Source organism: Flavobacterium bizetiae (assembly GCF_902804475.1).
GTDB classification, from domain to species: Bacteria; Bacteroidota; Bacteroidia; order Flavobacteriales; family Flavobacteriaceae; genus Flavobacterium; species Flavobacterium bizetiae.
Window position 1 is genome coordinate 1 of record NZ_CADCSU010000047.1, and the last position, 57671, is coordinate 57671.

A 57671-nucleotide genomic window follows, 5' to 3' on the forward strand; every position below is an offset into this window, starting at 1 on the left:
ATTCTAAATAATTATTTCGCATATTTTTTTAACAATCTTATTTTTTTAACGCAAAAAATATACACAAAACACATCTACAGGATTTTTACGTACCCAAAATCGTACTTTTCTAGTCCCTCTATAAATTGTTATTAATCAACTTTGTAGTGTCAATTACCTGATACTGATTTTGATAATGATAAAAAACTTTTATTTCAAAGTCAATGATGTAATTGCAAACTATTCTTTACTAACCATTAATTATTAACCTTAAAATTTTAACAATGAGAAAATTTTTAAAATTAACCACTATGCTATTTATTACAGCATTAATGTTTAACTCCTGCGAAAAGGAACAAGATTTAAATGAGCCTCAAAGCGTTAACAAGGACGAGACGCAAATCATCAACAACGAAGTACAGCAAAACACCCAAAAAGCAGCCGCTTCAGCTGTTGCTGCATTAGCTGGAAGTGCTGCATCCAGAACGATCACATTGCAAACCAATACATTATCATGTCCGGGTGGTTTATGCACATCGTATGGTGTTTGGTCGGAAGGTGTTTATACCGTTTGGTTTCAGATGAGATTTAATTCCGGATTTTATTGGAGCCGCGGCGGTAAATGCGGATACGGAATATTAATTGGTGATCAGAATACCGGTGGCGACCCAGGATGGGATGGTAATGGCGGTAGTGCAAGATTTATGTGGTATTGTCCAAACGGATCAAATTCTGCCAAAGGAAGCGGCGCTTATCTTCAGCCTTACGTGTATTATAGAGATCAGCCGGGACAATTTGGTAATGATTTTGGAAAAAAGTATTTCATACAAGAAAACGTTACCTACAATTGCCAGATATCTGTTAAGTTAAATACAGGTTCAAATACAAACGGTTATGTAAAATATTATGTAAACGGAACTGAATTATTAAATCAAACCATTCGTTGGGTAACCAATGATGCTAAGCGAAATGTAAATGCGGTAAGTCTTCACACTTTCCGTGGCGGTAGTCAGGAATACTGGAAAGCTCCGGTAACAAGTTCTATTACTTATCCTAGCGCCTCTTGGGATGCTCTATAGTTTTAAATAATAGTAACCATTCTTTTCTCATCCTTAAATTAGGATTTGAGTAAGGATGGCAAAATTAAAAGCCCATTTCTAACGAAATGGGCTTTTTTACTTCTAATTCTAACTTCGTACTTACCTCTGTTATTTTTAATATTTAATTTTCAGGTCTATACTTCGCATACATCATTGCTGCAAAGAACACAATAAATGCCGCAGTTGCATACAATATACCCGGACTATAATAATAAATAGCCGCCGCCAATAACGGAACAAACACATTAATAGCCGATTGCAAACTTTGGTTTACGCCTTGTAATTTTCCTTGTTTACTTTCTTCTACAGATTGCGATAATTTGCCATTGTATGTGGGATCAAACAAACCTTCACCCGAAATAATACAGATTACCGCAAACGAAATAAGCACTGTCGAATGTACATAAACGCTTAACAGAATTAATCCTAAACCAATTCCCAAAATAATTAAACCTGTTATTCCGATATTTTTCTCGTTGAAATGTTTCAATAACCAAGGCAATAAAACGGCTCTGGTGAGAATATCACAAATACCAACAAAAGTTAAGATTCCGCCAATAAATCCGGGTGTCCATTCGTAAATATCTTTTAAGAAAAGGGTAAAATTAAACTGAAAAATACTTAATCCTATATAGAATAAAACGCCTAAAATCAATAACGGTTTCAGTCCTTTTAGTTTGAAAATTTCACTAAAATGAGAGAAAGTATTGAAACTCGAAACTGATAAATGTTTGGTTCGTTTTTCAACAGGCAATGATTCGGGCAATAGAAAATAAACTGCAATTCCCGAAAGCAATATCAAAACCGCCGTAACAAAAAATGGCAACCCAATTGATATGCTTCCTAACAATCCGCCCAATGCGGGCCCTCCTATTTTTCCTATTCCCATAACGGCACCAATATAACCGAACCATTTGGCTCGTTCATTGGGTTCAGTTGTATCGGCTATATAAGCGAACAAAATACTCATATTTCCTGCTGTAAGTCCGTCGATTATTCTTCCCAGAAACAGAATCCACAATGCGCCGCCAATTCCAAATAAAACATAGCCAATTACAGAACCAAACAAACTAATCAGAAGGATGTTTTTTCTTCCGTATCTATCGCTTAATGCTCCAAAAACCGGTGCAGAGAAAAAGGAACAGGCAGCGAATATCGACATTAATAAACTCATACCTACAACCACTTGTTGAGATGGTAAATATTGGCTGATCAAAAAAGGCAGAAGCGGTAATACAATAGAAAACCCAATGGAATTCAAAAGGACGATTCCTATAATAATCCACAATTTATATTTCTTAGATTTCATGATTTTAAATACTTTTTAAATTATGACACAAATTTATTCTGTATATTAGAGGTAAAATAATCTCATTAGACATAAAAACAGCTCTAAAAGACATCTTATGATTCAAAGCCAAACAATACCAAATGTTCTAAAAGCGTTTGCTCATTTACTGAATACAGAAATACAAGATTGGAAACTGGAAATTCCTGAAAAGTTTGGAAGAGGATATTGCATGGGATTTACATTCAATACCCATATTAGAATGATTATTTCTAATTATGAATTGAATGAAGATATAATTGTCGAAAACCTGGATCTCAATCATTCAAGGAAAAGATTATTTTTTAAGTTTCAGAATATCTTTCCTGCAACAGAAACTTTGCCTGGAGAAATGCCGTCAAAAAGCCCTCCTTCAGTTTTAATTGGAACCAGCAGTCTGAATACCGATACCGTTATTCCCATTCATACCAATACTGCCACTATCAATATTGAGATCGACGCTGATTATTTGAGCGAACTATTTGAAATTTCTGAGAAATCAACCATTTTATACAATCTGCTACAAAACAAGCAGCCTTTGTTATTTGAACAAATGTTATATCCTTCTTTACAGAAAATTGCAGATGAAATAATATCTGAATCTATTTCTAATACTTTTAAACTCTTCTTTTTAAGAATAAAAGCCGAAGAACTAATATGCAGGTTATTAATTGAATTAGAAAAGCGAGATACCAAACAACTCTATACTTTAAACAGTAGCGATATTGAGAAAATTTATAAAGTAAAACAGCAAATGTTGGAAGAACTAAGTATTCCACCTGTGATTAATGATCTCGCCATTGCTGCCAATATGAGTCCTACAAAACTGAAAAACTTATTTAAGCAAATATTCGGCAATAGCATTTTCAATTATTATCAGGAATTTAGAATGAAAGAAGCAGCAATCCTTCTCAAACAAGGAAATTTATCCGTTTCTGATGTGGGCTACAAATTAGGATTCACGAATTTAAGCCATTTTTCGAAAGTCTTTGCCGCACATACTGGAGTTAAACCCAAGCAGTACAGTAAATCATAATTCCGTTCAAACTCTTTTATTTGCAAATGTGTAATGTTTGTTTCACAATCATCTGGTTTCTTAAAAAATAAATACCAAAACAACGATTTGTGAATAATATTGGCAAAAATAATAATAATCTGTGTTTTTTAGTTTTAAATACTAAAACGTTTTAGTAGATTTGCGTAGCTCGCTTTACAATTCCATAAACAACTATACCTTATACAAAATCAAAAAAAATAACCACAAATAATTACCCATTATGAATCACAAAAAAAAGAGTTTAATACTTGTTGCAGCAGTTGTACTGTTTTCAAGTTTTTCATTAATAAAAAAGAATGCCATTTCGAAAAGTAATTTTTATAAAGAAGAAATGGAAAAGCTCCATACCGCTATCGAGAACAACTTTCACGATCGTGTTTCCGGCTATTACTTCGTTGATTTAGATCCTGCCAAAAGAGAAACTAAATTTGGACATAAAAGAGAATACAGTTGGTTATGGGCGCTTTGTGCTATGTTTGAAGCTACAAACGAAATCGAAAAAATAGATAAAAATGCCAATCTTACAGATGGTATTGTTAAAAGTATGCAGCCTTACTACGATCCTGCTCCACCTAAACCGGGATATGGCGAATATATTGTAAAACTGAGTAAAGGACAACGATATTACGATGATAATCAATGGATAGGAATTACTAGTTTAGACATTTACGAAAGAACAAGAAAAAAATCTTATTTTGATTTAGGAAAATCAATGTATGATTTTATGATGACGGCATCAGACACAAAATTAGGTGGCGGATTATATTGGAGAGAAAATGATTATGAAACGAAAAACACATGTTCTAACGGTCCCGGAATTCTTGTTGCGCTTAAAATGTACAAAGCCACAAAACAAAAAGTTTATCTTGATAATGCATTGAAGATCTACAATTGGACAAATGAAAAACTGCAAACACCAGATGGCTTATTTTATGACAATATTAAAGTAAACGACGGAAGTATCGGAAAAACAATATACTCTTATAATACAGGAACGATGCTTCAGTCTAATGTGTATTTATATGAGTTAACAGGCGATAAAAAATACCTTAAAAAAGCAATTGAAATGGCAGACAGTTCTTTGCTGTATTTTTATGGAGGCGACAAGTTTAGAGACGGTTACTGGTTTAATGCCGTTTTATTGCGCGGATATCAGCATCTTTTAAAATACAATAAAGATCTAAAATACATTTCGGGATTTAAAAAATGTCTGGATAATACTTTAAAAGAAAACAAAAACGAAAAAGGATTATTTACAGGAAACGAAGGTGTATATAATTTAGTAGAACATGGCGGAATGCTGGAAATTCTGGCTCGATTCGCTTATCTTGAAGATCATTATAATTTGGCAAAACAAAAATAATTTATTGATAATCGTATTTGGTGATAAAACATATTTAGAGTTTTTATTCTCTTATAATGGATTAAAAAGAAAACAATTCTATCATTACAATGCGTAACGAAATACAATAAAATCTCATGAACAAATTACAATTAACGACCTGCTTGTCCTTTTTATTTTTGGCAATGTTGATTACTGAGAATGTATTTTCTCAGAATCCAGATCAATCCAAAAAATCTTTTATTACTAAAAAGAAAATCGGACAGGTTCAGGAACAGGATGTTTTCGAATATACGCTGCAAAATAAAACCGGAATGCAGGTTCAGCTCATTACGTATGGCGCAGCAATTACTAATGTTATAACGCCGGATAAAGATGGCAAAATGAGCAGCGTTGTACTTGGTTTTGATTCACTTTCTCAGTTTGCCGGTACTGACAATTCATTGATGGGCTCTACGGTAGGTCGTGTCGCGAATCGAATTTCAAACAAAAAATTTACAATTGACGGACAGGAATATACGTTGTCTTCTGATATTCACGGAGGTATAAATGGTTTTGATAAACGTGTTTGGATAGCCAAAGAAATCTCAAAAAAGAATGAACTTGCCGTTGAAATGACTTATTTAAGCAAAGATGGCGAGGAAGGTTTTCCGGGGAATTTATTGGTTACAGTAACTTTCACACTCAAAAACAATGATTTAGTTATTGATTATAAAGCAACTACAGATAAAGCTACGCCACTTGTATTGACCAATCATACTTATTTTAACCTTTCGGGCGGAAAAAGCAATAAGGCACTGGATACAGAATTAACGGTTTTTGCCGATCAATATTTAGAATACGGAGATGGAAGTCTGGTCACCGGAAAAATCCTGAACGTAAAACAAACTCCATTCGATTTTACTACGCCTAAAACCATTGGCAAAGACATCGAAAAAGTACAACAATATACCAATGGCTACGATGTGACTTTTGCTTTGCGAAACCAAACAAGCAAACTCGCTTTGGCTGCAAAAGCTTTTGAACCATTAAGTGGCAGAGCATTAGAAGTGTATACCACCGAGCCGGGCGTTGTATTTTATTCCGGAAATTGGTTAAGTGAAAAAGTAAAAGGACGCAACGGAGTTCCTTATACCAAAAATGGCGCATTCTGCCTCGAAACACAGCATTATCCCAATTCGATCAATACACCAAATTTCCCAAATACTGTTTTACGACCTAAAGAAACCTTTACATCTCAAACCATTTACAGATTTCTTGTTCGCAATCATTAAAATAAAAAATGCTAAACTTAACCGTTTAGCATTTTTTTTATACTCAAAATTACAATCGATTAGGATTGAAACATTTCAATTAATTCTTTAATAGATTGCTCAGATGGTGAAGCAAAATCCTGTATGCTTTCTATAGCTTCTTTTGCCAGAACAGCTGCTCTAGATCTCATTTTATTTTCATAAGCCGCAATTGCCGTTTTCAAATCATTAAATTCTTCGTTGCACAAACATTCACTTAAATCAAAAGCATCAAGCATAGCGGTATTCACGCCTTCGCCAGACGGCGGCATCAAATGAGCAGCATCTCCAATTAAAGTAACATTCGATTTAGCTTCCCAATGCTGATCTATCGGAAAATAATTCAATGGTCTCACGATAAATTGTTTACATGCCTTAAACAACGTAAAAAACACCGGATTCCATTTTTTATAATAATCAACCAAATAAGCGTATACTTCATCAGGATTATTAAAATTTATGCTGCTGTTTTTAGTCCAATTTTCAGGATATAAAGAGGCAGCGTAAAAAGTTAAACCTCCGCCCGCCATAGGTTGTGCTGCGATGGTTTTGCCAATATCCATAGCAAGAAGATTAGCATTATTAACTAAATTATACATTTCAGGACATGCTGATTCAGGATTTTCAATTTCTCCTTGTATAATTGTCGTGCCTGAATACAATGACTGAATATCGGTTACGTAAGGACGAACTTTAGAAAGATGCCCGTCTGATCCGATCACAATATCTGCAAAAGCTGTAGTTCCGTTTTTAAATTTCAATTCCCACGAATCATTCATTTGCTCCATGCTCAAAAAATGACTGTCCCAAACTACAGTATCCGGCAAAAGCGCATCAATTAGTAAATTTCTTAAAACTCCCCTATCGATTTCCGGTCTGAAATTTTCATTATTAAAATCATCTTCCTTACCATCGTTCGTTTCATCAAGATAAATATTCGCCTCTTTATTTACGATGCGATACTTATCTGCCCCACGCATATAAACGTTTTTAAAAGAATCCAGTAATCCTGCTGCTGTCATTACCTTCAGACCCGAATCGAAATGCAAATCGACAATGGCTCCCTGCACGCGGGATTCTTTATTAAAATCTCTCTCATACACCTTAACTTCTGCACCTTTTAATTGTAAAAGTCGAGCCAAAGTCAATCCTCCCGGCCCTCCGCCTAATATGGCTACTTTTTTATCTTTTAAAAGATTATCTCCTTTTATTCCTTCCATTTTTTATCTCTTTTTTATCCATGCAAAGAAATAGCGAATTGAAAGAAAGGGCAATATCAATACAAAGCATTTATAGGACTATTCGAGGTTTTTATTTCTAAAAGCTATTGGAGTCGTTTTTACAACTTTAGAAAATAATCGGGAGAAATAAGAATAATCGTCATAGCCCAACATTGTCGCAATTTCTTTTATGGATTTATCCGAATGATACAGCAAACGTTTCGCTTCTAAAATAACACGTTGTTGGATATGATAAGAAATGGAATAACCTGTTGCGGTTTTTACGCATTCATTTAGATACGCCGTAGAAATGTTTAGAATATCAGCATAAGCACCTGGACTTTTAATAGTTTCAAAATGAAGCTCAAGTTCCGTTTTAAACGCTTTAGTGATAATCTCAAATCTTGAATACTTATCCGTCGTTTTTGATGCTGCCAAATATTGCGAGATTACCAGTGCGATTAAGGTGTTACAACTTTCTTTTAAAATCGAAGCATGCATTTTTTCTTCTCTTCTGGCAAAAAGTTTAATACATACTGATGCTGTTTCGTCTAATATGGATAAAGTATCCTGATTTAAAGACAATACATTTACAGGAGTTAATTCTTCTAAAATCTTTAAAAACTCAGGCCGGATATTTTCAATAGCAATTATCCAACTGATGATTACGGCATCTTCAAATGAAATGACACGATGAACCTGATTGGGATGAATAAAAAGAACTGCCGGTCCTTTGATTTTTTGTTTTTTAAAATCAATTTCGATATTCGTAATCCCTTTTTCCTGAAGAATAAATGTATAACCGCCATCGCGATGCGCTCTTTCTACTTCTTCAGAATTAGGCGATCCGTCAAACGATGCTTTGCCTATTATTACTCCTTTACTAAGTTCAGAAGGCAGCGTATTTACGGGAATGGACTTTATCTTCATAAACTTATCTATTTTATCCTTTAAACAAAGTTAGTTTTTTGAGATGTAAAAAATTCAACAAAAATATCAGAATCATTTATAACGGTACTTCGTTTTAGTAAAACTCAGCATAAGATGGTTCTAAAATGCATGTTTACACAAATTCAAAACATTTATGATAGAATTTGAAAGACCGTTTTGAACCTCACGTATAACTTCGCTTTATAAAATATTCCATCAAACAGAATACAGACATAAACGATTAAACTATGAAAAAAACCTTCAACCTGTTTCTAGTCCTCTCCACCATTACTCTCAGCACTTTTGCAAAGCCTGTCCAAAATGATGATCCGTCTTTGCTTTGGTTTAAAAAGACCACAGAGGTAATTCACTTTCAATTAAACAAAGCCGCTCAAACTTATAAACCCGGAAAAAATCCGCGTTCTGTAAATCCTGACGGAACAGTTAGACTGGCAGGTTTAACCGATTGGACAACGGGTTTTTTCCCCGGAAGTCTTTGGTACGGTTATGAACTTACAGGAGATAAAACCCTGGCCAATGAAGCTAAAAATTTTACGCTTGCACTGGATTCTATCCGAAACATCAAAAATACGCACGATGTAGGTTTCATGCTGTATTGCTCTTACGGAAATGCCTACAGAATTACAGGGGATAAAATATATCTTCCGGCTTTGGCCGATGGTGCAGCCAATCTATACGCGCGTTTTAATCCAACTGTGGGAACAATTCGTTCTTGGGATTTCGCGTGGTTACACTATCCTGTAATCATAGATAATATGATGAATCTCGAATATCTGTATTGGAGTGCTAACGAGTTTAAAAAACCGGAATATGCTAATGCAGCCAGTATACACGCCTTAACCACCATAAAAAATCATTTTAGAAAAGATTATAGTTCGTATCATTTAGTTGATTATGATGCCAAAACAGGAAAAATAATCCATAAAGGAACCCATCAGGGCGTTACAGACGATTCGGCCTGGGCTCGCGGACAAGCATGGGGATTATATGGGTATACAATGTGTTATGCCAATACCAAAAATCCTAAGTTTTTGCAACAGGCAGAACATATTGCCTCTTTTATCATGAACCATCCAAGAATGCCAAAAGATAAAATACCCGTTTGGGATTTTGATGTTCACAATGCCATGGATACCGAAGTTTTGGCGCCAAGAGACGCGTCGGCTGCTGCGGTTATTGCCTCTGCTTTATTAGATTTAAGTACTCAGGTTAAAGACGGAAAAAAATATGCCGATTATGCCGAAGATATTTTAAAATCATTATCATCAGACGCTTATTTGGCAAAACCGGGTGAGAATAGTTATTTTCTTTTAAAACACAGCGTTGGTGCTTTCTTGTATAATTCAGAAATCGATACACCGCTTGATTATGCTGATTATTATTATCTGGAAGCTTTAAAAAGATACGCTTCAATCAAAAAAATTCAAATTTAATACCTCTTTCAATCAATTTGATCGAAGTAATACCATAATAAAGATTTTAAGGAGCTATTTTTGATATTCAAAACATCAATTAAATAGCTTCTTGTTTATTGTAAAAAAGTACAATTATTAGAATTTATTTAAATTAAAATAAGATGATAAATTTAAAAAAAACAATGGCTTTGTTTCTTCTGCTAATGACAGTTTGTTTTAGCAATGCGCAGGAAGCCTCCATAAACAAAGAAAGTTTTGATGCTGTAAACCTGAGTTATCCGGGTTTAGAAAAAGTAAATCAGCTTTATAAATCAGGGAAATACAATGATGCTGCTGAGGCATTACTCACCTATTATCGCAATCGAAAAAACATTAAAAATCCTGATTTTAATATCGGTGACGAAGCGAGATTTAGAGGAAAAGATATCGGAAAAGCCAATCAGGAAAAGGCAGATAATGCTTTACTGCATTTATTTAAACCTCAAAAAGGCTATGGCTTTTTCGATTACGGAAAAGACATCAATTGGGATTATTGGCCGGTAAAAGACAATGAAGTACGCTGGCAATTGCACCGCGTAACCTGGTGGTCGTCTATGGGAATGGCGTACCGAAGCAGCGGAGACGAAAAATATGCAAAAGAGTGGATTTTCCAATTCCGAGATTGGGAAAAGAAAAACTATCTGGGACGTTCTGCCGAAAACGATCAAATTGCATGGCGTCCGCTTGAGGTATCAGAACGTATACAAATCTTTCCGGGAATCTTCAATTTATTTGTAGTTTCTTCTCATTTTACACCAGCTTTTTTAATGGAATTTTTAAACAGTTTAAGCAAGCAAACTGATTATATTCCGAAACATTACAGCAAAGAAGGAAACCATTTATTGTTTGAGGCTCAACGTGTTTTAGGTGCAGGAGCTTCGTTTCCGGAATTAAAACAAGCCGAAGAATGGCGTAAAAGCGGTATCGAAATCTTAAACAGAGAAATAAAACTGCAGGTGTTTGAAGATGGCGTACAATGGGAACTCTCTCCTACTTATCACGTTGCCTGTATTGAGATTTTCCTTAAAGCTTATAATTCGGCAAAAATGGCCGGAGTAGAAAAAGAATTTCCGGATACGTACATCAAAACAATCGAAAAAATGATTGTGGCTACAGCCAATATATCGTTCCCGGATTATAACAATCCAATGTTTGGCGATTCGTGGCCAATTGAAAAAAATGCGCGCATAAAACAATTTGCAGGCTGGTCGAAACTATTTCCGGATAACGGCCTTATTAAATATTTTGCAACAGATGGCGTAGACGGAAAATTACCTAATTTATCGAATGCATTGCCAAATGGCGGTTTTTACACTTTTAGAAACGGCTGGAACGATAAATCGACTGTAATGATTTTAAAAGCCGGACCTCCTGCCGAATTTCATGCACAGCCGGATAACGGAACTTTTGAACTTTGGGTAAACGGACGCAACTTTATGCCCGATACCGGATGTTATTTATACAGCGGTGATGCAGAAGTTACCAAAATGAGAAACTGGTTCCGCCAGACCAGAGTTCACAATACTTTGACTTTGAATAATGAAAACATGATCATTACCAAAGCTCAGCAAAACAAATGGAAAACGGCTAAAAATCTGGACATTTTAACCTATACAAATCCAAGTTATACTGACTTAGAACACCAACGCAGCATTCTGTTTATCAACGAAAAATATTTTCTAATTATAGATAAAGCAATTGGAAAAGCAACCGGAAATTTAGGCGTTCATTTTCAATTAAAAGAAGACAGCAAACCGGTTTATAATACGACAAACAACAGCGTTTACACTACTTACGAGGATGAAAACAACCTTTTAATTCAATCTTTGAATACAGATAAAATCGTTTTAAAAGAAGAAGAAGGAAAAGTATCTTACGTTTATGCGAAAGAAATGGCAAGACCAGCTTTCGTTTTTGAGAAACCTAAAAATGATGCCGCCACACAGCAATTTATAAGCATTGTATATCCGTATAACGGAAATAAAACTCCCGAAATTAGCCTTCAACCCAATGCAGGCAATGATTTTGAAAAAGGAAACATCAATTTAACGATTACGATTGATGGTAAAAAAAGCGAAATCAAAACAACTTTACAATAATATAAACATAATGCCAATACGTTTTCTTATTTCTGATTCCGGTTAGAAATAAGAAAGCTTGGTTATATAAAATCATAAAGCATTATGAAAAAGAATATTCCCCTAAAACTTATTATTGTGAGCATTGCATTTCTAATTGGAACTGCCTGCAGTAAAGAAGACAACGACGATTCTAAACCTGAAGAACCAGCTCAGGCAGTAAACGATACGATTCTAAACATCAATTACGAAACAGGCGAATTTACTTCAGGAATTACGGGTATCACAGGTACTCACGCCACTGCGGCTGATGCCGTTTATATGACTTCGCCCGGAAGTACTGGTAAATATGCTGTTGCGCACAAAGTTACCCTTGGCGACGATGCTTATTTTTCAGATGGTTCCTACCGTAGTGAATCGGATGCTGTTTCTTTGGTAAAATATCGTTATGTTCCGGGTGACGAATGCCGGTATGAAGTCAGCATTTTATTGAAAGACTGGCAACCTTGGAATGGCACAGACCCTGCTTACGGCGATAATATTTTTCAGTTAAAAATGTCCGATAATCAGTTATTGCCTCTCAGAATCCTTACTAAACGTAACGCCATCGTGGCAAGAAACTATCAATATCAGGACAATCTAATTACAGATTATCGCCCTTATATCAACCAATGGATCAAGTTTCGTATTGACGTAAAATGGACACTTGACAATACCGGATATATGAGAATTTACGCGAAACTTCCCAACCAATCAGATTATAAATTATTATTAGAGCGCACTAATTTTGTAACATTCACAGGTAATCCTGCTGTTGGAAATGTAGGTTATCTAAAATGGGGCGTTTACCGCGAAGCCGGAAAAGATGCCAATGGCAATGTAATTACCAGCGATAATGTGCTAACCCGTATCGCTTATCATGATGATATTAGAATCATTAAACTTCCTTTAAAATAGCTTTAGCTTTACTTCTTAAAACTTTGTCAAAGTTTTAAACTTTGACAAAGTTCTACATTACACCCTTCTCCCTCATTTTTGTCATCACGATGAAGGAGAAATCTCCACAAGAAGCTCCGCAATCAAAATAGACAATCAAACTTACCAATCTTTGTCGATAAACGAGTATGATTTCTCCTTCGTCGAAATGACAATCTTTGCGCTAAAAGCTTTGTCAAAGTTCTACGTACATCATTCTCCCCATTATTGTCATCTCGACGAAGGAGAGATCCCCACAAGAAGCTCCGCAATCAAAATAGCCCATCAAACTTACTACTCTTTGTAGAGCTACTCGCGAAGATTTCCCCTTCGTCGAAATAACAAACTTGTCCTAAAAACTTTGTAAAACGAGAATGATTGTCCTAGCCCCGATAGTCCCGAGGCTTCGGGAGGAAATCCTTTTGTGTCCGTCCCGATAGCTATCGGGAGGCACAAAAGATTGGAACGGATAGCGGGATTAGCTCCTGAAAAAAATGATTTAGAATAAAGGTCCAGATAAAAATCTACGCTAAAAAAAAGAATAAATCCGTTTAATCTGCGTCATCCGCGTGCCATTAAACCCACGTTTCTTCACAATGCTACTTCCCTGTTTTTAAATTCATAAGTTTTATCTGAATTAAATATTCAAGCTGATAAATCTATCAATAAAAATCGCATCAAAAAGCAACTATTTTCCTTAACATTTTGCGCTGTTTCACTTAACGATTATCGAACATAAAACATTTTAAATTTGATTAGTATTTACGGTGCTTTATTATAAAAGTATTTTGCAATAAAACACCATAAAACGTTGATTTTTCCTGTGTTTACGGGGAACGAAAACGTTATATTAATCAAAATCAATAGCATTTTGGACGTATTCAAAACTGTCATGTAGACCCGATTTCTATATTTGTTTTAATTAAATCCAAAAAAAACATGACTAATCCAAAAGAAACAAACCGACTTCCAGAAAACCTATTTTTATTTACCAGGCGCAAAATTCCCCAGCCCCTTTCTCACGTTAATTAATTGTTATAATTTTCTCCACAAACAATAATTGAGCATTTGATTTAAAGAAAATAATTCTTGAAGTTTAGCTCAACAAAAATAGTGGCTGATTTATTTAGCAAGATGAAAACTCAACTTAAATAACATCAATAGGAACTAAGTCCGCGACTTACTCCGATTTAAAAAAAAATTATGAAAAGGACTATATTTATATTTTTGTTGCTGGCAACTTATACAATTACATATGGGCAGGATATCATTACTGTAAAAGGTAAGGTAACAGATGCGCAAAGTATGCCACTTCCCGGAGCAACAGTTTCTGAAAAAGGAACTAAAAACTCTACCAGTACTTCTATCGATGGTGACTATCAAATAAAAGTAAAGGCAAATGCTATATTGGTGTTTTCGTTTATGGGAACAAAAACCAAAGAAGAAGCTGTAAAAAGCAGAACAACCATCGACACAAAACTACTCGATGATACCAATAATCTTGATGAGGTAGTCGTAGTAGGTTACGGTACAAAAGCCAGAAAAGATCTTACGGGTGCCATATCTTCTGTAAAAGGAAGCGAACTTGCAAAAATTCCGGTACAAAACGTTGCGCAGGCTTTGCAAGGTCGTATTGCGGGTTTGCAGGTAACCATGTCTGACGGAACTCCGGGATCTGAGCCTTCTCTTAGAATTAGAGGCGGAACTTCGATCACGCAAAGTAACGAACCTCTGTATGTGGTTGACGGGGTAGCGCAAACAGGAGGATTAGGTTTTCTAGATCCTATGGATATTGAAACTATGGATGTATTAAAAGACGCTGCTTCTACTTCTATCTACGGTGCTCAGGGGGCAAACGGAGTAGTTTTGGTTACTACGAAAAAAGCAAAAGGCGGTAAACTAACCATTACTTACGATGCTTATGGAGGAATAAAAACAATAGCTAAAACGCTTCCGGTTATGAATCCGTATGATTATACGCATTTAATGTACGAAGCTGCTACTGACGACGCTAGATTACAAAAATTTACCAATACTTTTGGTACTTATGATGAACTGGAAGGTTTGTACAAAAACAGAAAAGGAATTAACTGGCAGGATGAAGTTTTTGGCAATGCTGTAGAAAGTCAATACCATAAAATAAGCATCAGCGGTGGTGAAAACGATACAAAATACAATGCGTTTTATTCGGTAAACAACGATCAGGGAATTATGCTGGGTAGTGCTTCTGTAAAAAATATCGTAAAACTAAATGTAGTTAACGATATCAGCAAAAAGTTTACGGTAAACGCCATTGTAAATTATTCCAATCAAAAAGTAACCGGATTGTCTACAGGCGATGGTGGAAATGCGAGATTGAGTATGTTGCAAAACTTACTGCAATACCGACCTACAATTGGAAAAACAGGATCTGATGAAGATCTTAAAAATCTTGAAGTAGATCCGTTAGACAATCAGGATTCGCCAACATTTCAAAGTCCGTTGATAACGATTGACAGTCAAAAAAGAGAGGCTAATACCAGAGCTATCAACATGAGCTTACAACTTCGTTACTTCATTACGCCACATTTAACGTATAATGGTTTAATTAGTTACAATGACAAAAGCGTTAAAAGCAAATATTTTAATGATTACAGAGGTATTCAGGCTGTTAGAAGTGGTGGTCCGAATGGTGGTGTAACAAACAATATTTCGACTCGTTTGAATTATAATAACGTACTAACTTATAGCAATACTTTCAATAAAAAACATAAACTTGATGTTACTCTTGGTCAGGAATATATTTATAATTATTCTGAAGGACTTACAGCAACAGCTTCGGCTTTTCCTGATGTAAATCTGGGTTGGGATAAATTACAATTGGGTACTATTGCCGGAATTCCGACAACTTTTGCCGAAGATGATAAAATGCTGTCTTTCTTTAGTAAAGCAGGTTACTCTTATAAAAACAGGTATTTGCTTTCGGCCAGTATAAGAGCTGATGGTTCGTCTAAATTTGGAACAGAAAATCAATGGGGATATTTCCCGTCTGTATCTGCAGCGTGGAGAGTAATCGAAGAAGATTTTATGAGAAAGCTGCCTTTTTTCTCTGATTTAAAATTCCGTTTAAGCTACGGTGAAGCAGGAAATAATCGAATTGAAAATTATGCGGCTTTAGGAATATTTAATTCAGGTTCTTATCCATTAAACAACCAAACAAATATTACAGCGTTTCAAAACAATATTCCAAATCCGTTTTTAAAATGGGAAGCTACCAAGTCGACCAATATTGGTATTGATTTAGGATTTTTTAACCAAAGAATATCATTAACTACAGAAATCTACGATAATAAGTCTAAAGATTTATTGTACAACACTCGTGTACCTTCGAGTTCAGGATTTAAAAAACAGTTTCAGAATATTGGAGCGACTTCTAATCGTGGTATCGAATTTACATTGAATACAACCAATATTAAAACCAACAGTTTTACCTGGAACACTACTTTGAATGTTGCTTTTAATAAAACAAAAGTATTGAGTTTAAGCGAAGGCGAAAATTCATTAATAACGAACAGTTACACGGATAAAAGTGATTACATCCTGCAAGTAGGAAAACCAGTTGGTACGATGTACGGTTATGTTAGAGACGGTTTGTATCAGGTAAGTGATTTTGATTATAATCCAACAACAAAAGCCTATACGCTAAAAACTGGCGTAGTAACTGATAATATTGTGGTGCAACCCGGATTTATTAAATTTAAAGACATTAGCGGACCAAACGGAACGCCTGACGGAGTAATCAACGACTTAGACAGAACGGTTATTGGAGATGCGAATCCTAAATATACAGGAGGTTTCAATAATACTTTTAGCTATAAAGGAATTGATCTTAGTGTTTTCCTTGATTTTACCGTAGGAAACGATATTTATAATGCCAATGTACTGAACAATTCAAGACTGAATTTAGACAATCTAAACACACTTGCAATTTATGCCGACAGATGGACAACCATAAATGCCGCAGGACAACGTGTAACTGATCCTACAGAATTGGCAGCACTTAATGTTGGTAAAACTAATCCGGCTTTTAACGGAAATACTACCGGACGTTTGTACAGTGATATCATAGAAGATGGCTCGTTTTTAAGAATCAACAACATTAGTTTGGGATATACTTTGCCTAAAGAATGGTTGAAAAAATCAAAAATTTCTAATTTGAGAATTTACTTTACAGCCTACAATTTGTACGTGTTTACCAAATATTCCGGATATGATCCTGAAGTAAATGTGTACAACAATGCTATTACCAGAGGAGTCGATTTTAGTGCTTATCCAAGAAGCAAATCATTTGTAACAGGTTTAAGTCTTTCACTATAATTTAATTTTAATAAGATGAAAAAATATATATTTTCCCGCAGAGCCATTATAGCAGCGAGCCTTACTTGTCTTCTATTACCTTTAAATTCTTGTGATAAAGATCTCGAAGTAACGCCATACTCCTATTTTACAACAGCCAACTTTTTCTCGAATGCAGATGAAGCTTATATGGCAACTTTAGGTGTTTACGAATCAATGTCATCGCTTGATAGTTATGGCTGGAATATTTCTTTAATTTTTGATGCCGATACTGATATTGAACAAATGAGCGGAATTGGTGCCGATGACTGGAGAACAATTGCCCATTATCAGGGAATTTCTCAAACTACTACTTTTTATACCGCATGGAGTAAATTGTACGAAGGTGTCGACAGAGCCAATGTTGTGATCGAAAGAATTCCTAATATGGATTTATTTACTAATGGAACCCAAGCGCAAAAAGATCAATTGAACAGAATGCTTGGAGAGGCTAAATTTCTTCGCGGTTTTTACTATTCTGAATTGGTTCGATTATGGGGAGATGTTCCTTTTAAAACCAAAAGTTCACAATCAGGAGATAATTTAAAAGTAGGTTTGGTAGATCGTTATGAAATTTACAAACAAATTATAAAAGACATGCAGGAAGCTGCACTGGTATTACCGGAAGAGACTCCAAAAGACGAACGAATCAATAAATGGGCAGCAAAAGCAATGCTGGCAAGAGTAGCCATGTTTGCCGGAGGTTATTCTTTAGGTGCAGACGGAACGACCAAACGCCCTTCTAACTACAAAGAATATTACCAATTGGCGCAAAAAGAGATTAACGATGTAATGGCTCAAAACCCTTATAAATTAAATCCGTCTTATGCTAAAGTATTCAAAAACCAATGTCAGCATGTATTAGAACCAACAGAGAACATTTTTCAGGTAGCGTTTTACAATCCGGCAGGAACTTTAGGCAATGCATCCTGGGTAGGAAATTTTAATGGTCCCGCAACAGCAAACGGAGTTTACCCTTCGAACATATCAAGATGTTTAGTGCCAAAACCATTTTATACTAGTTTTAATGCTGCCGATCAGCGTAGGGATTTTTCGATTGCGACCTACTCTATCAATAATCTGGGAAATAAATTACCGCTTTTAACCACCAATCAGGACGAAAGATGGACCGTTGGAAAATGGAGTCGCGAATACCAAACCAATGCCACTGCAGAACGTGTTTACACACACATCAACTGGGTAATTATGCGTTATTCTGATTTGCTTTTAATGCGTGCCGAAGTAGAAAACGAACTCAACGAAGGTCCAAATGCTATTGCTTATGATGCCATTAATCAGGTTAGAAAAAGAGCTTTTGGAGGCGACATTCAAGGAAGCAGAATTGGAATTACTTTAGGAAATAAAGGTACAGGATATACAAATGCAGCAAATGTCGTGATACAAATTACAGGCGGCGGCGGTACAGACGCAGCGGCAGCGATAATAAACCTTGCAAGTGGTGGAATTGGAACAATAGGAATGTTACGTTCCGGAGATGGTTATACTTCTGCTCCAACCGTGACCATAACAAGTACAGACGGAAAAGGTACAGGAGCAACCGCTACGGCACAATTATTAGCAAAACCAACTGCTACCGTAATCAATCTTCCTACAGGTTTAAGTAAAGAAAACTTTCTTAAAGCCATACAACAAGAAAGAGCCTGGGAACTTTCGGGCGAAGGAATGCGCAGAGCTGATTTGATACGATGGGGAATTTTAGGAGACAAATTAGCCGAAACAAGTACAGCCGTAAAAGCAATTCGTTCCACTTATTTCTATCCGTCGATTACCAATTTTGTGGCAGGAAAACACGAATTATATCCTTATCCACAAAACGAAACAGATGTAAACAAGAGTATTACACGTCAGAATCCGAAGTATTAAAATATAAAACTATAATTATGAAAAAGATAGTATTAGTATGCAGCTTGATTCTAATGGCTTCGACATCGTTTGCACAAAGCAAACCGAAAGACATGAAAACGCTGAGAGATTCAATTTTTACGGTTATGAAACTGAGCACTGCAAACCGACAAAAAATGCGCGATTTAATTGCCGAAAATGGCAAAACCCAAAAAGCAATTAAAGACGATCCAGCCTTATTTTATGATCAAAGACAAGAGAAACTTGAAGCCTGGAAAAAAGAAATCACAACAAAAGAAAAAGCAATCCTTACTCCGGAACAGTTTCAAATATGGAGAGATTTTGCCAAATCTTTAAATAAACCTAAATCATAATAACAATCAGATTAAAATAAGCTACAATTTTTTTTAGATAATTAATCGATTTTTGGACATTAATGCAGAACTTGCCGTTCTGCATTAATTGTTTCTAACAGAAGATAAAAAATAATAAAATCAGCATTATGAATACCTTAAACGACACACAAATATCAAAATCATACGCAATTGGAATCGATATTGGTGGAACTTCACTCAAATGCGGTGTTGTTAATGAACTTGGAGAAATCCTATTTTCTTTTTTAGTATCTCTCAAAGAGGCAAAAACAGAAGAAGAAATCATAAATTTAATAGTTAAGGCTATTACACAATGCACAGATCAATTAAATGAACCTATTGTGGGTATCGGAATTGGTTTTCCGGGACTCATCGAAAATGATGTAATCGTGGGTGGAGGGGTTAATCTTCCCGGTTTTGAACAATTACCTTTAGGAAAAATTCTAAACGATCGAACCGGACACAATATCGTAATTGATAATGATGCCAACTTAATGGGACTTGCCGAAGTAATCTACGGCGCAGCCAAAGACAGTGAAGATGCTATTTTTCTCACTATCGGAACCGGAATTGGCGGAGCCATCATGATCAATAAAAAACTTTTTGGCGGTTACAAAAATCGCGGTGCCGAATTAGGTCATACCGTGATTCAGCAAAACGGAATTCAATGTGCTTGCGGCGGAAGAGGCTGTTTAGAAAGTTACGCTTCGGTTACGGCCTTAATCGAATACTACAAAACTCAAAATAAAGCAGCCGACGAACATATCGACGGAAAAACCATCATCGAAAAATATCTTGCAGGCGAAGACCACGCGGTAAATGCAATGCTGCATCACTTTGATTATTTAGCTGCCGGAATCGTGAATTGTGTAAACATATTTAGTCCACAAAAGGTAATTATTGGCGGAGGAATCAGCGAGGCAGGCCAGTTCTATATTGATGAATTAACAAACCGGGTAAAAAAGACCGCAATTCCGGTTTCATTCTCCAACACAAAAATCGTAGCCGCAAGCTTAGGTAATAAAGCCGGTTTATTAGGCGCTTGCGCGAATGCCTTCCAGAAGTTTAAAAAGACAGAATACGCTTCAAAATTATAATCTCGCAAAGGTGCAAAGGCGCAAAGTTTTTTTTGCTTCACGCAGATTTAGCAGATTTTTTTAATTAATTTAATCCTTTAATCTGTGGCTAATAAAACTTTGCGTCCTTTGCGTAAACCTTAGCGAACTTTGCGGTTAAATTCGCCACGAATTCACGAATCTATTGCTAAAAAAATCTGCCAAATCTGCCACCCGAGCGATAGCGAACAGGCGAAGCAAATCTGCGTGAAAAAAACTTAGCGGCCTTGCGAGCAAAAAACTTAGCGTCCCTTGCGTAAACCTTAGCGCTCTTTGCGGTTAAATACACAATCAAATCCCCACAAACCCAACCAAATTACAGCCTTTTAGATAATTTTAATATCATTTTACACAAATTCAAAACCTTCTTATAACATTGATCATTAAATTCGTTTTGTAATTCAGAGCGTTCACAAAACAAATTATAATCTTAAAGATCATGTTTCAAAAAAACATATTTTTTATATGGCTTTTCGTGGTATTGCACATTCCTTTTTTAGGGAATGCCCAAACTGCCGACCGACCTAATATTCTCATCATCATGACCGATCAGCAGACGGCTGATGCCATGAGTATCGCAGGAAATAAAAATCTGCATACACCCGCAATGGATAAATTAGCCCAAAACGGAGTTCGGTTTACCAAAGCCTATTGCGCACAGCCTTTGTGCACGCCATCACGCGCCTCTATCATGAGCGGCAAAATGCCTTATGAAACCGGTTTTATAGGAAATGCACCCGAAAAAGATGGTCAATGGTCGGATGATATTTTAATGATGGGAAAAATTCTCCAAAACGGAGGTTACAAAACCGGCTATGTAGGCAAATGGCATTTACCCGTTCCTACTTCCAAAAAAAGCCAGCATGGTTTTGAATATATCGAAAACACCAGCTTTCAGGATTACAACGATGCCGCGACACCATCATTCTGCGCTCGTTTTATCAAAGAAAATAAAAACACACCTTTTTTATTAGTGGCTTCCTTTTTAAATCCGCATGACATTTGCGAATGGGCACGCGGTGAAGATTTAAAAATGGATGTTTTGGAAAAAGCACCTCCGGCAGATCAATGTCCGCCCCTGCCTGCCAACTGGAAAATTCCAGATTACGAACCCAAAATTGTACGCGAACAACAAAAAGTAAGTTTTAGAACCTATCCCACCGTTAACTGGACACCAGATCAATGGCGTCAATATCGATGGGCTTATAATCGGTTAGTTGAAAAAGTAGACAGTTATATCGAAATGGTTCTGGCATCTTTAAAAAAATACAATATCGAAAAAAACACCATTATTATTTTTACCGCAGATCACGGCGATGGTTATGCAGGCCATAGCTGGAACCAAAAACAAATATTATACGAAGAGTCGGCCAAAATACCTTTTATCATTTCCAAAATTGGCGAATGGAAGCCCCGAACCGATGATATGCTGGTTTGCAATGGTACCGATATTATCCCCACCATCTGCGGATTTACCGGAGTACCAAAACCCGCCTATCTAAAAGGAATCGACATCAGTAAAAAAATAGAAAACCCAAATCAAAATCTTCGTGATACGCTCGTAATCGAAACCGATTTTGCCGATAACGAAGAACTTTTAAACATTAGCGGACGTGCTGTAATTACAAAAGATTATAAATATATCGTATACAACAAAGGAGATTTAAAAGAACAGCTTTTCGATCTCACAAAGGATCCCGGAGAAATTACCAATCTGACGGTAAATCCATCCTATAAAAAACAATTAAATGCCCTGCGTCTTTATTTAAAACAATGGTGTAAAAAGAACGGAGATCCTTTCGTATCAGGATTATAATTTGGTTTTAAAGTAAATTTTATGAAAAATATAATTGCCTTATTTTTATCATTCACCGCTGTTTCAGTTTTCAGCCAGCAATCGGCCATAATAAAACTGACCGCAGAAAAACTGCATTCAAGAGTTCGTGAATGGCCTTATCCTCTAAACGGAATTACGGTTCCCACCAATGCTCCTGCCCTGCTTTGGCCTGCAACAAATGGCAAAGACATGGTAAAACCAATGGAAAGTGGCAGCGAAGTACCCGAAGATCCCAATATTGGTAATATACGCTATAAAGTGATGCTGGCAGGCGATACCAATTTCAGCAAAGATTTAATTGCCAGTGCAGAACAACGCTGGGCTGTTTATCCGCTTCATCAAGCTTTAAAACCCGGAAAATGGTACTGGAAATACGGTTACGCTTTAAAAGGCAGTACTCAATGGACATGGTCTCCGGTTTACGATTTTGTAGTCGATGCGAAATATGCAAACGAAAAAGTATCACCGCCAGTAAGCGAAGTTTTAAAACGCAACGAAGGATCGCACCCGCTTTTATGGGATATGAATCGTATTGGCGAAGATTTCTACAAAAACAATCTCAATAATCCCGAAGCGAAAAAGTTTATCGCTTTCGCGGAAAAACTAATGCTGGCCCCGCTTCCAACGGAAAAACCACAAAGAGTAATTGATACTACAGGCAAAAACAAATTAGAAAAAAAGATCATTATAGAAAGAATGTATCATGGTTTTGGTGATGCCGTTGGTAATCCGGTTCGTAATTTATGTATTGCGTATCAGCTTACTAAAGACGAACGTTTTATTCAGGATGCCAAACGCAGAGCCTTAAATCTTGCCGCCATGAATCCGGACGGACTAGCAACTGGTGATGATTTTACAAGCGGAGCTGTGCTAGAAGCCTTAGGCTGGTTTTATGATGCCGGATATCAATTTTTAACTCCACAGGAAAAAGAAATATTTAAAAATATCATTACCATTAGAGCAAAAAGAGTTTACAATCATTTGCCTAACCGTTTTGAACTGCATGTAAGCGATAACCACGTTTGGCAGATTACTTTACGAAATCTTGCCATTGCAACCGTTGCCGTTATCAATGATGTTCCTGAAGCCAAAGAATGGCTGACTTATATGTACGAAGTCTGGTCGGCACGTTTTCCGGTTTTAGGCACAACAGATGGCGGCTGGCACGAAGGAAATGGCTATTTCAGAGTCAACTTTAAATCCATCATTTATTTGTCGCAAATGTTTGGCGATTTTAGCGGAGTCGATTATTTTAAATTACCGTGGATGGAAAACCTTCCCTATTATATGTTGTACACACATCCAAACGGAGCTGCAAGTACCGCAATTGGCGATATGTGGGAGAATATTCCGTACATCGTAAAAGGAGAAGCCTGGTTTGCCGATGCGTTGACCTACAAAATGAACAATCCGTATTTAAACTGGTACGTAAACGAAATAAAAAGAGACTATCCTTCTTATTATCACGGCACAGATGATTTCCTATTCTTCAGATTATTAAACTACAAACCCAATAGAAATCTGCCGGTAACTTCGCCGGAGAATTTACCAAAAACCCGCAAATTTGGCGATGTTGGTGTAGTTGCCATGCACGAAGATTTGGCTAAAGCCGATAAAACCCTAAGCAGTTATTTATTCAGCAGTCCGTTTGGTTCTTCTGGGCATGGACATGCGTCTCAGAATTCTTTTACTGTTAATTACAAAGGCAAAGTAATCTTTGGCGGAACAGGTTATTACAGCAATTTCAGCGACAAACATAATCTTTTATTCTACAGATCATCAAAAGCTTACAACACGATTTTAGCTGATAGTTTAAATCAGAAAATTGGTGAAGAAGGTTACGGATGGATTCCGAGAGCCATTTCGGGAAAACACATTCAATATGCCTTGGGCGATGCCAGTAATGCTTATGGAGCAATAAAAAGTGAATTCTGGCTGGATAGATTCAAACAAATTAATGTCGTGCCAAGCAAAGCAAATGGTTACGGAGAATCTGGTGTAACGCTGTACCGCAGACACATGTTGCAGCTAGATGGAGGTTACATTGTTTTATACGACGAATTAGAAGCTAAAACTCCGGTAAAATGGACCACCCAGTTTCATTGTCCGTATTACACCATCAAAGGAAAAAATTCGGCGAAAGCCAAACAACAAAACTTTATTGTACAAACCGATTTAGGAAATGTAAATGCAAGCGTTTTTGCCAATACTCCTTTAAAAATGGCAGTTCACAATCAGTTTTACGAAGCTGCGGTAAACTGGAATAAAGTAACGAATGACGAAGGTCAGATCAAAGAATTCAAAGACCAATGGCATGCCGGAATTACTTCTGAACCGAAACAAAAATTGAGGTTTTTAACCATCATTCAAATTAAAGACGGCAAAACAGAAGTCATCAAAACTATTTCAAACAAGAATGGTTTAGCTAATTTGCAAGTTGGAGAATGGAATATTCAGGCCCAGTTAGACGGAGAAAAAAAGGCAGCTTTACAAGTTTCGGGCAAAACCCTAAAATCATTATTCAGCTATGGAAATCTACCTGTTCAATTTGAAGGAAAAGCTTATTCGCCTAAAATTACAGGAAGTTCTATATTGTTAGAAATTGAGGATAGTAGAGTTAATCAGCAAGAAGCCATAGACGAATTGCCGGATGTGGCCCAATACGACAAAAATTAAAACAGAAGATGCTTGCTTTTTCTTTAATTTAGAGGTTAATTTCCTTTCATTACAAAAAAATAAACAAAGACAAAGAATAATTATAATACCACTTTCATGAAAAAAAAGATTGCTATCCTTTTCTTTTTCTGCATTCTTCTTTTCGCAGCCAAAAGTCATGCACAAGTTCAGGATCGATATTTCCGAAATATTTCGGTCGATAAAGGCTTGTCGCAAAGTTCGGTTTTTGCCATTCAGCAGGATACATTGGGCTTTATCTGGATAGGAACTCAGGATGGATTAAATCGTTATGACAGCAAAGGTTTTAAAGTATACCGCCCAATAAAAAACATAAAGAATAGCTTGCAGTCATATTACATACGCAGTTTATTTACAGATCATAAAGGGCAGTTATGGGTGGGCGGTAATCAAGGCATCAGCGTTTACAATTACAACACCGATAGTTTTACTAATTATCCGCTGCCGCGAAATATTGGCGAGTGGTATATCTCGTCTATAACCGAGGACAAACAGCATAGAATTTGGGCAAGTTCTATTGCAGGAGATGTTTTTGTACTGAATCCGAAAGAGGAGAAATTTACCGCTGTAAAGTTCAATGCGTCTTCACATGAAATTAAAAAAATAGCTTACATCGGGCTTTGGCAGCAGCAAATTATTTTAGGAACCGATGTTGGTCTTTTTAAACTCAACCAAAATACGCATCAATTAATAAAAATAAATTTAGGAGCCAAAAAGCCTTATATCAATGATGTTTATGTTGAGGGTAAAAAATTATGGGTGGCTACCGAAGGCGAAGGCGTAATACAATACAATGCGCAAAACGGACAGACTTCTTCCCTGCTTCACAGCTCTGGAGCCAACAGCATTGCCGATAATAATATTAGATGCATAGGAAAAGATACCGAAGGAAATATCTGGATGGGAACTTTTAGAGGATTGACTATTTTTAATCCAAAAAACAATTCGTTTACCAATTATTACCATCAAATATCACAGCCTTATACGATTAGTCAAAACTCGGTTCGCTGTTTTTTTAAAGACAAACAAAACGGAATTTGGCTTGGAACGTATTATGGTGGTTTAAACTACTATCATAAAAACGATATTAAGTTTAATTTGTTGAGTCAAAACTCAGGAAAACCGTCTTTAAATGATGAAGTAATTGGTGTTATCAAGCAAGATGCAAAAGGTAATTTCTGGATTGGAAGCAACGATAAAGGGCTGAATTACTGGAACAAAAATGCCAATACGATTACCTATTATTCCAACAGCGAAAATAATCCAAACAGCTTAAGTTCTAACAATATCAAGGCGATTGCATTTGATGACAACGGCAATGTCTTAATTGGTACGCACAACGGCGGATTGAATTTATTGAACCCAAACAGCGGTTCTGTACAGCGCTTTCGCCACGACGAAAATAATCCAAACACAATTGCCGGAGATTTGGTTTACAGCTTATTAAAAGATTCTAAAGGTAGAATTTGGGTAGGCACCAGATCAGGATTAGATCAGTTTCATCCGGAAACTAAAACCTTTACACACATTCACTTAGATAAAGCCGGAAAACGATTGACTTCTGACGATATAACGTTTTTGTTTGAAGATAGCAAAAACCGAATCTGGATTGGAACTACAAACGGTGTAACGCTTTTTTATCCAGATACGCAGTTATTTGGAAACATCGGACACGGAAAATTAAGCGACGATATTGTAAATTGTATTACCGAAGATGCAAAACATCGTATTTGGCTCGGCACAAGAGAAGGTTTACGATTGTATGATGAAACCCAGGAATCCTTCATTGGTTTTAAAGCCGGAAAAGACTTTGTTAAAGAAACCATTTACGGAATTGTTCCGGATGATGATGGAAATCTTTGGATTTCAACCAACAGCGGACTAATCAAATTTAATCCCGATAAAAGCTCTGTTCAAACTTTTGACGAAAGTGACGGCTTGCAGAACAAACAATTTAATGATTATGCTTTTTATAAAGCAAAAGACGGCATGCTGCTTTTTGGAGGAATAAAAGGAATCTCTTATTTCTATCCGTCGATGATAAAACAAAAGCCGCTGCCTTTAAAATTAAGTTTTACGGCTTTAGAAGTTTTAAATAAAAACGTTGCTGTTGAGGATGAAACGGGTATTCTCGAAGAACATATCGATCAGGTAAGCGAACTGGAAATTGGCCCGGAATACAAGCAGTTTAGTATCTTTTTTAATACTTTCAATTATATTTCGTCGAACAGAACTTACTATTATTATAAGTTAGAAGGAATTGACAAAGACTGGCAGAGAACGGACGAGCTTAAAGTGAGTTATAGTAATCTCCCTGCCGGAAAATACAATTTTCAGATCAAGGCAATAGGGCCAAATGGAGAAACCAGCGCCGTTAGAAATTTAAAGATTGTGATTTTACCGCCTTGGTACAAAACCATCTGGTTTTCTTTATTGCTTTTAACCATAATTGGTACAGCCGGATATATTGGTTTTAAAATTATAAAAGAAAGAATAAACGCCGTTCAGCAGTTAAAACTGGAACGTATAGACAAAGAAAGAGTAAGCTATATCAATCAGATCAAAATGGATTTCTTTACTAATGTATCGCATGAATTAAGAACTCCTTTAACATTGATTTTAGCTCCTTTAGAAGAATTATTAAAAATGCCTTTTGCCGATAAAATTTCGAAAAAGAAACATGAATTAATGTTTATCAACGCAAAGAGGCTTTACAACTTAGTCGATCAATTATTTGAGTTTAGAAAAACTGAAATGGGAACCCGTCAGCTTAAAGTAGGCAAAGGTGACATTGTAGGTTTTACCAAAGAAATTTTTGAATCGTTTAAACCGCTTTCAGAGAAAAACGGTATTCAGTATTCTTATCATTCCGAAGAACCGCAGCTGCTGTTTTATTTTGATAAAGATGCGATGGAAAAAATCCTGTTTAATCTTTTATCCAACGCCTTTAAGTATACCAAAACTGGGCAAAGCATTCATGTTGAATTAATAAAGAAAAATGATACTGTACAAATAAAGGTCGCTGACACGGGTGTCGGAATTAGCGAAGAAGATCTATCAAAAGTTTTTGATCGTTTTTATCAGGTAAACAATCGCGAGATGAATTTGGGCTCCGGTGTTGGTTTGGCCTTTACAAAGCGTTTGGTAGAACTGCATCATGGCGAAATTACTGCCGAAAGCGCACAGGAAAAAGGAAGCACCTTTACCGTAACGATTCCAACCTCAGATCAGGCTTATAAAAACGATCAGCAAATAGAAAGTTCTTTATACGAATTGTCTATTATATCAGATAATGAGCTTGATGAAGATGCTGCATTAGAAGAAGAAAATGAAATTATCGAAAGAGATCAGCCTGTTAAACTGCTTATTGTAGACGACAATAAAGAGATTTTAGATTATCTGCAGGATTATTTCAGCAAAATATACGAAGTTACAACCGCTTACAATGGTCAAATGGCGCTGGATCTTTTAGAAATACAGCCTTTTGATCTTATTATAAGCGATGTTATGATGCCGGAACTCGACGGTTTGCATTTCTGTAAAAAGGTGAAACAAAACATCAATACGTCGCATATTCCGTTAATGCTTTTAACGGCGCGAAATGAAACCAGCCAGCAGATAAAAGGCCTTGAAATGGGTGCCGACGATTATATCACCAAACCATTTTCAACTCCGTTACTGGCAGCAAAAATTACAAATCTCCTTCGTTCCCGTAAACGATTAAAAGAATATTATTCTGTAGGCAAAGAAATGGTTCCGGAGAATATTGCCTTTAATACCCTTGACGAAGAATTTCTAAAACAAGCCATTCAAATTGTCGAAGATCACCTCGCCGATTCTGAATTTTCGGTAGATCAGTTCAGCAAAGAAATCGGAATGAGCCGCTCTAACCTTTACTTGAAGTTAAAGGCTATAACAGGCGAATCAGCAATGGATTTCATTAAAAGAATACGCTTTAAAAAAGCAGTCGAACTCATGCAGAGCAAACGCTATACAATTGCGCAGATCACGTACATGTGTGGCTTCAATTCGCCATCTTATTTCTCGACTGCATTCAAACAGCATTATGGCTGTATGCCAAGCGAATATTTAGCGAGGACTGATGAACCAAAAGAAGAATAAAACGTAAAACAACACAAACTACATACAATGAAAAAACTACATCGTCTTTCCATGAACATCTTTTAAAACCAAGTCTTTAAAGGACTAAAAACGATCCTGATTTCTTATTCTGAAAAGTCTTAACTCGTACAAATGCAAAACACATTTGGCACCGGGAAGCCACAACTATGTCTTTTTTGAACGGATTTCAAGAAAAATTACATTAAAAAACAATAATTATTGCACGTCATGAAATTAATGAAACTTCACTTTTTACTCGCTTTTATTTTGCCTTTAGCCGCTTTGGCACAAACAAAAGCAACTATTACCATTCAAAACAATTCAATCGTAAACCGAAAAGAATCGGTAGTGGCCATAAAATGGAAAACGGTGCTTTCCTCCTTTCCGCAAATTGATACGGCTAATTTTGTCGTGATCAACAGCATTACAAAAAAACAAATTCCTTTTCAGCTGGAACACCACGGACAAACTGCTATTCAGAATCTATTGGTGCAAATCGATATTAAAGCAAAATCTTCGCTGCATCTTTTCATTCAAAAAGGAAAACCGGAACTTTTTACAGCCAAAACGTATTGCCGTTATGTGCCGGAACGCAAAGACGATTTTGCCTGGGAAAACGATAAAATAGCCTTTAGAACGTACGGAAAAGCGCTTGAAAAAACCGAAGGAGACGCTTACGGGTACGATGTCTGGGTAAAACGCACCAGTAAATTAGTTTTAAACGACCGCTATAAACGAGACGATTATCATATCGATCATGGCGATGGTTTAGATTATTATCATGTTGGGTTTACGTTAGGCGCAGGAAACATGGCTCCGTTTGTAAAAGATACCATTCGTTACTCCGGAAATTATCATCATTGGAAAATTTTAGACAATGGTCCGCTTCGATCTACTTTTCAATTAAGTTATGATACCTGGAATGCCGGCGGTATAAAAGTTAAAGCCGTAAAAATCATTTCACTTGATGCAGGTTCTCAATTAAGCCGAATCGAAAACATCTACACATTCGACGATAACAATCCTATGCCGGTTGTGGTTGGAATTATCAGACGCGAAAAACAAGGTATAATAGGTTTAAACGAACAGCAGGGAATTATGAGTTACTGGGAACCTGCTTCTGAAAAAGACGGAACTACGGCTGTAGGCTCCATATTAAGTACTCCGGCCAATAAAATGTGGGTCGACAAAGAGCAGTTATTGGCCAAAACCTCGGTTAGAAATAATGAACCAATTGTATACTATTCGGGTGCTGCATGGGACAAAGCAGACCAAATAACCAATTCAAAACAATGGCAGGATTACTTAGATCACTTTAATCAGGAACTTCAAAATCCATTGATAATAAGTGTAAACGAACTATCAAAAATACAGAAATAATTAAGATTACTAATAACCAAAAACTTAAAAAATGTCAATTAACTTATTTGATTTAACAGGGAAAACAGCGCTTATTACAGGAGGAGTTCATGGTCTGGGAATGGCAATGGCCAAAGGACTTGGACATGCAGGTGCAAAAATTGTGGTAAACGATCATTCATCGCAGGAAGATGTAGATAATGCCATTTCCGAATACAAAGCTGAGGGAATCGAAGCATACGGCTATCTATTTGATGTAACCGATGAAGCTGCTGTAATTGCCGCTATTAATAAAATAGAAACCGAAGTTGGCCCAATCGATATTTTAATAAACAATGCCGGAATCATTAAAAGAACCCCTATTATCGAAATGGAAGTCGCAGATTTTGAAGCGGTAATAAAAGTAGATTTAACTGGTCCTTTTATCGTTTCTAAAAATGTGGCTAAAGGAATGATAGAACGCGGTGGAGGAAAAATCATAAACATGTGTTCGATGATGAGCGAATTAGGGAGAGATTCTGTAAGTGCCTACGCATCGGCAAAAGGCGGACTAAAAATGCTGACCAAAAACATGGCTACGGAATGGGCTAAATTTAATATTCAGACAAACGGAATTGGCCCGGGATATTTCGCAACAAGCCAGACCGCTCCTATTCGTGTAAACGGACATCCCTTTAACGAGTTTATTATGGGCAGAACTCCAGCAGGACGCTGGGGAGATCCAGATGATTTACAAGGCGCTGCAATATTCTTAAGTTCTAAAGCAAGCGACTTTGTAAACGGACATATTGTGTATGTTGATGGAGGTATTTTAGCTACCATAGGAAAACCATCTAATGAGTAATACTTTAAAGTTTAAAATTAAAGCCACAGATTAAGGGATTAAAAAGATTAAAAAAATCTGCTCAATCTGCCACCCGAGCGATAGCGAACAGGCGAAGCAAATCTGCGTGAAAAATAAAACGCAAAGTATTAAGAATCTATTGACAGATAAAAAATGAAATTAAAATGATAAAAAGTACCCTAGATAAAGCAACAGGATTTGAGAAACGATTTGAAAACATCAATACAGTTGTTTTCGAAAATTCTACTGAAGCTTCTAAAGCCGTTGCGAAAGAAATTGCATCCCTTATCAAATCCAAACAAAAAGAAAACAAACCCTGCATATTAGGACTGGCAACAGGTTCTTCGCCAAAAGGATTATACGCAGAATTAGTTCGTTTACATAAAGAAGAAAATCTAAGTTTTAAAAATGTAATCACCTTCAACTTAGACGAATATTACCCAATGGAACCGGATTCAATCAACAGTTACGTTCGATTTATGAAAGAACTGCTTTTGGATCAGGTTGATATTTTACCTGAAAATTATCATATTCCCGACGGAACTTTATCCAAAGAAGAAATTGCCGATTATTGCCATAATTACGAAGCTAAAATTGAAGCTTTAGGCGGAATTGATCTTCAGATTCTCGGAATTGGAGGAAACGGACACATCGGTTTTAATGAATCTGGATCGTTACAAAACTCTAAAACGCGTTTAGTTGCCTTAGATCATATTACAAGAGTGGCGGCAAGCGGTGATTTTTCGGGATTGAGCAATACGCCAAGAACTGCCATTACACTTGGAGTGAAAAAAATAATGGAAGCCAAACAAGTTATTTTAATGGCCTGGGGTGAAGGAAAATCGGATATCATCAAAAAATCGGTTGAAGGCGAAGTTACCAATCAAATTCCTGCTTCGTTTTTGCAAGAGCATAACAACGCTGTTTTTATTTTAGACAAAGAAGCTTCATCTAAACTTACCAGAATCAACAGACCATGGCTGGTAGAAAAAATTATTTGGACGGATAAATTAATCCGAAAAGCCGTTTTAGGATTGGCTTTAGACTTAAAAAAGCCCATTTTAATGTTGACTGATGCAGATTACATCGAAAACGGAATGAGCGATTTGCTGGCTGATTCTGGTCCGGCATACGACATTAACATCAAGATTTTCAATAAACTTCAAAATACCATCACCGGTTGGCCAGGCGGAAAACCAAATGCCGATGATGCCAATCGTCCTGAAAGAGCAGAACCTGCTAAAAAACGTGTATTGATTTTCAGTCCGCATCCTGATGATGATATTATTAGTATGGGAGGCACTTTTATGCGTTTGCAACAGCAAGGTCATGAAGTTCATGTTGCGTATCAGACTTCTGGAAATATTGCTGTCGCGGATGATGAAGCACTGCGTTTTGCGAGATTCGTAATTGATTACAACGAAAAATTCGGCATCAAAAGCGAGGAAGCCGATAACATTTACAAAAAGGCACAAACCTTTTTAGAAAATAAAAAGAACAGCGAAATTGATATTCCGGAAGTGCGATACATAAAAGGTTTAATTAGAAAGGGAGAAGCTCGCTCTACAAGTCATTTTGTAGGTTTGCCAGATGAGCAGATCCATTTTATGGAACTCCCTTTTTATGAAACCGGAACTATCGAAAAAAAACCATTAGGAAACGAAGATATTCAGCTTACAATGGATTTAATTGAGAAAATTAAACCGCACCAGATATACGCTGCAGGAGATTTGGCAGATCCGCACGGAACACATAAAGTGTGTCTGGATGCTATTTTTGAAGCTGTAAAAACTTTAAAACCAAAACCTTTTATGAACGATTGCTGGTTATGGTTATACCGCGGTGCCTGGCAGGAATGGGGAATCGATGAAGTGGAAATGGCGGTGCCAATGAGTCCGGATCAGGTTTTGGCAAAACGTCACGGGATCTTCAAACATCAATCGCAAAAAGACGGCGTTGTTTTCCAGGGAACTGATGCCAGAGAATTTTGGCAGAGAGCCGAAGACAGAAACAGCGAAACAGCTCAATTGTACAATCAGCTTGGTTTAGCACATTATGCCGCTATGGAAGCGTTTGTGCGATGGGAGTTTTAGTTCAAATATCTTCTTCTTTAAAATAAAAAAAAAGACTGTCTGAAATTACTTTTCAAACAGTCTTTTTGCTTTTCTATAAAATTTATTTACAATCTCCCCTGCTCTTCGGTTTGACCTTCTTTCTTTTTGTTGACCAAATTCTGATTACCAAAATTATAACGAAACCCTATTCGAATACTTTGAGTATCGCCATACGACTTAAAATAATTGTACTGATTGGCATAATCTGTTACTACCTTTTCTTTTTCGCCACGATAAATATCGGACAGGATTGCATATACTTCGCCATTGCTTTTCCATATTTTCTTTCGAATAGAAGCCGAAAGATTCGAAGTCTCGCTGAAAACAAAAGTACCTTGTACAGATGAAGAATTGTACTGAAAGTTGAGTTCTGCTGTTAATTCTTTCTTTTTGCTCAAAACAAAACGATTGCTAATACTGGTATTATAAGTTGGTTTTCCGTTTTTGTATAAATTCCCGTCCCTTCCCTGAAAACTATCTTCGACATAACTCAAGCCTGCCTGAATTCCGGATTCCCAAAAATCATACAAAGTAAGATTGGTATTAAACTCAAGTCCAAAAGCAAAGTCTTTTTTAATATTGGTAAAATGATACACGAGCATATTGGTTTCATAATCCTGATACGAAATTTCCATCGAAGGATCTTTTTCCAGACGATAAAACAAATCAAAATTGTATTTATTTTTCAAAGTATAAAGCAAATTAAGATTATGACTAATGGTAGGCAACAATTTGGGATCGCCCGTAAAATAAGAATACGAATTGTAATACGAACGAAACGGATTTAACCTGCTGTATTGTGGGCGCGTGATTCGCTTTCCGTACGAAATACCAATCTCATGCCCTTCTGATGGTTTATAAAGACCGTAAAATGTTGGAAAAAGCTTAAAATAATGCTGTTCATTGATTTCAGATGTTGTTACCGAGTTTCCTTTCAGACTCGTGTATTCACCACGTAAACCGGCTTTTAGGCTCCACTTTCCAAATTCTTTGCTATAACTTGTATATGCCGCCATTATCGACTCATCATACAGAAAAAGACTCGTTCTGTTTGGATTGTTGACAAAATCACCATCAACTTCGTCTTTATAATCGAGATTGCTTTGGGCTTTTACGTTTCCAAATTTTAATCCTGCTTCCAGCACGCCGTTTTTTTCATTTGAATAATCGGTCTGTGCAGAAAAAAGCTGAATATCCTGTACATTATCGCTTATAAAACGAGTAATTCGATAAGGACTTTCTTCCGGAAGTGAAAATGCAGATGTAATATCCTGACGTTCCTGACGCCAGTATTTTGTATAATCTGCTGTTACGGCTACTTTTTCTTTTTCGCTAAACAAATGATCAAAAGACACATTATAAGCGTTATTTTTTAAGGGAGTTCTGCGGTTATTTTGCGTTATATAAAGCGAATCCAAAGCACCATTACCATCATAAATAAATGTTGGTACTGTAAAATCTCCTACTTGTTTGGGCGTCATTAATCCGGTACCTCCAGCAGAGATGGTATTAAGCGAATCAATCTCGTAAGATGCCTGAAGTCGATACGAATGTTGTTGTAATGATTTTGATTTACGCCTCATAATACTTTCCCAACGTGAGTCGATAGAACCATCATCTTTTAGATAATGCGCAACATCTGTCCCTTCATTCACATATACACCAGATCCAAAACTATACCTTCCGGCAAGAGATAGTTTTTCTCCTTTATAAAATTGATTCGTAGATACAACTCCTTTTGGGTATATCGATTGTACATAGGCCGAATTTACAGAACCTTTATATCCTAACGAAAGATTCTTTTTTAGTTTAATATTTAAAACAGCACTTCCCTGCGCTTCATATTTTGCAGGCGGATTGGTAATGACTTCTATCGATTTTACCTCTTCTCCGCTTGTGCTTTCTAAAAACTGCTTTAGTTCTTCACCACTCAAATAGACTTTTTTATCATTTATGGTTACCAATATACTTTGGCTTCCGCGAATACTAATTGCTCCTGTAGCACTTGTCGTTACGCTAGGCGTTTTGCTTAGAATTTCCCAGGCATTGTTAGATGATAATGAGGAATTTTCTACAGCAAACTCAAGCCTGTCCGTCAATCGTTTTACAATAGGCTTTTTTGAAGTAACGGTCACTCCGTCAAGATTGTTTGAAATTTCTTTTAAAGAAAGTATACCCAAATCTGTATCTTTCTGAATACTAATCGGTTTGTAATATTCCTCAAAACCCATCATTTTCATCTGAAGCAAATATTCGCCTTTTGTTATTCCGCGAAAGCGAAATTCTCCTGACTCATCTGTTTGTGTTTGTTTGTAACTCACAGAATCTTTTGCCTGCAAAAGCACGGCATCTGCAAAAGGTACGGCTTGATGAGAGCCGTCTTGTACCTTTCCAGATAGGGAAACTTCTTGCGAATATCCCGCAAAAGACCCCAACAACAGTAACATAATTAATTTTTTCATTGATGATTTATTTGATGCAAAACTCAGTAAATCATTTTCGAAAAATGGTTAACACAGGGTTAACGAAGGGTTAAACACTAAAAGGTAAAAAATAGAATGTAAACACCTGAAAAAAATTATTGAATGCTTTTTAATCCTGACGCGGGTTTGTCCTGATTATAGTTTATAAATTTGGTTAACGTAGGGTTAACGCTTGTATTTTTAATTTAAAAAAGCTTAAAATGCAATAGCTTTGCCTTAACAAAAACAAACTAATTCTCTTATTGCGAATTATAATATTGAAAGAAATGAAAAGAAAAATAATGCTTTTAATTGGTGCCTGTATCTTTACAGTAATTGCTTTGGCTACCATTCAGGGCTATTTTATCTACAATACTTATAAGCTATACGAAAGGGAAATCAACAGTTCTATAAAAAAACAAATCTCTCGTCTGGAAGATACTGACGAATGGGAAGATATAAGTGATACCTGGTCGCTAAACTTAAAAAAATACGCAAAAGAATATGCAAAAGGAAAGGTAACAAAGCAAAATTTTACCACTTACGTGAATGCCAAAAAAGATTCACTTTCGACAGCCACGAAGGTTTACATGAAAAAAATGGGGCAACCGGATGATTACGATATCGATTATTCTATCTACCTGAATTCGATTACATTGTTAAATAATGGAAAAATAGATACTTTATTTAAAGGAAAAATATTGATCCTGGCCAGTGACACTTTAAAAAAGAATAAAATCCTCTCTGCTACGGGGCGCTCAGAGAGTAAAGACAGCAATAATCAACTTACCCTACTCATAAAAAGCGAGCGTTATTATGGTTTTGATGAATTGCAGCGTACTATCATTTCTAAAATGAGCGGTTTATTGATCTTTTCAGTGCTATTAATGGCATTTGTAGTTTTCCTGTATTATATGTCGCTGAAAAACCTAATCACTCAAAAACGTATTGCCGATATTAAAACGGATTTTGTCAATAATATTACACACGAATTTCAAACGCCGCTTGCTACGATGGATATTGCTATTAAAACATTGCAGCGAAAAGACCAGCAAATGAGCCCGGAACATTATAAAAATACGCTGGCTATGATCGACAGGCAAAATGAACGATTACAAAAATTATTTCGTCAGGTAAGAGAAGCTTCTGTAACGCCTATTGCTAATAAAGAAAATATTGAAGTGACGAGTGATGAAATTAAAGATATGATCGAGGATTTTAAACTTTCTAAACCTGATGTAGCAATCAAATTTACAAGTCAGGAAGAAGTTTTTACTATTGCCATGGATCGTTTTCACCTCAACACCATTTTAATCAACTTATTAGATAATGCCGTAAAATATGGTGCCCGAAAAATTGAAGTAGATTTAAAAATAACAGCAGGAAATTTTATTCTTTCTGTAAAAGACAACGGAAAAGGTATTCCTCTCCGGGAACAGGCTTCGATTTTTGATAAATTTTATAGGGTCGATAAAGGAAACATTCACAACAACAAAGGGCTTGGTCTTGGATTATTCTATATCAAACAATTGGTCAAAACCTATAAAGGAACAATTACCGTAAAAAGCGAAGAACAAAAAGGATCATTATTCACCATTACAATTCCGGTATGAAACATCATATATTACTAGCAGAAGATGATTTTGATTATGCTTCTATATTAAAGCAATATCTTGAATTTTCGGGCTTTAATGTTACATGGGCAAAAGATGGAAAAGAGGCTTTGAGAATTTTTTCAGATACGAAACCGGATATTTGTATTCTGGATGTCATGATGCCTCATATGGATGGTTTTACCCTGGCTGAAAATATTATCGACAAACATCCGGAAACTCCTTTTATATTTTTAACAGCAAAAAGCTTTAAGGAAGATAAAATAAAAGGCTTACGTCTGGGTGCTGATGATTATGTCGTAAAACCTTTTGAAGTCGAAGAATTGATTTTACGAATTCAAAACATCCTGAGGCGCAGTCAAAAACCTGTTGTAACGAATGCGCCGGAAGCAAACGTACTTTCTATTGGAACCTATGTTTTTGATGGCGATAATTATACGCTTTCTCATGAAAAAATTACACACCAAATAACCGAGAAGGATGCGCACCTGATTCGGTTTTTATATGCCAATAAAAACAAGCTGGTCAAACGTGAAGATATTTTAAAAGAAATCTGGGGCAATGATGACTTCTTTTCCGGACGAAGCATGGATGTCTTTATCAGCCGCCTTAGGAAATATTTTAGCGAAGATCCGGACATCTCTATTCCCAGCGTAAGAGGTTTGGGATTTAAATTTAATACTAAAAACGAATAAAAATTTAAAAGCAATACACATGAAAATCATTTTAATTATAACACTCCTAATTTTAAGTACTTTAGCTCAGGCACAAACAGCAGAAGCTAAAGCGGGAAATACAACAGCCGTTGCAAAAGCCCCTTCAACACAAACAAGAACAACAAAATCTTCTACATCAGTTTCTATTTCTGATTCAGATAATTATTATTCTTTACTGGCAAGTTTTGATGCTAATAAAAATAAAAAAGTAGAAAATTTATTGTCTGATAATTTAGACGACAGTTTATTATCCCATGAATCCGGCAGTAAAATCTGGAAAAAAGACAGTGACGGTCAAACCGCATATTCTTTTGTTTTAAGAGACGGAAAACTAAAGGCAAGCATTGACAAAGAATTAGTCTCTAGCGAAACCTTTAAAAAATTAAAAGCATTGGGAGAAAAAATTTCTGAAACAATTTCGAAAGGTTAATTGCAACATTTTCAGATTTTATACCTCCAGCCAATTCAAAATTTACTTTAACCAAAAAATGCACGAATGATTTTATTCGTGCATTTGTTTTTCATTTCCAAGTTTTTAATTAATTTTTATACACCAAAAACACAATATCAAATGAACAGACGAAGCGAGTTTATTATTACTAAAATGTAATAGAGGCTAGAAATGACTCAGGCTTTTTCTGTATTTATCCATCATTACTTTAAATAAATCTTTGTTAGAAGGAGGCGACAAAACAATGGCTTTAGAGCCTGAGGATATTGATTCTTCGATATTTCCTAAACTTGTGCCTCCGGTCGCCATGATGGGGAAACCGGGAAAATTTACCGCAATATCTTTAAGGATTTTATTGGTGTACTTCCCTCCTGTTACATGAAAAATATCAACGCCTGCATCTATTTTACTTTTTAAAAAATTATAATCCGAAGAAGCGATACTGGCAATTATAGGAATGGTTATTTTCTTTCTGATTTTTTGCAAATCATGATTCTCAAAGGGTATATTCACAATGATTCCCGCCGCACCCATTTCTTCAGCATATTGTGCCATTTCAAGGGATTTTTTGCCTCTTGTTGTTCCTCCGCCTACACCACATATTACGGGTTTACTGCAAAAATCGACCAATGATTTTATAATTCTTGAAGAAGGTGCAAAAGGATAAACAGCCAGAATGGCATCGGCATCATTGTTTTCGATAATGGCCATATCAGTAGAAAAGAGAAACGATTTTAGTTTTTGTTCTCCTATCAAAATGCCTTCACATTTTTTTTCAATGATTTCGGGTGTTGTGAGTGCTTTCTTTTCTCTTTTATTTCTCCAGAAGAGTTTTTCTAAAAGTGAAATTTTTCTAGTGCTTCCCCATAATGAGTCTGAATTTGAGTTTGGCTGGATCATTCTATTTTAATTTTAGAAGCTAATATATTGTAGTAAATTCTAAAATTTTAAAAAATGAAGACCCAAAATTCAATATCTGTAATGAAATAAGGAAAAATTGTAGTGAAATAATAAAAGACAATTCAAGTCTGTAATTAAGAAGCTGATTACTTAGAATTATCCTCGATAACAAAAGCTCTTAACTCCGCCATCTTGCCGTCGCGAAATTGCCAGGTATCACTATAAAAATAATGTACCATTTTTCCGTTCGTATCCTTAAGACTAATTGTACCAATTGCCGTTACAAAATCACCTTCGGCAATTAAATTTTCAACCTTAAATATTGGTGGTTCTACATATTCTACAGCCATATATTCCCGTACAGCTTGCTTTCCTTGCAGCGTTTTATCTCCAATGAATATCCATTTTGTATCATCCGTACAATAATATAAAAAACCTTCATTATCGCCACTACTAACAGCTGCATTTGCTTTTTCAAGTACTTCCTTATTATTCATAAACTCTTATAATTAATGATTTTATAAAATGTTCCTGCTACACATTAGAAACTTTTGATATCAAAAAAAAAGTACCTGCCTTGGCAAGTACTTTAGATCATTTCTCATCCTATATTTAGACAACTACTACGTTTACAGCGTTCGGCCCTTTTTTGCCTTCTGCTATTTCGTAACGCACTTCGTCGTTCTCACGAATATTTTCTGATAAACCTGAAACGTGAACAAAAATTTCACTTCCACCGTTTTTTGGAGTAATAAATCCAAATCCTTTTTCTTCATTGAAGAATTTTACTGTACCTTCTTGCATCTTATTAATTATTTATTGATCATAAATGTACTACATTTATCATTACGATACTGAAAAAGAGTAAATTAGATTTAAAAAAAACAATAAATTTATTTTAGTATAAAAATTAGTGACCTCATTTTGATCTAAGTACAGCCAAATAAAAGAGTAAAATCACGATCTATAAAATATTTTTACTCACCTGAAAACAGAATTCCTATATGCGTTATAATGAAGGATTCAGCCATAAAAAAAGAAGCTGTCTCTTACAAAACAGCTTCTTTTTATTTCTTATCGAAGGATTTTTAGATACGCACTATAGGCATCATCCTTGATAGAAGTTCGAAGATAAACTTCGTTTTCGTCTTTTGTACTAAATTCAAACTGAATTAAAGCAGCGTCAGAATAATAATACATATAATTCTCTTCGGCAAACTCAAGATTAGAAATAGGTCGCGTTGATAGCTTCATATCGAATGCCATTTCACCATTTGCTAAGTCTATCTGAAAAAGTTTTCCCTTACGCGTATATCCCCACGCATTATCACTTTCCTCGACAACATATTCGATAATATCATTTTTAAAATCCGTTTTCCAGATCTGAGTTCCTGTTTTTGAATCTACAGCATATAGCGACGAAACTTCCGGACCTTCTGCTGCAAAATAGAGCTTTTTGTCTTTGCTAAAAATACGATCCTTGATATTACTTTGATTTTCATCTAATTTAAATTGCCAAACAATATCCAGAGTATTAGGATTTAAGGCAAAAACCACATTTTTTTCGTTGGCTACAAATACATTTTCACCATCAGTTACCGCTTTTCCGTGTATGGGTTCTTCAAAAGTTTTCTGCGAAAGAAGTTTTCCTGTATTGGCTTCAAAACTATAAAAGTTATTCCCACTTTGCGTAAATACTTTATTATCAAAAAAGAGCACCGGAATATCATTGTTTGAACCCTCTAATTTGTAATTCCAAATTAAACTACCGTCCTTTATATCAAGGGCATAAATATTATTGTTAGGACTTTGAGTTGTGATAAACAGTTTTCCGTCATTAATAATTGGAGCTTGGTTTTTTAATACAATTTGATCTGTAATAGTACCTAATCTTGATTTCCAGAAAATCTGTCCGGTTTTGTTATTAATCGCAAAAATTTCACCGTTTATAAAAGGAACATACACTACTCCATCTTGTAACGTAAGCTGATTGGCACACATTTCAGTATGCGAATCTGTCGCTTTCACCGTCCAGTTAAATGCTTCCGATTCTAGATTAAACGACATCAAAGAACCATCATAATCATAAATTAGAATCGATTGCGGATCTAACGCCACTTTTTTAAGCGGATTGATGGCTTTGTTGGTAACGATATCATTAGCAGTTAAAACTTTATTATTAGAATAGCTATTCTTGCCTGACTTTGAATTACTTGGAGCCTGCCCAAACATATTAATTGCAGTACATACAAATAAAAGCGTTACTAGATTTTTTTTCATTTTAAAAATTTGGGGTTGATAATTGATTTCCTTTTTAATAGAATAAATTACTCTTTCAAAATAAAATACGTCATCAAATAGTGATAAAACCGTTTAAATTCAGCTTATTAAATGCTACGGCTCAACCAATATTCAGGTCAAATATAGTAAAAATTTATTATCGGATTTTAGAAGCTTTCTTCTAGCTTTTGTAGGATTCAAAAAAGCCATAAGCTCTTTTTTCTGCATAAGAATAAGTAGAATCACGCAACGGAAAAGCACAATGTCCTCCGTATTTTGGAGTTTCAAGATACACATAAGCACTTTCCTGAGCTATAGCCCTTGGATAACATCTTTCGCCTAAAAAAGGATCATCGAGAGAATTGATAATTAAAACCGGCGTAGTAATATTTTTAAGGGAAAATTCCGGAGAAACTTGTTGGTAATAATCGTCGCGACTGGCAAAACCATGCAAAGGCGCTGTAAAATAATGATCGACTTCATCAAAAGAAGTAATACTGTCAATTTGATCGCGATTGATAAAATCAGGAAATTGTGCTGCTTTGTATTTCAGCTTCCTTTTAATATCGATGGTAAAATTCTTTAAATAAACCCTGTTAAAACCTTGTTTAAGCACTTCAGCACTGGTCGCAATATGTGTAGGTACCGAAATGCAAACTCCGGCTTTTATACGCTCATCGATTTTGTTCCAGCCAAAATAATTCAGAAGCTGTACGCCTCCCATCGAATATCCAATCAAATAAACTTCTTCGAATCCTTTTTTCAGAACAAACTGAACCACTTCGTCAAGATCATCAACCGCACCGTGGTGATAAAGTCTGGGCAAACGATTCATTTCTCCGCCACAAGTACGATTGTTCCAGGCGAAAACCGAAAAATCTTTCTGCTGAAAATAAACCGCACAACTATTATTGTATGTTCTGCGCGAATCTCCTTCTAAACCATGACATAAAATAACCGCTTTTTTAGGATCGTTGAGGATAAAATCGATATTGATAAAATCTCCGTCATTCAATTCAATCTTCTCTCTGGTGTATCCGGGCGCATCGAACTTTTTAAACAAAGCAGCATAAATTGTAGAAACATGCCTGTTGCGATGAATAATAGAAGGTAAGTCATATTCTGATTGCTCAATTACTGGCATGATAGGAAATGTTTTTGGTGGCGTTATACAAATCTAAGAAATCAATCAACACGTAATTTTAAAAACGTCTTTTTTATTATACTTTTATGAAACAAAAACATAGCTTACTGATAAACAACAATTTAAAATTACAAATAATTATATTATTACAGATGTTAAAAATTTGCGGTTTATCCGAATTTTACAAAATACAAATGTTATTCTGTAACCAGCCATTTTAAAAAAGTGTTAGATTTGAGTTGTCTCTAAAAATATTATGATGAAAAATTCTCTGCTACTTTTACTATCCGTTTTCTGTTTCTCATGCCATCAAAAAGAAAATAAAGTTGCTCCTGTTCAAACTTCAGAGCCTGTTATCACTAAGCAAGAAGAAAAAGTGAACAAACAGATTGGCGATACCATTTTCATGAATTTTAGAAATGAAAAAGAGCTTTTTACCGCAGAAGGTGCAATAGATTCTATTCACCCAAGAACATATGTGAAATTCAAAAATGAAGATTTGGGCGAATTAAAAGGAAATCTTGTTCCTACTACCGGAAAAGGAAATATTCGTTTTAATCAGATCATTTTTCCCGATAATACTTCAGACGGACCTTTTGGAATGGATTTGAATGTTCCTCTTAAACAAAAAGGAAATTATATAATAGTCGTGGGACATTCGCAAATGGCTGATAATCCTTTTTGGGGAAAATTTAGAATAGAGCTTGAGACTATAAAAAGCAATAAATAAGTTAAATAGTGATGTATTATATTCATTTCTAATTTGTTAAACTGTAAATCTTATAACAAATTTAGCTTTTCGTATAAACAAAAATTAAAGCTAAAACACTAATTTTGAGACTACAAACCCCTAACATAATCGTCATGGAAAAATCAAACCTTAACAACAGTGGAAACCTTAATAAATGCCCGTATCAAAGTATGGTTTATGGAAAAGATAATTGCGATTTGATTTATAGAAAATCATACAAAGGTGATTGGGGACATTGGGATGACTTGCCTGAGAACGCCATACTTAACAATTGTAGTGAGGCAAACGAAATTGAAAATTCAGTCGCAGATCCTAAAATGGGAGAAAGCGAACCGGATCATTTATAAAAAATCAAATACATCTTATCATTTTTTAATATTATATAAAATCAAAAATCCCCTTTTATTACGAAAGGGGATTTTTTATGCACAGCACTTAATTCTTCAAAAAGTTAAAACTATTATTGACTGCCTTCAATTCGTTGCCCACAAACTCAATATCAATAATGCCTGCTTTTCGCGGAGAAACAGCACTTTCATTAAAATGCGTATGTAACACATAATGCATTTTCTGATTTTTATCCCAAAAGACATCGCCATGACCAATTCCGTTTTGATTGGTATTTTTTCGACTAATGATCGGACTGTTTTTCGATTTTTCCCAAGGCCCTAACGGACTTTTACTGGTGGCGTATCCAATAGCATAATCGATATTTCTGAAATCATTTGCAGAATAAATCAGATAATACAAACCATTGTGTTTTAAAACCGTAGGACCTTCTGTCACAGGCCAATTTGTATTTTCAGTATTTTCCCAAGGCAATGTTCCTGAAATACATTCGGTTAAAGATTCTGATTTAATGCTTTGAAGATCATCGTTTATTTCGGCAACAAAAATTCTGTTTCCGTTCGTTAATCTCACGTAATACAAATATTTTTTTCCGTCCTCATCGATAAAAACAAACGGATCGATCTGATTTCCGGTTTTAATAATAGGTTCTTTTAACTCACTTTTAAATGGCCCAAGCGGACTATCGCTAACAGCTGTTGCAATGTTTTCGTTGGCAGTATAAATCATATAAAATTTGTTTTTATACGAAAGAACCTGAGGCGCCCAAAAACCTTTATCGCCAAAAGAATCTCCTTTTTTCAGGGCAAGACCATTTTGAGCTCCAATCGGACCTTTCCAATCCTTTAGATCTGATGACGTATACACCTGAAAACCTTCACCATTTGGGATATCTCCGGATGTGGTTCCGTATAAATAATACATTCCGTTATGATAAAAAATCGTAGGATCGGCCAGTAAAATTGTACTGGTTTTGACTTCTTTGGGTTTCTCAGTGTTTTTTTCCTGCGAACAGGCCGCGAAAACGCAAAGTGATGTTATTAAGGTTAATATTTTTTTCATTTTAGTTTTTTTATAGGTTTTATTTTGTCATCCTGAGGAACGAAGGATCACAAAAGAGATTCCGCACAGTAATTCTCCAATCTTTGTCGAGTTTCTAGTGCGATCCTTCGTTCCTCAGGATGACAAAACAATCTCACATTTTACATTTTACATTTTACATCTCACTAATAATCTATTTCACCGAAAACTGATAATAAGAAACAGTATGATATTTTTGTCCCGCTTTTAAAACAATCGATGCAAATTTTGGCTGATTGGGTGCATCCGGAAAATGTTGTGTTTCAAGTGCAAATGCAGTCCTAAAATCGTCTTTAGATCCTGATTTCATGGTATTTTTTGATTGCATGAAATTACCGCTGTAAAACTGTAATCCAGGTTCTTGTGTAAAAATATCCATCGTAATTCCGGATTGATCTCCTGAAATTGTCGCGGCATGATTCAGTCCGTTTTTCTTTGTTCCGTTTAGCACATAATTGTGGTCGTATCCTTTCCCAAATTTAAGCTGCTCGTCTTTCGTTTCGATTTTTTCACCAATGGTATGTTGAGATGTAAAATCAAATGGCGTATTTTTTACTGATTTTAATTCACCATTCGGAATCAAGCCTTCATCAACCGGAGTAAATTCATTAGCATAAATCTGTAATTGATGATTTAAAATCGTACCACTTCCCTCTCCATTCAAATTAAAAAACGCGTGATTGGTTAAGTTTACAATCGTAGTTTTATCCGTTGTCGCTTCGTACTCCATTTTAATCGAATTATCATCCGTAATCGTATACGTTACTTTTACCTTTAAATTCCCAGGAAAACCTTGTTCTCCGTCTGGTGAAACATAGCTAAAAACCAACGTGTTTTCGTTTGTTTTTTCAGCATCCCAAACTACATCCTGAAAACCTTTTACACCACCATGCAAAGCATTTTTCCCGTTATTAAGCGGCACCTGATATTGTTTTCCCTCTAAAGTAAATTTCCCCTTTGCAATTCGGTTTCCGACTCTTCCAATTGTTGCTCCAAAATAAGGTTCTGTTGAGTTTTTAAAACCTTTTGCGCTATTAAATCCAACTACAACATCAACTGGTTTTCCATTTTTATCTTTCACCAAAAGACTCACTAATCTTCCACCATAATTAGTAAAAGAAGCTTTGAGATCTTTGTTTCCTATCCAATACAAATTGACTTTTTTTCCATCGATTATGGTATCAAAATTTTTAGTTTCCAGAACTGTTTGTGCCGAATCTGCAATCTTATCCGCATTCTCTTTTAATGGCGCATTCTCCTTTTTTATGTCTTTACAACTAAATTGAAAAAGTGCCAGCATTGCAACCGCGGCTATTTGAATGTTTTTCATCTTTTATATCATTACGAGGAACGAACCGAATCATCCTCAATTAGTATTCTATTTTCTCTTTCGTCTATTTCGAAGGCAGCGCCAACTTTGTAGTTTCACTTACCGGTTCACCTAAAACCGGAAATCCGTTTGCATCCCAATTGATTTTCTGCATTCTTGGCGATCTTTTATTTCCACATCCTTCACCCGCATTCGAATTTGCGTGGTACAAAATCCAGTCTTCTTTTCCGTCAGGAGATTTAAAAAATGAATTGTGTCCCGGTGCATACACTTTGTTTTTATCTGACTGTTTGAATAATGGTTCAGGAGATTTTTTCCATGCCGATGCATCCAATAAATTATCCCCGCCGGTAAAAATTAATAATCCCAAAGCGTAGAAATCTGTCCAGCAGCCACTAGCCGAAAACACAATAAAAACTTTACCGTTTCTCGACAAAAACTGAGGCCCTTCGTTTACATTTACCTGCGCCGGATTTTTGTCGTCATGCAAAGCCCCGTGCGTTTCCCAATTGTTTGTTGGCGCCGAAATCATAACGCGATCTCCCTCTATCTCAAGCGGATTCTTCATTTTTGCAATGTAAATATTCTGCTGTCCGTTAGTATCGCCTTCCCATCCTGCCCAAATCATGTACAATTGCTTTTTATGTTCAAAAACATTTCCGTCAATCGCCCATTTGTCTGTTTTGGCAGCAATTTTTCCTTTAAACTCAAAATTTCCTTTAAACGGATCTGACGATTTATTTTCTAAAACATACATTCTGTGATTGTTGTTGTCACCATTATCCGCCGCAAAATAGCAATACCATTTTCCGTTTATAATATGAAATTCCGGCGCCCAGATCTCCGATGAATAGTCCGTTCCTTTTGGTGCTTCCCAAATAACTTTACTTTGCGCATTTTTAAGATCAGATAAATCTTTTGTTTTCCAAAGCTCTAATCTGTTTTGCAGCGTATTAGTGTAATAATAATATCCCTTGTAATACGTACTGTAAGGATCTGCGCCCGATGGCAAAATAGGATTTGTGAATGTTTTTTGCTGCGAATATCCAGCTGAAACCATCAGTAATAAAAAGGGTATTAGGTATTTTTTCATTTTATTTTTTTGTTGTTGGGCTTGTTTTTTATCGAAAACTTTGTCAAAGCTGATTTATTTTTTCAGGAGCTAATCCCGCTATCCGTTCCAATCTTTTATGCCGAACACCGGCACAAAAGATTGGAACGGATAGCGGGGCTAGGGCAATCATTTTCATAAGAATGTTTCCGTATAATTTCTAATTCTAGACAATGTTTCCACAATCTTGTCATCCTGACGAAGGAAGGATCACACTCGAAACTCCACGCAAATAATCGACAATCTTTGTCGAATCCCGAGTGTGATCTCTCCTTCGTCGAGATGACAAACTGGGCTCATATTTCTCTCTCACATAAACTTTGTCAAAGTTTGAAACTTTGACAAAGTTGCTCCATATTCAAAAATCTTATTTATGATTCAAAGCATCAATAACTTCAGTATTGATTTTATTTACTGCTTTAAAATCCATTTTATCTACTTTTCTGTCGTAGGTCATGAAACCGTTTACTTCGCCCTCAACATCTGTCGTTTGGGTATAAACTGCTGCTGAAAAACCTGTTTTTACATAATTCTTTAAGATTTTAGCATACTTAATATATTCTGCTGTTACTTCGTTTTCATTTTTAAATTTAATATATCCCCAATTGTCGTTTGCTCTCCATAAATGACCTTCAAGCGGCAAACCAATTCCGCCATATTCGCCTAAAACGGTCACACGTCTTGCATCATACAAATACATTTCCGGTCCCGGATAATTGTGCAAATCAAGAATATCTCCGGTTTGAAAATGATTTCCTCCGCTTGAAGAATTCGTTAAACGGCTTGGATCGTGATTTTTTGTCCATTCTGTAATTTCAACCGTTTTAAATTGTCCCCAGGCTTCGTTAAACGGAACCCAAACCACAATACTTGGATACGAATACAAATGATCCATTATTTCCCTCCACTCTTTTCTGTAAATCTCTTCTGATTTTGCTGTACGCTGCAATTCAGTTCCTTCAAAGTATTTTCTGTTTTGCCAAAGCGGTTGTTCGTCTCCGCTTGGCATATCCTGCCAAACTAAAATTCCCAATTGATCGCAATGCGTATACCAGCGTTCCGGCTCGACTTTTACATGTTTACGGATCATATTAAAACCTAATTCTTTGGTTTTTATAATATCATATTTTAAAGCTTCATCGGTTGGAGCCGTATACAATCCGTCTGGCCACCAACCCTGATCTAAAGGACCAAACTGAAAATAATCTTTGTTATTAAGCTGCATTCTCACGATACCGTTTTCATCTCTTTTTGATGCAATTTTTCGCATCGCAAAGTAACTTTTCACTTCGTCAACTACTTTATTATTACTAATCAAACGAATTTTTGTCTGATATAAAAACGGACTTTCCGGCGACCATAATTTTGGATTATTCAAAACAATATCATTGCTTTCGCCTACTACAGCTTTAGCTTTGGCTATTTCTTTTCCTTCATCAAAAACAGCTATTTCAACTAAATCTCCAGTTGTTGCTCCAGCAACATCAGCTTTTATGCTAATGGTGTTTTGGTCAAGATTAGGTATCGTTTTTAAAGTTGAAATACTTTTTGCATTTACAGGTTCTATCCAAACGGTTTGCCAGATCCCAGTAACGGGCGTGTACCAGATTCCTTCGGGATTTTTAACTTGTTTTCCTCTTGGCTGTGGTCCGTCATTGGAGGGATCCCAAACTTTTACCACCAGTTTTTGATTTTTTCCTTTTTGGATGAAAGGTGTAATATCAAATGAAAATGGCGTGTAACCACCTGTATGCGAACCAATTTTAATATTATTAATATAAACTTCTGTTTTCCAGTCAACAGCACCAAAATGCAATAGAATGTTTTTTCCGTTCCAGTTGGATTCGATCGAAAAATTGGTTTCGTACCAAAGTTCATTTTTTGCGCCAACTTCTTTCATCACGCCAGACAAACTAGATTCAGCCGCAAACGGAACCAAAATTTGCCCGTCATATTTTGAAGGCGCCGTTTTGCCAAATTCCTGAATGGCATAATTCCATAATCCATTCAGGTTTTTCCATTGACTGCGCTCCATAATCGGACGGGGATATTCCGGTAATGTTTTAGCAGGATCAACCTGACTTGCCCATTTTGTTTTGATTTTATCTCCCTGAGGTTTCCATTGTGCATGAACCAGGCAGCTTAAAAAAAGCGCCAATACAACAGTTGTTTTTCTATTCATTATATCTTGTTTTGTGCAACGATTCTAAGAATTATTGCCATTTCATTTTCTTCTTTACTAAATAAATTACCAGACTATATCCACATAGCCTGGTAATTTCAAACACTAACTTAACTAACCAATCCTTTTTTAATTATGAATTATAAATGGTGAATTGTAAATGAATCAAATAATGTTTAAAAGCTTTGAAATAATTCACCATTAACAATTTACAATTCACCATTATTTTTTAAATTTCTTCACCAGACCGTCGTATTCTTTTTTCGAAATGGTAATCATGCATCCGTGACGTACTTTTTCAGGAAAACTGTATTTATCCCAATCGGCAAAAAAGGTATAACCTGAAGCTTGAAACCATGGTCCATTTGGATTATCTGCAATTGATAATCCGTAAGAAACTCCCGGATATTGTTCGTAATACATGTACCATATTTTATCATCAGGAGAAGGAATTAACATGGGCGCTTCTCTAAAATTTGGACTGATCGATTGTTGTGGCAAAGAATAAGGTCCTAATAATGATTTTGATTTTGCGATTCGAACTGTTTTTCCGGTTGTCCAGTATAATGTTGGATAGGTTTCATCTTTCATTACAGCATAATACGAATCACCGATTTTACGAATGAAAACATCTATGGTTCCCATATCCCAATCGAACAAACGTTTTGGTGTTCCTTCGAAAGTTTTTAAATCTTTAGACAAAACATACAACGTTCGCTGACTTGCCCAGTAACGTTCCGGATCTTCTTTTGTTCCGTCAAGATGTGGCGTATGCCAGGTCATGATAAACTTTTGAGAATCCTGATCGTAATACAATTTCGGTGCACCAATTCGCTGTAAAGCATTCGCGTAATCCGGCGTGCTTTTTAAATCGGGCGTATAATCTGAATGCTTTTTCCAGGTAATTAAATCATCGGAAACCCAGATATTGATCGTTTTTGCATCGTCGCCAGTATTTCCGGCGATATAATATTTTCCGTCCGGACCTTTGCAGATATCCGGATGTCCTTTATAATCCTCAAAAACTCTTTTTCCGCTGTTTAAATTTTCCCAATGCAAACCATCAAGACTCACGGAATAATACAATCTGCCGTAATCGTTGTGCGTCATGTGCGCAAAAAGATAGGCTTCGTTTTTAGGTTTTTCAGTTCCCTTAACTTGTCCCGGTGGATCCGGCTGTTGCGCTTTCGCAGAAAAACCAATCAGAATTGCCGCCAGAAAAAAGAACTGTTTCATGGTGTATTTTTTCATTTTCACTTGAGATTAAAATTTTTTTTTTGCCACAGATTAAAAGAATTAAAAAAGATTTTTTCAAACACACAGGAACAAATTTTCTTTGTCTAGAAAGGGTATTTCACTAATTAAAATATACATAGCTATGTGTAAAAGCTAGCTTTTATTATCATCTTAAAAAGAGGCAATAAATCTATGTTACTATGTGTTTATTTTTTACCACAGATTGGATTAATCCTTTTAATCTGTGTAATCTGTGGCAAAAAAATATCAAATTGACACATTATCTAATTACTTCTTATTCGCTTCAGATGTCATTTTCTTAATCAAATCTGTTTCTGCTTTTATGTATGGCGTTCCGTCGTTTTTAAGTACTTCGTGAAACCAAAGTTTTGGCTCTGAATTGTATTTTTTAGTCCAGCTGTCCCATGCGTATTTGGTTTGTGTTTTTCCGTCAACAAAACCCCAGTTGATCATACCAACATTGTATTTTTTTGCAATTGGTAAAAAGCCTTCAAAAGTGCTTCCGTTAGGTCTTGCCATATATTCTGTACACAATAAAGGTTTTCCGTAACGCTGTAATTCTTTGATTACTTTTTCGAAATCTGCCGGAGTATTATAATTATGAAAAGAAACTACATCAGATTGCTCGATTTGCATTTTGTGCATTGGTTTCATCTTTGCTTCATCGCTCCAGTCTCCTACCCAAACTCCGGAAGTTAAGGGTTGTGACGGATTGCTTTCTCTCGCCCAGACAAAAACATCTTTTAAAAGTGGTAAGATCAAATCGACTTTGTTTTTGATTTCGATTTTTTCGTAAGATGGTCCCGTCATATTATCCGGTTCGTTCCAAACATCCCAACCCAAAATACGTTTGTCGTCTTTGAATTTTGCAACGGTTTCTTTTACATATTTCTCTAAACGTGGATATTGTGTTTTATCCTGTAGTACTTTTTGTCCCGGACTTTGTACCCAGCCTGAATTGTGTGTGTAGGGTTTTGGGGCTCTTTGTTTTCCTAAAGCAGGAAACGGATCCCAGCAGGAATCAAATAAAACGAATAGTGTTTTAATGTGGTGTTTATCTGCAATTTCCAAAAATTGGTCCATTCGTTTGTAAAGTCCTTCCGCATCTTGCTGGTGCAATAAATCGTGCAGGTAAACACGCATTACATTCATGCCAATACCTTCTGCCCAACCCAATTCCTGATCGATTCTTTTGGGATCAAATGTATCTTCCTGCCACATCTCTAACTGATTTATAGCTGTGCTAGGATAATAATTTGCGCCTACTAACCAAGGTTGTTCTGCATACCATTTATTGGCCTGATCTTTTGTCCAGATTTCTCTTTTCTCGATTTTAGCGGTTTCACTTTTACTTTCTTCGGTGTTGTTTTTTTTGTTGTTGCAACTAAGCAATACTAGTCCTGCCAACATTAATGTCAGATACAATTTTACTTTTTTCATTATAATTTTTGTTATTATGAACGATCGTTCTTTTAATAAGGGAATCAGATCAAATACATCTGATTCCCTTTAAAAATGGTTTAATATTCTGCGTGTTGTTTTAAGTTCGGGTTATTCTGCACCTCTACTTGCGGAATAGGTAATCTTTGATTTTTTCCTACCACAAAGTTTTTAAAATCAGGATCACGAAGTGCAATTTTATCTACAGAAGCCTGAGTGTTTAAATCTCCCCAACGTTTTAAATCTTCCCAGCGAACACTTTCTCCGGCCAATTCTAAAACACGTTCTGTTTTTAATCTTTCTAAGAATTTATCGTGATCGTTTCCAATTTCAGGATGCGCTGCTGCCAAAGTATTCATGTTGACACGCGCTCTCACTAAATCAACATATTGATAGGCATCAGCTGTATTTCCCGTTTCGTTTAGCACTTCGGCGTAACGCAATAATATATCAGCATAACGAACCAGTCTGTAGTTGACCTGACTGTAATAATCTTCGTTGTTTCTGTAATAATCACGGCTTCCTTTTCTAAACCACGCTTCGTCATTGCCCCACTCCCAGTTTTTACCGTATACTTTGTCTCCAAAATCAGCTTGTAATTGTGGGTAGTATAACGTATATCTTAATCTGGTGTCAAGATTTCCGTCTTTGTTTTTTTCTTGTTTAAAGGCATTTACTAACCAAAAACGAGCTTGTCCGTCTGACCATCCAATTCCTCTTGGTGCAAAAAACTGCGCACGGTTGCTTGAAACTGCAGCACTCTGACCTTCATCTGTTCCTCCGCTTTTTTGATCTCCAAACTGAATTTCAAATACGGATTCTTTATTGTTTTCATTTACATCCGTAAAGTTGTCTCTGTAATTGGCTACCAAATTATATTTGGCACCCGGACCGCTAATTAAATATTCTAATGCCGTTTTTGCTTCGGCCCATTTGTGCTGTTGCATGTATACTTTTGCTAAAAAAGCCTTTGCAGCTCCTTTGTCAGGTCTTCCGGTTTGATCTGCTGACCATGAAGAAGGCAAATCGGCGAAAGCCTCATTCAAATCTTTTTCTACTTGTGCAAAAACTTCGGTTACATTTTTCTGTGCCGGCAAATCTGCAGGTGTAGAAGGCTCTAAAACGATTGGAATATTCTCCCAAAGAATGGCAGCATAATAGTAATGCAGCGCTCTAAAAAACTTCGCCTGTGCTATAATTTTCTTTTTGTCGTCTTCATTCTGAAAAGTAATATTTGGCACATTTGCTAATACCTGATTACATCTAAAAACGGCTTTGTACGTATCTCTCCAGGTTACTACCTGCCCTTCCCAAAAATTATAATTGATATAATTAAATCTGGTCCAGTCTGCTAATTCTGTCCACGGGCTATTGCTGAATCCTTCATCAGACGTTAAATCCAAACGGAAATAAATCCATCTTGCCCATAATCCATCTTTATAAAACATGGCATAAATAGAGTTTACTCCTGCCTGTGCGTCACTTTCGGTCTTCCAATACTGATCTACTGTTACAGCATTTGGGTTGTTCAGGTCCAGTTCGTTTTCACATGAAGATGTGAAAAACAGGCCTGAAAAAATTGCTATTAAAACTATTATTCTTTTCATTACGCGATTTTTTTAAAATTAGAAGCTAAATTCAACACCAAATGAATACGTCTGTAAATTTGGGAAAGCGCCATTATCAACACCTCTCTGAAAAATATTAGAGTTACTGAACTCAGGATCTAAACCTTTGTATTTTGAAATTGTAATTACATTTTGTGCCGATATAGTTAATCTTGCTCTTGTAATTCCTGCTGTTTTCAAAACACTATCCGGAATGTTGTATCCAAATCCGATGTATTTTAGGCGGATAAAATCACCACTTTCTAAGAATCTGTCTGTATCTCCTCTTGAGTTTAGGGTTGTTCCTTTTACAATTCTAGGAAAATCGGTATTAGGGTTTTCCGGAGTCCATGGCTGAATTCCTCTTCTGTAATTACTATTGTCATCAAAACGATCTACAACACTTCTAAATCCGTCGTAAACTGTTGCTCCGTGAGACGCGATCCAGTTCATAGAAAAATCAAAACCTTTGTATTCTGCTCCTGCATTTAAACCCATTTCAAATTCCGGCCAGGGACTTCCTACGATGTCTTTGTCTTCGTTTGTAATTTCTCCGTCGCCGTTAATGTCTTTAAAGCGAATATCTCCCGGTTTTGCATTTGGCATAATTACTTTACCATCGGCGTTTTTGTAGTTGTTAATTTCAGCCTGGTTTTGAAATAATCCGTCAGTTTGCAAAACGTACCACATTCCTACTGCGTTTCCGGCACGTGTGATCGTATTATCCTGAATGTTTTGGTTTTGTCCGTTACCTAATGAAACCAGTTTATTATTCACTTTAGTGAAATTGATAGAAGCATTAAAAGAGAAATCATTGATTTTTTTGCTGTAAGCCAATTCCAGTTCAAGACCTTTATTTTCTACCGTTGCAGCATTCGAAATTGGATTTCCTCCGTCGTTACCTGTAGTCAATAAAATTGGAAAACCAAACAATACATCTTCTGTACGTGCCACAAAATAATCGGCTGTAAAGCGTAAATCATTGTTAAGCACACCAAGATCTAACCCAAAGTTGGTTTGTTTTAATTTTTCCCAACGCAATTGTGCGTTTGATAATCTTACCTGAGTTGCAGCAGGATACAAACCTTGTCCGTTACCCAAAACTACAGTTCCAAACGTATTGATGAAACTTTTGTATTCGTAGTTTCCAATATTTCCTGAACCCAGTTCTCCGTAACTTGCTCTTAGTTTTAAATCTTTAATAAATTCTGATTTAAAGAAAGATTCGTTGTTAATTCTCCATCCCGCAGAAACTGATGGGAAATTCCCCCATTTGTTGTCATCGCTAAATCTTGATGAACCATCGCGACGTATCACTGCATTAATCAAATAACGATTGTCATAATTGTATTCTAATCTTCCTAAATAAGAAGTTAGTGCCGCTTCGTTTCTAAAGCCTCCTACTTCCGGTGAATCTCCTAAATCTAAAACATCATAGTACGAACCTGTTCCTGAGTTGATTAAAAGATTTCTTTTTGTTCCGTAAATTTGGTTGTAATTGTCTTTTTGAAATGTTTGACCTACCAAAACCGTCAAATCATGTTTACCAAATGCTTTTTTGAAAGTCAATGTGTTTTCGTAAAGCAATGTTTCTGATCTTCCTTTATTTTGGTTGATGAATGATTTTTCTACCGGTTGGTTTAATGTCCAGTTCCCTAATTTTCTCATGAAATTATAGCTGTCAAAGCTGGTTTCATATCCAAAATTAAAACGGTATTTAAGCCACGGCGTGAATTTAAGTTCAGACCAGATGTTTCCTCTTATTCTGAAATTTTCGTTTATTGTATTGGCAAAATCAGCCAATGCAAGCGGGTTGGTACCAAAAGTATCCGCAACACCCTGTTTTCCGTAACCATAACCTCCCGGGTTAGCAGCGTCATAAACCGGAATTGTAGGCGTTAATCGGTACACATCGATAATTGGATTTCCTGACATTTCATCGGTTTTAGAATTACTGATGGCAATGTTTTCTCCTATGCTGAAAATTCCTTTAGAACCGCTTGAATTTACTCTAAATGAAATTCTGTCAAAATCAGTTCCTACTACAGTTCCTTTGTTTCCAAAATAATTTCCCGACATAAAAAATGATGAGTTATCTCCTCCTCCGGAAACACTTACATTATAGTCGTTTATCATTCCGTTCTGAAAAACTACATCCTGCCAGTCTGTATCTACAGCCATATTTAAGTTTTGTCTTGGCGCTCCGGCATTATCATAAGCCTGATTGTTGAATTTTGCGAACTCTTCAGTTCCCATTAAATCATATCTTGGCATAGAAGTAAAACTCGTTTTAGCTGAAGCTTCAACTTTTAGCGGGCCTTTTTTACCTTTTTTCGTGGTAATAATGATTACACCATTTGCTGCTCTTGAGCCATAAATTGCTGCGGCTGATGCATCTTTTAAAACCTGAATCGTTTCGATATCATTAGGGTTAAAATCGCGGTTTGCCGATGTAACCAAGCCATCAATTACATATAATGGATTGGTGCTTTGAAGATTTTTTAAACCACGAATTTCGATATTGGCTTCCTGTCCCGGACGTCCGCCGCCACGAACTTTAACTCCTGTAACTAAACCCTGAAGTCCATCGGCAACGGTGGTAACCTGACGCTTTTGAATTTCGTCGGCTTTTACAAGAGAAACAGCTCCTGTAAGATCCTTTTTTTGCTGCGAACCGTAACCTACAACTACAATTTCGTCTAGTTTCATCGCATCTTCAGGTAAAGAAGCGTCTATTGTTGTAGCATTATTAATCGCGATTTCGATGGTTTTAAATCCCTGCGAACTAAAAATCAGGGTTTGATTTGAAGCTGCAGTAATTTTATATCTTCCGTCGAAATCGGTAACTGCTCCGTTTTTGGTATTCTTGATGACAACGTTTGCAAACGGAATTGGTTCTCCTGTCGAAGAAGCTACTTTTCCCGTTATGGTTATTTGCTGTTGCGCATACGTTTGCTGCACTAATAAACTAAAGAAAAACAAGAGGTAATATCTCTGCTTTAAAATTTGAGTGAGTTTGGTTTTCATTGATTTTTCATTTTAGATAGTTTTCTTTCTTGGTTGGTTTTACAATTAATTGGTAAAGTTTTAGCCGTCTTTTATTCGAACGGCACGCCATTTTAAATTGGCACATGATAATAATCTGTTCATTTTAATTCAAAAGTATTAATGGTGTTATTTTTTAAAGTTAATTTTATTGATGCTCTATTTTTATAGCCTAAAAATTGTCAATATCATTTATTTAAAAAGTCAAAGTAGATGATTTTAATTCAAAATAAAATGATTCATTTGTGTCAATTTCTATCTTAAATGAGTCAAATTGTAGAATATAAGCCCAATAAACACTGGTTTGCATCATTTTGTTGAACATTGACACGATTTGATTAAAACATGATTTTATCTTAAATAACACAACAATGCGTAAATTCTTTCTTTTTTTATTTTTATTGATTTTTTCGATAAATTTTATTCAGGCACAAGAATATTATTTTAAACATTTTCAGGTCGAAGAAGGACTTTCAAACAACA

At 35.9% G+C, this 57671-nt stretch carries 40 protein-coding genes (1 of these 40 running past the window's edge); 23 read left to right on the plus strand and 17 right to left on the minus strand.

Annotation, left to right across the window (positions count from 1 at the left end):
* Nucleotides 1-263 precede the first annotated feature (263 nt).
* Nucleotides 264-1058 carry a polysaccharide lyase gene (locus FLACOL7796_RS04275; protein WP_173969594.1) on the plus strand — a complete coding sequence of 265 codons (795 nt, stop codon included), beginning with the start codon at nucleotides 264-266 and terminating at the stop codon, nucleotides 1056-1058.
* Nucleotides 1059-1200: 142 nt separating this feature from the next.
* On the opposite strand, the gene FLACOL7796_RS04280 is transcribed toward FLACOL7796_RS04275, so the two are convergent.
* Nucleotides 1201-2388, minus strand: a complete 1188-nt coding sequence (locus tag FLACOL7796_RS04280; protein ID WP_173969595.1) for an MFS transporter — start codon at nucleotides 2386-2388, stop codon at nucleotides 1201-1203.
* Between the two features lie 97 nt (nucleotides 2389-2485).
* Between FLACOL7796_RS04280 and FLACOL7796_RS04285 the strand changes: the two genes are divergently transcribed.
* The 3 genes from FLACOL7796_RS04285 to FLACOL7796_RS04295 all read left to right on the plus strand — a co-directional run bounded on the left by FLACOL7796_RS04285 (nucleotide 2486) and on the right by FLACOL7796_RS04295 (nucleotide 6079).
* Complete coding sequence (locus FLACOL7796_RS04285) at nucleotides 2486-3442, plus strand: helix-turn-helix domain-containing protein (protein WP_173969596.1); 957 nt, start codon at nucleotides 2486-2488, stop codon at nucleotides 3440-3442.
* Between the two features lie 241 nt (nucleotides 3443-3683).
* Complete coding sequence (locus tag FLACOL7796_RS04290) at nucleotides 3684-4826, plus strand: glycoside hydrolase family 76 protein (protein ID WP_173969597.1); 1143 nt, start codon at nucleotides 3684-3686, stop codon at nucleotides 4824-4826.
* Nucleotides 4827-4942: 116 nt separating this feature from the next.
* A complete protein-coding gene (locus tag FLACOL7796_RS04295) occupies nucleotides 4943-6079 on the plus strand; it encodes an aldose epimerase family protein (protein WP_173969598.1) in 1137 nt (378 codons plus the stop codon).
* Between the two features lie 59 nt (nucleotides 6080-6138).
* Here FLACOL7796_RS04295 and FLACOL7796_RS04300 read toward each other — a convergent pair whose 3' ends face one another.
* Together FLACOL7796_RS04300 and FLACOL7796_RS04305 are read right to left on the minus strand one after the other, a co-directional pair.
* Nucleotides 6139-7317 (minus strand): FAD-dependent oxidoreductase, encoded by a 1179-nt coding sequence (locus FLACOL7796_RS04300; protein ID WP_173969599.1) that lies wholly within the window; start codon nucleotides 7315-7317, stop codon nucleotides 6139-6141.
* Between the two features lie 78 nt (nucleotides 7318-7395).
* Entirely contained in the window at nucleotides 7396-8247 is an 852-nt protein-coding gene (locus FLACOL7796_RS04305) for a helix-turn-helix domain-containing protein (RefSeq protein ID WP_173969600.1), read from the minus strand.
* 248 nt (nucleotides 8248-8495) lie between these two features.
* Here FLACOL7796_RS04305 and FLACOL7796_RS04310 point away from each other — a divergent pair, with 248 nt between their 5' ends.
* The 13 genes from FLACOL7796_RS04310 to nagB all read left to right on the plus strand — a co-directional run bounded on the left by FLACOL7796_RS04310 (nucleotide 8496) and on the right by nagB (nucleotide 33450).
* A complete protein-coding gene (locus FLACOL7796_RS04310) occupies nucleotides 8496-9701 on the plus strand; it encodes a glycoside hydrolase family 88 protein (protein WP_173969601.1) in 1206 nt (401 codons plus the stop codon).
* Between the two features lie 143 nt (nucleotides 9702-9844).
* Nucleotides 9845-11821, plus strand: coding sequence for a heparin-sulfate lyase HepC (gene hepC / locus FLACOL7796_RS04315; protein WP_173969602.1), 1977 nt, complete (start codon nucleotides 9845-9847; stop codon nucleotides 11819-11821).
* An 84-nt stretch (nucleotides 11822-11905) separates the two neighbouring features.
* Nucleotides 11906-12757, plus strand: coding sequence for a heparin lyase I family protein (locus FLACOL7796_RS04320; protein WP_173969603.1), 852 nt, complete (start codon nucleotides 11906-11908; stop codon nucleotides 12755-12757).
* Nucleotides 12758-13978: 1221 nt separating this feature from the next.
* Complete coding sequence (locus tag FLACOL7796_RS04325) at nucleotides 13979-17131, plus strand: SusC/RagA family TonB-linked outer membrane protein (RefSeq protein ID WP_173969604.1); 3153 nt, start codon at nucleotides 13979-13981, stop codon at nucleotides 17129-17131.
* Nucleotides 17132-17146: 15 nt separating this feature from the next.
* Nucleotides 17147-19033 (plus strand): RagB/SusD family nutrient uptake outer membrane protein, encoded by a 1887-nt coding sequence (locus tag FLACOL7796_RS04330; RefSeq protein ID WP_173969605.1) that lies wholly within the window; start codon nucleotides 17147-17149, stop codon nucleotides 19031-19033.
* Between the two features lie 17 nt (nucleotides 19034-19050).
* Nucleotides 19051-19386 (plus strand): hypothetical protein, encoded by a 336-nt coding sequence (locus FLACOL7796_RS04335; protein WP_173969606.1) that lies wholly within the window; start codon nucleotides 19051-19053, stop codon nucleotides 19384-19386.
* Nucleotides 19387-19514: 128 nt separating this feature from the next.
* Nucleotides 19515-20483 (plus strand): ROK family protein, encoded by a 969-nt coding sequence (locus tag FLACOL7796_RS04340; RefSeq protein WP_173969607.1) that lies wholly within the window; start codon nucleotides 19515-19517, stop codon nucleotides 20481-20483.
* A gap of 457 nt (nucleotides 20484-20940) precedes the next feature.
* Complete coding sequence (locus tag FLACOL7796_RS04345) at nucleotides 20941-22317, plus strand: sulfatase family protein (RefSeq protein ID WP_173969608.1); 1377 nt, start codon at nucleotides 20941-20943, stop codon at nucleotides 22315-22317.
* A gap of 21 nt (nucleotides 22318-22338) precedes the next feature.
* A complete protein-coding gene (locus FLACOL7796_RS04350) occupies nucleotides 22339-25014 on the plus strand; it encodes a DUF4962 domain-containing protein (protein WP_173969609.1) in 2676 nt (891 codons plus the stop codon).
* A gap of 96 nt (nucleotides 25015-25110) precedes the next feature.
* A complete protein-coding gene (locus FLACOL7796_RS04355) occupies nucleotides 25111-29154 on the plus strand; it encodes a hybrid sensor histidine kinase/response regulator transcription factor (RefSeq protein ID WP_173969610.1) in 4044 nt (1347 codons plus the stop codon).
* Between the two features lie 228 nt (nucleotides 29155-29382).
* Nucleotides 29383-30534, plus strand: coding sequence for a DUF4861 family protein (locus FLACOL7796_RS04360; protein WP_232067290.1), 1152 nt, complete (start codon nucleotides 29383-29385; stop codon nucleotides 30532-30534).
* 31 nt (nucleotides 30535-30565) lie between these two features.
* Entirely contained in the window at nucleotides 30566-31357 is a 792-nt protein-coding gene (locus FLACOL7796_RS04365) for a gluconate 5-dehydrogenase (protein WP_173969611.1), read from the plus strand.
* Between the two features lie 164 nt (nucleotides 31358-31521).
* A complete protein-coding gene (gene nagB, locus FLACOL7796_RS04370; protein WP_173969612.1) occupies nucleotides 31522-33450 on the plus strand; it encodes a glucosamine-6-phosphate deaminase in 1929 nt (642 codons plus the stop codon).
* Nucleotides 33451-33536: 86 nt separating this feature from the next.
* Here the strand turns inward: nagB and FLACOL7796_RS04375 are convergent, their stop codons facing one another.
* Nucleotides 33537-35933: an outer membrane beta-barrel family protein gene (locus FLACOL7796_RS04375; RefSeq protein WP_173969613.1), complete on the minus strand. Its 2397-nt coding sequence runs from the start codon at nucleotides 35931-35933 to the stop codon at nucleotides 33537-33539.
* Nucleotides 35934-36220: 287 nt separating this feature from the next.
* On the opposite strand from FLACOL7796_RS04375, the gene FLACOL7796_RS04380 reads away from it, so the two are divergent.
* Genes FLACOL7796_RS04380 through FLACOL7796_RS04390 form a run of 3 tightly spaced genes read left to right on the plus strand, consistent with a single transcriptional unit; the run spans nucleotide 36221 to nucleotide 38692 of the window.
* Nucleotides 36221-37546, plus strand: coding sequence for a sensor histidine kinase (locus FLACOL7796_RS04380; RefSeq protein WP_173969614.1), 1326 nt, complete (start codon nucleotides 36221-36223; stop codon nucleotides 37544-37546).
* Nucleotides 37543-38241 carry a response regulator transcription factor gene (locus FLACOL7796_RS04385; protein WP_173969615.1) on the plus strand — a complete coding sequence of 233 codons (699 nt, stop codon included), beginning with the start codon at nucleotides 37543-37545 and terminating at the stop codon, nucleotides 38239-38241. The genes FLACOL7796_RS04380 and FLACOL7796_RS04385 overlap by 4 nt, the downstream gene beginning before the upstream one ends.
* 19 nt (nucleotides 38242-38260) lie before the next feature.
* Nucleotides 38261-38692: a hypothetical protein gene (locus FLACOL7796_RS04390; protein WP_173969616.1), complete on the plus strand. Its 432-nt coding sequence runs from the start codon at nucleotides 38261-38263 to the stop codon at nucleotides 38690-38692.
* 186 nt (nucleotides 38693-38878) lie between these two features.
* Here FLACOL7796_RS04390 and FLACOL7796_RS04395 read toward each other — a convergent pair whose 3' ends face one another.
* From FLACOL7796_RS04395 to FLACOL7796_RS04415, 5 genes are all read right to left on the minus strand, one after another.
* Nucleotides 38879-39613: a hypothetical protein gene (locus FLACOL7796_RS04395; protein ID WP_173969617.1), complete on the minus strand. Its 735-nt coding sequence runs from the start codon at nucleotides 39611-39613 to the stop codon at nucleotides 38879-38881.
* A 146-nt stretch (nucleotides 39614-39759) separates the two neighbouring features.
* Nucleotides 39760-40110, minus strand: a complete 351-nt coding sequence (locus FLACOL7796_RS04400) for a nuclear transport factor 2 family protein (protein ID WP_173969618.1) — start codon at nucleotides 40108-40110, stop codon at nucleotides 39760-39762.
* 115 nt (nucleotides 40111-40225) lie between these two features.
* Nucleotides 40226-40417 carry a cold-shock protein gene (locus FLACOL7796_RS04405; protein WP_173969619.1) on the minus strand — a complete coding sequence of 64 codons (192 nt, stop codon included), beginning with the start codon at nucleotides 40415-40417 and terminating at the stop codon, nucleotides 40226-40228.
* 270 nt (nucleotides 40418-40687) lie between these two features.
* Nucleotides 40688-41893, minus strand: a complete 1206-nt coding sequence (locus FLACOL7796_RS04410; protein WP_173969620.1) for a PQQ-binding-like beta-propeller repeat protein — start codon at nucleotides 41891-41893, stop codon at nucleotides 40688-40690.
* 181 nt (nucleotides 41894-42074) lie between these two features.
* Nucleotides 42075-43037 (minus strand): YheT family hydrolase, encoded by a 963-nt coding sequence (locus tag FLACOL7796_RS04415; RefSeq protein WP_173969621.1) that lies wholly within the window; start codon nucleotides 43035-43037, stop codon nucleotides 42075-42077.
* 259 nt (nucleotides 43038-43296) lie between these two features.
* Here FLACOL7796_RS04415 and FLACOL7796_RS04420 point away from each other — a divergent pair, with 259 nt between their 5' ends.
* Nucleotides 43297-43767: a hypothetical protein gene (locus FLACOL7796_RS04420; RefSeq protein WP_173969622.1), complete on the plus strand. Its 471-nt coding sequence runs from the start codon at nucleotides 43297-43299 to the stop codon at nucleotides 43765-43767.
* Nucleotides 43768-43901: 134 nt separating this feature from the next.
* Nucleotides 43902-44135, plus strand: a complete 234-nt coding sequence (locus FLACOL7796_RS04425) for a hypothetical protein (RefSeq protein ID WP_173969623.1) — start codon at nucleotides 43902-43904, stop codon at nucleotides 44133-44135.
* An 88-nt stretch (nucleotides 44136-44223) separates the two neighbouring features.
* Here FLACOL7796_RS04425 and FLACOL7796_RS04430 read toward each other — a convergent pair whose 3' ends face one another.
* The 8 genes from FLACOL7796_RS04430 to FLACOL7796_RS04465 all read right to left on the minus strand — a co-directional run bounded on the left by FLACOL7796_RS04430 (nucleotide 44224) and on the right by FLACOL7796_RS04465 (nucleotide 57170).
* Entirely contained in the window at nucleotides 44224-45198 is a 975-nt protein-coding gene (locus FLACOL7796_RS04430) for a glycoside hydrolase family 43 protein (protein WP_173969624.1), read from the minus strand.
* Between the two features lie 172 nt (nucleotides 45199-45370).
* Entirely contained in the window at nucleotides 45371-46546 is a 1176-nt protein-coding gene (locus tag FLACOL7796_RS04435; RefSeq protein WP_173969625.1) for an aldose epimerase family protein, read from the minus strand.
* Between the two features lie 64 nt (nucleotides 46547-46610).
* Entirely contained in the window at nucleotides 46611-47639 is a 1029-nt protein-coding gene (locus tag FLACOL7796_RS04440) for a glycoside hydrolase family 43 protein (RefSeq protein ID WP_173969626.1), read from the minus strand.
* A 385-nt stretch (nucleotides 47640-48024) separates the two neighbouring features.
* Nucleotides 48025-49839 carry a glycoside hydrolase family 2 protein gene (locus tag FLACOL7796_RS04445; protein ID WP_173969627.1) on the minus strand — a complete coding sequence of 605 codons (1815 nt, stop codon included), beginning with the start codon at nucleotides 49837-49839 and terminating at the stop codon, nucleotides 48025-48027.
* A gap of 222 nt (nucleotides 49840-50061) precedes the next feature.
* A complete protein-coding gene (locus tag FLACOL7796_RS04450) occupies nucleotides 50062-51090 on the minus strand; it encodes a glycoside hydrolase family 43 protein (protein WP_173969628.1) in 1029 nt (342 codons plus the stop codon).
* Nucleotides 51091-51363: 273 nt separating this feature from the next.
* The gene (locus FLACOL7796_RS04455; protein ID WP_173969629.1) at nucleotides 51364-52536 is read right to left on the minus strand and encodes a glycoside hydrolase 5 family protein; all 1173 of its coding nucleotides are present in this window, start codon (nucleotides 52534-52536) and stop codon (nucleotides 51364-51366) included.
* An 80-nt stretch (nucleotides 52537-52616) separates the two neighbouring features.
* Entirely contained in the window at nucleotides 52617-54143 is a 1527-nt protein-coding gene (locus FLACOL7796_RS04460) for a RagB/SusD family nutrient uptake outer membrane protein (protein WP_173969630.1), read from the minus strand.
* Between the two features lie 18 nt (nucleotides 54144-54161).
* Nucleotides 54162-57170 carry a SusC/RagA family TonB-linked outer membrane protein gene (locus tag FLACOL7796_RS04465; protein WP_173969631.1) on the minus strand — a complete coding sequence of 1003 codons (3009 nt, stop codon included), beginning with the start codon at nucleotides 57168-57170 and terminating at the stop codon, nucleotides 54162-54164.
* Between the two features lie 389 nt (nucleotides 57171-57559).
* Here FLACOL7796_RS04465 and FLACOL7796_RS04470 point away from each other — a divergent pair, with 389 nt between their 5' ends.
* Nucleotides 57560-57671 carry the beginning of a hybrid sensor histidine kinase/response regulator transcription factor gene (locus FLACOL7796_RS04470; protein WP_173969632.1) on the plus strand. 3839 nt of this gene lie beyond the right edge of the window, so only the first 112 of its 3951 coding nucleotides appear in the window; the start codon lies at nucleotides 57560-57562; its stop codon lies off the right edge, out of view.

What these genes read in the sequence shown, in the direction of transcription:
- FLACOL7796_RS04345 (WP_173969608.1), top strand. Translation starts at nt 20,941, where the DNA reads ATGTTTCAAAAAAACATATTTTTTATATGGCTTTTCGTGGTATTGCAC.
- FLACOL7796_RS04340 (WP_173969607.1), top strand. Translation starts at nt 19,515, where the DNA reads ATGAATACCTTAAACGACACACAAATATCAAAATCATACGCAATTGGA.
- FLACOL7796_RS04405 (WP_173969619.1), bottom strand. Translation starts at nt 40,417, where the DNA reads ATGCAAGAAGGTACAGTAAAATTCTTCAATGAAGAAAAAGGATTTGGA.
- FLACOL7796_RS04410 (WP_173969620.1), bottom strand. Translation starts at nt 41,893, where the DNA reads ATGAAAAAAAATCTAGTAACGCTTTTATTTGTATGTACTGCAATTAAT.
- FLACOL7796_RS04400 (WP_173969618.1), bottom strand. Translation starts at nt 40,110, where the DNA reads ATGAATAATAAGGAAGTACTTGAAAAAGCAAATGCAGCTGTTAGTAGT.
- FLACOL7796_RS04425 (WP_173969623.1), top strand. Translation starts at nt 43,902, where the DNA reads ATGGAAAAATCAAACCTTAACAACAGTGGAAACCTTAATAAATGCCCG.
- FLACOL7796_RS04300 (WP_173969599.1), bottom strand. Translation starts at nt 7,317, where the DNA reads ATGGAAGGAATAAAAGGAGATAATCTTTTAAAAGATAAAAAAGTAGCC.
- FLACOL7796_RS04365 (WP_173969611.1), top strand. Translation starts at nt 30,566, where the DNA reads ATGTCAATTAACTTATTTGATTTAACAGGGAAAACAGCGCTTATTACA.
- FLACOL7796_RS04445 (WP_173969627.1), bottom strand. Translation starts at nt 49,839, where the DNA reads ATGAATAGAAAAACAACTGTTGTATTGGCGCTTTTTTTAAGCTGCCTG.
- FLACOL7796_RS04465 (WP_173969631.1), bottom strand. Translation starts at nt 57,170, where the DNA reads ATGAAAACCAAACTCACTCAAATTTTAAAGCAGAGATATTACCTCTTG.
- FLACOL7796_RS04335 (WP_173969606.1), top strand. Translation starts at nt 19,051, where the DNA reads ATGAAAAAGATAGTATTAGTATGCAGCTTGATTCTAATGGCTTCGACA.
- FLACOL7796_RS04360 (WP_232067290.1), top strand. Translation starts at nt 29,383, where the DNA reads ATGAAATTAATGAAACTTCACTTTTTACTCGCTTTTATTTTGCCTTTA.
- FLACOL7796_RS04325 (WP_173969604.1), top strand. Translation starts at nt 13,979, where the DNA reads ATGAAAAGGACTATATTTATATTTTTGTTGCTGGCAACTTATACAATT.
- FLACOL7796_RS04305 (WP_173969600.1), bottom strand. Translation starts at nt 8,247, where the DNA reads ATGAAGATAAAGTCCATTCCCGTAAATACGCTGCCTTCTGAACTTAGT.
- FLACOL7796_RS04420 (WP_173969622.1), top strand. Translation starts at nt 43,297, where the DNA reads ATGAAAAATTCTCTGCTACTTTTACTATCCGTTTTCTGTTTCTCATGC.
- FLACOL7796_RS04350 (WP_173969609.1), top strand. Translation starts at nt 22,339, where the DNA reads ATGAAAAATATAATTGCCTTATTTTTATCATTCACCGCTGTTTCAGTT.
- FLACOL7796_RS04390 (WP_173969616.1), top strand. Translation starts at nt 38,261, where the DNA reads ATGAAAATCATTTTAATTATAACACTCCTAATTTTAAGTACTTTAGCT.
- hepC (WP_173969602.1), top strand. Translation starts at nt 9,845, where the DNA reads ATGATAAATTTAAAAAAAACAATGGCTTTGTTTCTTCTGCTAATGACA.
- FLACOL7796_RS04310 (WP_173969601.1), top strand. Translation starts at nt 8,496, where the DNA reads ATGAAAAAAACCTTCAACCTGTTTCTAGTCCTCTCCACCATTACTCTC.
- FLACOL7796_RS04375 (WP_173969613.1), bottom strand. Translation starts at nt 35,933, where the DNA reads ATGAAAAAATTAATTATGTTACTGTTGTTGGGGTCTTTTGCGGGATAT.
- FLACOL7796_RS04430 (WP_173969624.1), bottom strand. Translation starts at nt 45,198, where the DNA reads ATGAAAAAAATATTAACCTTAATAACATCACTTTGCGTTTTCGCGGCC.
- FLACOL7796_RS04285 (WP_173969596.1), top strand. Translation starts at nt 2,486, where the DNA reads ATGATTCAAAGCCAAACAATACCAAATGTTCTAAAAGCGTTTGCTCAT.
- FLACOL7796_RS04450 (WP_173969628.1), bottom strand. Translation starts at nt 51,090, where the DNA reads ATGAAAAAATACACCATGAAACAGTTCTTTTTTCTGGCGGCAATTCTG.
- FLACOL7796_RS04275 (WP_173969594.1), top strand. Translation starts at nt 264, where the DNA reads ATGAGAAAATTTTTAAAATTAACCACTATGCTATTTATTACAGCATTA.
- FLACOL7796_RS04440 (WP_173969626.1), bottom strand. Translation starts at nt 47,639, where the DNA reads ATGAAAAAATACCTAATACCCTTTTTATTACTGATGGTTTCAGCTGGA.
- FLACOL7796_RS04460 (WP_173969630.1), bottom strand. Translation starts at nt 54,143, where the DNA reads ATGAAAAGAATAATAGTTTTAATAGCAATTTTTTCAGGCCTGTTTTTC.
- FLACOL7796_RS04355 (WP_173969610.1), top strand. Translation starts at nt 25,111, where the DNA reads ATGAAAAAAAAGATTGCTATCCTTTTCTTTTTCTGCATTCTTCTTTTC.
- FLACOL7796_RS04455 (WP_173969629.1), bottom strand. Translation starts at nt 52,536, where the DNA reads ATGAAAAAAGTAAAATTGTATCTGACATTAATGTTGGCAGGACTAGTA.
- FLACOL7796_RS04290 (WP_173969597.1), top strand. Translation starts at nt 3,684, where the DNA reads ATGAATCACAAAAAAAAGAGTTTAATACTTGTTGCAGCAGTTGTACTG.
- FLACOL7796_RS04280 (WP_173969595.1), bottom strand. Translation starts at nt 2,388, where the DNA reads ATGAAATCTAAGAAATATAAATTGTGGATTATTATAGGAATCGTCCTT.
- FLACOL7796_RS04385 (WP_173969615.1), top strand. Translation starts at nt 37,543, where the DNA reads ATGAAACATCATATATTACTAGCAGAAGATGATTTTGATTATGCTTCT.
- FLACOL7796_RS04295 (WP_173969598.1), top strand. Translation starts at nt 4,943, where the DNA reads ATGAACAAATTACAATTAACGACCTGCTTGTCCTTTTTATTTTTGGCA.
- FLACOL7796_RS04380 (WP_173969614.1), top strand. Translation starts at nt 36,221, where the DNA reads ATGAAAAGAAAAATAATGCTTTTAATTGGTGCCTGTATCTTTACAGTA.
- FLACOL7796_RS04435 (WP_173969625.1), bottom strand. Translation starts at nt 46,546, where the DNA reads ATGAAAAACATTCAAATAGCCGCGGTTGCAATGCTGGCACTTTTTCAA.
- nagB (WP_173969612.1), top strand. Translation starts at nt 31,522, where the DNA reads ATGATAAAAAGTACCCTAGATAAAGCAACAGGATTTGAGAAACGATTT.
- FLACOL7796_RS04415 (WP_173969621.1), bottom strand. Translation starts at nt 43,037, where the DNA reads ATGCCAGTAATTGAGCAATCAGAATATGACTTACCTTCTATTATTCAT.
- FLACOL7796_RS04320 (WP_173969603.1), top strand. Translation starts at nt 11,906, where the DNA reads ATGAAAAAGAATATTCCCCTAAAACTTATTATTGTGAGCATTGCATTT.
- FLACOL7796_RS04330 (WP_173969605.1), top strand. Translation starts at nt 17,147, where the DNA reads ATGAAAAAATATATATTTTCCCGCAGAGCCATTATAGCAGCGAGCCTT.
- FLACOL7796_RS04395 (WP_173969617.1), bottom strand. Translation starts at nt 39,613, where the DNA reads ATGATCCAGCCAAACTCAAATTCAGACTCATTATGGGGAAGCACTAGA.